The following is a 57,671-nucleotide window of genomic DNA, read 5'->3' as shown; positions in this document are numbered from 1 at the left end:
AACATCGGAGCACGATCACACCACGCGTTGTAGATCGCCATACTCGCATTCTGCAACCCGACCACATTGTGCAACATCGCCGCCATCGGCTTACCCGCAGCCTTCGAATACCCCTGCGCCATACTGACAGCCACCATCTCGTGCATACACAACGAAATCTCCGGCGCATTCGGAGTGTGCACCAACGAATCGTGAATCCCCCGGAAACTCGCCCCCGGATTGAACGCGACATGCTCGATACCCGACTCCATCAACAAGTCGACGATCAAATCCGACCCGTAACGCGTGTTCTCAGCTGATGCCACTATGACTCCATTCAAATGTCTACGTATACAAAGAGACCTCTACCGAATAGCGCTGTCGATTGAGCCCTTTGAGCTCCCTCGCCGACGCGCGGTCCTCATTCCATGAAGGACGGCGGAGGCAATGGGCCCCACGTGTTCAACGTCTTGGTCATACGGTCGCCCGGCTGCCATCCAATGGCTTCGCTCTCATCATCGAGAATGTGAACCATGTCCGAGAACAGTTCGATGCGCAGTCCCGAGCTCGGATCGCATACGTACACGAACAAGCTTCGACCGGGACGATGACGACCCGGACCGTACTCGATCTTGAATCCCGCGTTGTCGAGGTGGTCCAGGACCGGCTGGTAGGCGTGCCAGCCACCTACCTCCAGTCCGAGATGATGGACAGCTCGGATCCCTCCGGGACGAAGCGCGACATTGTGATGCTCACTACCAGTCCTGAGCCAGTACAAATCCTCCCCGATGTACTCCGAAAGGCGAAGGCCCAGTGTCTCTTCGAGAAAGTTGGCTGTGCGCGTAGGCGAAGGCGACTTCAGATTCACATGCCCCATCCGCCGCGGTCTCAGGACAGATTTCGGTGGCAGGTCCACATGAAGGTTCGACTCGAGTTCGAAGGACATCCGGATCTCGGTCGTCGGATCGACGACCGAGACCGACGTGTCGGAGGACCGGGTGGCCCCGAGCAGTCGCGAGAGCTCACCCAACTCGGCATCGGCAGGGAGTGCGAACACAAGGTCTCGCACCGACAACTCCACCCCCGATACCAATTCGATCGCACCCTGACCGCGTCCTGCGTGGTACTCGCCTTCGCAGACTGCCATGAGACGGTCGTCGACTTCGATGATCTCGAGGTCCAATCCGTCTGCGAAGAACGCTGCCGTTTCCTGAGGATCAGGTACCGTGACGACGATCCTCTCGAGGGTGCCGGCCGGCTTACGCCCCTCACGCATCGACGGCCACGTACTGCAGGTCGAGGTAGTCGTGAAGACCTTCTCGACCCCCCTCGCGTCCGAGACCGGACTGTTTGATACCGCCGAACGGCGCAGCCGCGTTGGACACGATGGGCCGGTTCAGAGCGACCATCCCGAAATCCAGACGTGCAGCGATGCGGAGTCCTTCTTCGGCACCCGAGGTGTACAGATACGCCACAAGCCCGTACTCGGTGGAGTTAGCGATGGAGATCGCGTCGTCGATGTCGCGGAAGCTCGTCACCGCGGCGATCGGTCCGAAGATTTCCTCTCGGAAGACGTTGGCATCGGGACTGACGTCGGTCAGCACGGTCGGCTCGAAGAATGTGCCCGGACCCGTCATCGCCTTACCGCCTGCAGTCAGACGGGCCCCCCGGTGGACTGCGTCGGACACGAACTCTGTCAGCTTCGCGCGTGCAGTCTCGTCGATGACCGGTCCTACCTGGGTCTGGGTATCCAACCCATGACCCACCACGAGGGCGCTCATCCGCTCGCTGAGCCGACGGCCGAATTCCTCGACCAGCGATTCGTGAACCAGGAAGCGGTTGGCGGCCGTGCACGCCTCGCCCATGTTGCGCATCTTGGCGATCATCGCTCCGTCGACCGCCTTGTCCAGATCGGCGTCGGCGGTCACGATGAACGGGGCGTTGCCACCGAGTTCCATCGACGGTCGGACGATGTTCTCGCCGCACTGCGCGACCAGAGCGCGCCCCACCAGGGTCGAGCCGGTGAACGAAACCTTGCGGATACGACCGTCGGACAGAAGTGCCGCGCATACCCCGCGTGCGTTGCGGGTCGTGACCACGTTCAGGACGCCGTCGGGAAGGCCGGCCGACACCAGAAGGTCGGCAAACTTCAGCGAGGTCAACGGCGTCTGCGCCGCCGGCTTCAACACAGAAGTACAACCGGCCGCAATGGCCGCGGCCACCTTCCGCGTGGCCATCGCCAGTGGGAAGTTCCAGGGTGTGATCAGCAGGCACGGGCCGATCGGACGCCGCGAGATGAGCATGCGGGAACCGCCGTCCGGCGAGGTCCGATAATCACCCTGGATGTGCGATACCTCCTCGGAGTACCACCGCAGGAACTCCGCACCGTAATCCACCTCGGCACGCGCTTCGGCGATGGGCTTGCCCATTTCCAGGGAAATAAGGCGCGCGAAGTCCTCGCGCTGCTCCGTCAGCAGATCGAACGCGCGCCTCAACAACTCCGCGCGTTCTCGAGTCGACGTCGCCGCCCACCGGGATGCAGCAGCCACGGCCGAATCCAGTGCGCCCATGGCCTGGTCGACAGACGAGTCGGCGACGGATGCAATGACATCTCCGGTGGCTGGATCGATCACATCGAAAGTGCTGTCGACGTCGACCCATGTGCCGCCGATCAACAACCCGCTCGGCATTCCTTCGGTCGCGAGGGGCGAATAGTCCTGTGTCGTCATGCCAGTTCCTTCTTTCTCACCGGGGCTCCGGTCTTCAACTCGCTCAAATTTCCGATGTCACGACCGAGGCCCGCCTCCGCGGCCTTCGCTATCAGGACAGCACTGAGTGCAAGATCCTGCACGGCGGTACCGACCGACTTGAAGACAGCGAGATCCCGCTCCGGGTCGGAGAGTCGTGGCCCTGCCCACTCGGGAAGGGACACCAGTGCCCCGTCCGAGAGCGCGCCGCACGCCAATGCTGCGGCAACGTCGCCGGATTCCGTCAGCACCTGCGCGACGTCGTCGACCAACACCGAATGGGCCCTGGCGAAGGTGTCGTCGTCCAACTCCCGTAGGTCCGGTCTGGTCGAGCCGATCGACAGCACCGTGGCACCGCGGGCGAACGACTTACCGTTCACCACCGGCTCACTCGCCTTGGTCGCCAGAACCGTGACGGCGTGAGCGGCGCACACTGCGTCCGCCGAATCCACGGCCACGATGTCGATACCGAGATCGGTACTCATCCGAGCAGCGAAGCTCTCTCGCTTGTCCTGCGAGCGGCTGTAGACGGACACGTGGCTCAAGGGCCACAGGCGCGCGAATGCACGCAGGTGACCCTCGGCCTCGAAGCCGGTACCGATCAGCCCGAGGGACGACACTCCATCCGGCACCAGCAGGTGCCCCGCCAATGCCGTCGTCGCCGCAGTGCGGTACTTGGTGATCTCAGCGGCGTCCAGCGTCGCGAGCAACTCGCCGCTGTCCTGCCGATAGACCAGGATCAGATAGCGATTGCCCACTCCCCTCGCCAGGGTCATGATCTTGGCTCCCATGAATTCACCGAGAGCGGCGGGCATGACCCGGAGGAACCCGGTGGCGACATCGACGTCGATCCGCGGGGGAAGTTGCTCCGCGCCGGCGCGCTGCGATTCCAACGCCATGACGGCGGCGTCGAACGCCACGGTTTCGTCGCAGAGACCGCCGATCACGCCGCTGTCGAGATGGATCGTCACCGAACCCTGCCGGCGTAGAAGTCAGCATCGTCGTCCGGGAACTCGAAGCCGGAGGCGACGAGGCCGCCGCGCAGTGACTTCATCTGTCCCGGCGCGATGCGCATCTGCGGCATACGCAGCAGTCCACCGTTGAAGCCGTGCAGCCACGACATGTACTTCCACCCGTTTCGATGGATCAGGTTGGCTCCCGCGAAGGTGCCGTGGAAGGCGCCCTTCGCCTCTCGGCCGGCGTTGTAGCTCCAGAAGATCTTCATCGCTTCGTCGAACCGTCCGGCGTTCAACTCGCTCATGACGCGCGGCACACGATCACCGTAGGAGTCGTATCCACTTGTCCCCCACCAGCGCACGCCGAACATCTTCGACAGCGCCGGAGCGTGCTGCTCCATCGGGTTCTGAACGATGACGTACGGACTGCACTTTTCGTGGACCTCGACGAACGACGTCATCAGCGCACTTCCGCCGCCTTCGTACTTGAGCGCGGCCGCGGTCTCGATCTTGCTCATCTCCACCATCGCCTCGACCGGGAAGCCGTTGGGGGCGAGGGGTTTGAATCCCCATGTCGACGCGCCGAAGAGGATCATCGCCAAATCGGTGCGGTCGGTGATGTAGCGCGTGTGCTCGACGATGTCGGCAGCGCTCTTGGGACGGAATGCAGGCGGGTAGGACAGCAGGCCCGCCTCGGCGCCGAGTGCGGTGGCAAGCTGCGCTACCTCGAGGGACTGCTCCACCGTGTCGAAGCTCAGGTGGGCCACGATCTTGAACCCCTCCGGAGCTGCTTCCATGGCGACTTCGAGGAAGCGCTTGTACTCCTCGAACGTCGTGCCGCTCTCGGAGGCGACCAGCGTTCCCCAGAATCCCAGTTCAGCGGCGCGAGCAATGTCGTGACGAATGCCGTTTTCGTTCAGACCGGAGAAGTCCTCCGAGAACGAAGGCAGGGTGACAGCGCAGCCACCCTCCCATTCGGTGAGTGCACGTTCCTTGATGTCGCTACGGCGGTACGCGAGTGCCATGTCTAATTGCCTTTCGAGGTGGAGTGAGAGATGGAGAAGGGTTCGTAGACCCATCTCCCGCTGGTGAACCACGGTTTCGCCGCCAGGGCGTCCCGTCGTGGGGTGTCTCGTGCTGCTGCCCGCTCCGGTGCGTCGAGCACAGCCGGGTTCGCGATCTCGTGCAGCGCCAGGTGCGTCCAGGGATGGCCGGCGAAGCCGGGCCGTACGAGGAAACGTCGGACGCGGAGCCAGCCGGGCACCTTCATGAGGAGTGGGACGTGCTCGTCTTCGTACCAGCCGTCGAACTCCGCACGGTCCTCGTCCGGCACGGAGAAGGCGACCACGTACAGCGTGTGATCTGTACCGGTGGCATCCGACGCGAGTTCGGGTGAGGTATCGGAGATCTGGTCGGTGATATAGCGCGTGAAGCCGTCGACACGTTCCAGAATGCGAGCGGTCCGCTCCGGAGGGTTCTTCTTCAGGTCGTCGTATTCCGGGGTATCGAGCGCCGCCATGTCGTCGAGGAAGTAGCACGCCAGGTGCCAAGGCTCGGCATCCTGGCGGTAACGCAAGGCATGACTGAATCCGGGGATGGCCATCCTCTGCGGGATGTGTTCGGAGTCGTACCAGTCGTCGAAATCCTCGCGTAGGTCGGCAGGAGGGGCCATCTGAGAGAACAGAAGTCCTTTGCTCATCGCAGTCCATCTCCCACGGCGTCGGCCTTGGTGAGCCCACCGATGCGGTGATGGAGTCGACCGCGGGTGGCCATAGCGGCGATGACAGCAATTTCGTCCGCGCGGGGCCCTGTCGGCAGTGACACCGTGATGGCGTCGTAGAACTCCCGGACGAACAATGCCTTCTTGTATGCCAACGGCACGTCGATCACCGTTCCGACGGTCCCCATCTTCGTGGCAGAGGTGACCCAGCCGGTACCTCCGATGCCGTCGCGCATCGCGTCGCCGAATGGGGTCGTGAGGCAGGCGACACCATGCTCCTGCTCGCCGGCGAGGCCGACGACGGCGCCCTTGCCGCAGCTCTCTGCCTCGGCACCGCCGAGCGCAGCCTTGCACCTACGCACCAGCTCGATCGCCAGATCACCGCTGGGTTCGAGCAGTTCCGACAAGTCGTCGCTGAACGGCCTGCCGGCGTAGGGATTCTTGATGACGGCCGTGACAGCCGCCTTGATCAGTGGGACATCGGCGCGGGGGCCGTTGTCGTGGTGCACTTCCTCGACCGAGGTGTACCAGGTGCGCACTTCGAGTTGGTTCATGTGGCTCCTTTCGTGATGGAGGGTCAGTGACCCGCGGATGAGGAGTCCGAGGCGTGGCCCCGGACTGTGATCGAGCGGCCGGCAGCGGGCGTGTTGCGACTCTTCGTGTATCGGACGACGCCGTCGGTGATGGCTGAGCACACACCGGGCACATCGCCGACCTCGAGCGCTTCGGCCCAGGTGGTACCGACCGACCCGAGCGGTGCGTCGAGAAGGAGTAGGTCAGCGGGGCGGCCGACCTCGAGACGGCCGGCCTGGAGCCCGAAGACATCGGCGACCCGTCCGGTCATGGAGGCGATAGCTTCCTCGACCGACAATCCACCCAGGGACACGAGTTCGGCACTGAGATGCCAGAGCGCCAGCGGGACCACTCCGGTACCTGTCGGCGTATCGCTGGCGATCAGGATTCGGTCGAGTTGACCGTGCTGAGTGGCCAGACGGCACAGGTCCAGCGACGATCGAAGGTTCCCGGCCATCACGAGTTGCAGCGCCATGGACCCCTCGACGACGAGCCGCTCGTTGTCCTCGGGCGTCATGGCCGTCGGTCCACCGTTCGAGTGAAACGACACGTCGGGTTTGATCTCGAGAAGCGCTGCCGCGTCCATTCGCTCCAACGTGCCGGGGATGCTCCCGCCACCTGTGTGGACCGTGACGACGATGCCGGCTTTACGTGCGTCCCGCACGATCGGCACGTAGTCGTAGGGCGACGAGAAGGCACCGAAGCCGCCCTTGGCCAGCCACACTCCCTGCTCACGCAGGTAGGCGAAGTCGTCGTAGGTGAGTCCGGGTTCGAGGATGACCGACCCGGCGTGCACTGTCATGCCTCCGGGACGGAAATTCTGAAACGAACGCTGCGCCGCGATCGCCAGTGCTTTGACACCCTCCGGGTCGGTGGGCCGCCCGGGGACGTGTACCTCGCTGGCACTGATGGCACGTGTGACTCCCCCGTGCACGTAGCTCTCGAGGAAGCCGACGGTCTGTTGTCTCGGAGTGAAGTCACCGAAGGTCGAGTGCACATGGGAGTCGATGAGTCCCGGTACGGCTCCGACGCCCCGAGCATCGATGAGAACTTCGTGGTCGTCGTGACCCACATCCGCACTGTCGCCGATCCACTCGATCAGACCCTCCCGGATGATCATCGCGTCGCCTGCGAGACCTGTACCTGAGGAATCGCCGATGTGGCTGAGGCCGATGTTGATGATGGCAAGACTCATGCTGCTCCTCCGAGGTCGTGTGAAAGCCATGTGTAAACTGTATACACTATTAGTGAGGCATGGGGAAACCCTCATCCCCTCGGATCACCCTTCGTCCACCGAAATAGCCATGACCGGGCACATCGGGATGGCCGCCAGGACGGCGGCCTGCTCCTCGGCTGTCTCGGCGACGATCTTGAGGAGGACAGCCTGTCCTCTATCGTCGATGTCGAAAAATTCGGGCGCTGCGGCCAGGCAGTTCGCGTATCCCTGGCAGACGGACAGATCGAGATTGACTTTCACAGGAAAACCCCCAAGTTTTTGGTGGACATGGATGCCTGGTCGAGAAGGATGCGGCGGTTCGAGATCAGCCATGCGTCCTCGTGTGGACGAAGAGTGTCCTGCCGCTGGCCGACGATCAGATCGTGAGCACCCAGATCGCCCCGGCTGCGGTAGAGCAGCATGTTGGTGCGTACAACGAGCGCTTCGCTGCCAACGGACACCACCCTCACGTTGGTGATGAGCCGGCGCGTCAACGAGGGAGGGTCCTCTGCCCACGCCACGTCTGTTCTCAGACGCTTGACCCGCAGGGTCAGCGAGCTCTTGGTGTCGTCGAAGTGTCCAAGCTCCTCGATGACATCGGATGCCGGACTCTTACGGTTCACCCGGATCGGGGCGAAGTATTCGACATCGTCGGCGAACAGCTCGAGCCACTCCTCGAAACGTCGCTCGTCGAGCAGATCGGCCTCGAGGATGTAGAAGTCCTCGAGCGCGATGCGCGTCGCGAGATCGACCAGGGGCCGGGTCATCGCGAACCTCCGTCCAACACCATGTTGCGCCACACTCCGTAATAGGAGCGTGCGGCCGACTCACTGAACTTGCCGTCGAAAACATCTCCGGGACCGGGAAACTCGTCCTTGCTCAACGGAGTCGCGTCGATGCCCATCGCGTAATGGAGCATGAACTCGTCGTCGCGGTACAGGGCGTTGTCGGACGATTTGGTCTGCATTTCCCAGTTCTCGGTGTCGTCCTGATCGAACATGCCCGAAGAGCTGAAGGTCTGCGTGTACATCCGGCGCCCGAGCTTCTTCCACCACTCAGGCGCGTTCTTCTCCACGAGGTGCCACGACCAGACCTGTGTGCGGCCGGGGCCGGCCGGCTGCCACACGCGCAGCATCGCGCCGGCAACACGCTTCCCCTCGACCTCGATGAAATTCGGAATCAGAAAGGTGAAGTTCGGGAAGATGTTGCCGTGCATGTTCTTCAGCCGCGACAGCGTCTCGAACTGGCCGGCGTCGAGGTTGTCGCGGTACTCGTCCTGCAATTCGGCTGGGAAGTACGACTTCTCGTCGAAGTGCACCCCGACCCCGAGCCCGTGACCGGCGCCGGGGTCGACGTGGTACCCGTCGCGCCCGAAGTCGACGCCCTTCACCAGACCGAGACGCGTCAAGAACGAATGAGCCGTAGCCGTGTGATAAGCGTCCGATGCGAAGTTGTCGGCGGGGAGACGCCAACTCGTAGGGACGACCCACCGCTCAGGAACACCGACGACTTCCATTTCGGCACGACCGACGATCAGGTCGAGATACCAAGCTGCGTTACCTAGATGGTCCTCGAGCGACAGCCCTTCCTTCGCCCACGTCGCAAAGATAAGACCCTTGTAAACCTCGGTACGGGCCTCGACGAGGTGAAAGGCCTTCCGGTCAAGGCCTTCCGGATATGCGACCTTCTCGAACGGCGCGCCCATCAAGGTGCCGATGAAGTCGCCTTTCGAACCGTACGTGAAGCCGTGATAAGGACAGCGCCAGTTGTTCACCTCGCCGAAGTCCTCACAGGCAAGCCTCATGCCCCGGTGACGACATGCGTTCAAGAACACGCGTACCACCGCATCATCGCCACGACCTACGATGACCGACTCCTCGCCCATTGTTCGAGTGACGAAGGAACCTGGATTCGGCACCTCGGAAACGTGACCGACGAACTGCCAGGCTTTGGGGAATACCCGCTCCAAGTCGAGCTCATAGACGTCCGGATCGGTGTAGACGAACAACGGAATCTCACCCAGCTCGGGACGCACCGTCGACCGGATCCTGTCTTCCAGTGCTCGCCGGCCTGCCACGTCGTATCGACTCATGTAGACAGAATACACTTCAAGCGCCTTCCCATGCACCCTTCTCTGACAAACGAGTTCGATTCATCGGATATTCGTAGGGAAGTCGACGACACCCTCGAGGACGTCTCGGGGTGCGCGCCCCCAAGACCGTAGTTTCGCGCGCGGTATCGACCGGACGAGAACGTTGTCGACTGGAGACAAGTCCCGAACGGCAGTGGAGTCGATGACGAATTCACACTTTCCACCATCACCATGGCCGCGCCATCGTGTCGAGCCATGACTCGAACGACGTCTGTGTCCTGATCGAGCCCACGTGCAATGCGCGGGTCGTGGTCGCCTACAAAACCGAACAACGACGTGTCCGGGCACTCGGAAACGATTGCCTGCGCGATCACCTCGCTGACACTCACCGGACGGATTCAGTGGGGGTCGGTCGCATTGCGACCCGAAGCCTGGTGGGCAGAATCCCGCCGTCCGCGCGGGCGGCGTAGAGGTACACAACCCCGAGGAACGCTACGAGAACTATCACCTCGCTGACACTCTGGCCCAGGTAGCGCGCCGAGTAACCCTGGATGGATGCGACAACCACCGCACCGACGACGGCCATGCCATCGCGACCGAGTCCGACGATGGACACCGCCATGAACGAGTAGATCGCAATGACGTCCCCGCCGTTGTAGGCGATCCCCTGGGTCGGGGCGATGAGAAAGCCCGCGAAACCAGCGAGGAGCCCGGAGAGCGTGAAAGCCAACGTGCGGAAGGATGCGACTCGCAATCCCAAAGCTCTGGCAGCCGACGGACTTACGGCTGCGGCCCTCATCGCGCGACCCATGTCCGTCCTCCGGAAGAACATGAAAAGCGCACCTGCGACTACCGCAGTCGCGAACCACATCAACAGCGACTGCTTGGCTATGAGCACCCCGCCGACGTCGATAGTTCCCGGCAGTAGTTCCTGCGGGCGCGTCACGGTGCTCGGACTCAGTTTGAATGAGACCTGAACCAGGATCAGACCGAGTCCGATCGTCAGAATCAGCGGGGCGAGTCCGCGCTCGTCGAGGCCCAGCGAGGCAAGAGGGCGAAGGACGAGCCGTTCGGCAACGAAAGCGATGACACCGGCGGAGATGACAGCCAACAGCCCTGCGAGCCAGGGCGAGTCGATCCCCCACGAACTTTGGAACCGAAAGCTGAGGATCGCACCGAGAATGTAGAACTGTCCGATGGCGAAGTTCAGGTATCCGCAGGTGTTGTAGACGACATTCCAGCCGAGTCCGATCAACAGGTAGGCGGCCGTCATCGTCAACACGAACTCGGTCGTTTGCAGGAAATCGATCATGATGTCGCTCCCGTGGCGAAGTAGTCACTGGTGAGGTCGCTGACGTCGGCGCCCTCGGCCGGCTCGTCTCGAGTGATCCGCCCTTGTTGAAGTACGACGCAGCGATCGGCGGCACCGACTGCCTCCATGACCCGCTGCTCGACCAGCACAACTGCGCGGCCATCATCGGCGAGAGCGCGACACGTGTCCAGAACTTGATGCCAGACGATCGGAGCGAGACCCATCGACGGCTCGTCGAGCAACAACACCTTCGGATCGGTGATGAGCGCGCGCCCGAAGGCCACCATTTGTTTCTCTCCGCCCGACAGTGTCGTGACATCCTGCCTCAGTCGTTCACCGACTTTCGGAAACACCTCTATTGCGCGGGCGATGCCCGCTTCTGCCTCAGCTCCGGTCAGGCGCGCTGCTTTGGCCGCGACTCTGAGGTTCTCCCACACGGTCAGACCCGGGAACAGACCGTGCCCCTCGGGCACCAGACCCACGCCGAGTCGAGTGCGCTCGTGCACCGGTTTTCCCGACAGTTCCGAACCGTCCACCGAGACGGTGCCTGATGTCGCGCGAAGCGTTCCGATGATGGTTGTCAACAGGGTGGTCTTGCCGGCGCCGTTCGGCCCGGCGAGCAGGACCAGCTCGCCGGGGCGCGCAACCAGGTCGATACCGTGCAGAACCGCGAGGTCACCATGCCCGGCGTGTAGACCCCGGATCTCGAGTCCCGTCGAGCTCATGACATCTCCTCCTCGATCTTCGTTCGCCCACGCGGACCTCGGCCCACGTACGACTCCTGGAATTCTGCGGAGGCGAAAACCTCCTCGGTCGGACCGTGCATGAGGAGCCGCCCTCGGTCGAGCGCGATGATGTCGTGTGCCAGAAGCCGAACGAAGGGCAAGTTGTGCTCCACGACGACCACGGTGCATCCGGTCGCGTGTAGCCCGCGGACAACCTCGGCGAATTCCCGAGCCTCCGAGTCGTTCAGACCTGATGACGGCTCGTCGAGCAGGACCAATCGGGGCCGACTTGCTATGGCGCGAGCCATCTCCACGAGCCGGCGTGTACCGAAGGTCAATTCGGCGACGTCGTCCTCGTGGCCCTCGGTCAGTCCGACGTCTGCCAGCGCGCGTTCGGCGCGGCGGCGGCGCTCCCCTTCCGACACGAAGGACTCTCCACGTGCGCCGTGATCGACACCCAACAGGACGTTGTCGATGATGCTGAGACTCGAGACCAGCCTCAGCCGCTGATAGGTCCTGGTGATGCCTGCGCGAGCGCGACCGCTTCGGGTGACGGTCGTGATGTCCGCGCCGTCGATGAGGATCGAGCCGGCGCTCGGTTGTTGCTCAGCCGCTACCAAGTCGAGAAGTGTCGTCTTTCCGGCACCGTTCGGGCCTATGAGGGCCGTCAAGGAACCGGCGGTCAACGTGATCGAGACGTCACCGACGGCCGTCAACTCCCCGTAGCGCTTCGTCAGGCCTCTGATCTCGAGTGCAAGGGGATCGACAGCGACCGGTGCGGCGTCGGTCTCCATCACGATCGGCTTTCGAGCATGTTTGCCACGCAACGGAACAAGTCCCGAGAAGTCTCCCCAGCTCGGCCACAGTCCGCGGGGAAAGAACAGAACGGTCAGCACCACAAGGACGCCGAGGAGCGCGAACCGGTAGTCGGAATAGTCGCCGAGGACCACGAAGCTGCCTTGGTAGATGAAAGCTCCGAAGAGCGCGCCGATCAGTCTGCCGTTGCCTCCGATGATCACCGCTAGGGCCAAGGCGAAAGACTCGAAGAGACCGAACCCGTTCGAGGAGACGAATCCGTAGGCTGCCGCGTAGACACCCCCGGCAAGACCGCCGAGTAGTCCTCCCACCACGAAGACTTCACGCTTGAGCATCCAGGGGTTACCTCCGAACCCGGCCAAGACACTCTCGTCCTGGTGCAGTGCGTGGATTGCGCGGCGGGAATGACTTCTGCCGTACCGCAGATGCAGCCCGATGATGATCAAGGCAAGCAGAACGAGCGACAGGATCAGGTACGACTCCGCACTCTTGAAAGAGATGCCGAAAAGTTCGAGGTACGGAACGCCGGAGATACCGCTGTTACCGCCCGGGATCCAGTCCCCCGTGCTGATCGCGCGATCGACCAGGAGGGCCACCGTGATGGTCGCCAGTGCAAGATAGTCGCCTCGTGCTCGCAACACGGGAGAGACCACGAGTGCCAGGACGCCGCCACCTCCGATCGCGCAGAGGAGTCCGACCCACGGCGGTAGACCACCGTCGACAGTAATTCCTGCGTAGAAGTAGGCACCGGCCAGGACGAACGACGCTTGGCACAGGGAGATCTGTCCGGCACTTCCCAGCACCAGTCCGAGCCCCACGGTGGCGATGCCCCAGATCGCGGTGAGGGACAGCATGAGTACGACACTCTGCGCCTGAACAAGCACCGCGACGACATACACAATGACGATCGCCGTCCGAATCAGCGCTCCCGCCTTGATCTTTCGCGCAGTCACCGCTATATCGTCCGAAACCGTCAGTGCGGACGTCATTTCGGCTGCCACGTGCCGTCGGAGCCGACCACGACTGGGACATGCATGCCGACGCCGTCATTACCTCGATGATCGTCTTCGGTCCAAACACCGCGTTGCCACACGCCCTCGAAGGTGAAATTGTTCTGCAGGGCGGCCTGCAGGTTGTCACCTCCGGTGCCATCGGCGGCTTCGTAGGCCTGCTTTGCGATCCAGACGGAGTCCCATCCGGCAGCGAGCACGGCGTCCCTCGTCCCGACAACCTTCAAGTACTCGTCGACTGCAGCGCGCTGCTGCGGATTGGCCGACGACTTCGGATCGAACAACGAGGGCAGTAGATTGACGATTTGCCCGCCGGGCTTCGCCGCGTCGTTCACCAGTCCCGCCGCGATGTCGTCCGACGACAGGCAGTTCATCAACATGATGTTCCCGGTGAACCCGAGCGCCTTCGCGTCGGCGACGCCGGCGAGCACCGTCGGCGTGCACTGTGTGAACCACAGGGCATCGACGCCTTGGGCAATGACCCGCTGAATGCTGGCTTTGTAACTCGTCGCTTCTGGATCGGTTCGCTCGATGACCGCATCGACCCCCTTCTCCGCGAAGGCAGGGGGAACGAGACGGTCGATGTCGTCCCCGCTCTGCGCCTTCTCCGCAAAAACTCCGATCCGGTTGCCGTACTTCGACAGCTCTTCCGAATACGCCTGAACCGTGACGTCGTACGGTGATCCGACACCGAACATCCTCGACGTCTCATCCGGTAACGGGTCGGTGCTGAGGCACAGAGCTACCAGGTCGAGCCGTTCGGCGGCTGGACCTTCTGCAGCGCAGGAGGCACCGAAGGCGCCTCCGAGCACCATGCTGATTCCGCTCTCGTCGAATGCGCGAAGGATGCCCACAGCCTTGGCCGGATCACCCGCGCTGTCGCGCACGTCGAGCTGGACCTGACGTCCGTTGATGCCCCCGTTCTTGTTCACGTCGTCGACGGCGGCCTCCATTCCGTTGACGACGAGCCCGAGAACCGGGACCGGACCGGTCTGTTCCGCGATCACACCGAGGACGAGTGGTCCGTCCTCGGCAGCGTCGGTCGACCCGCCGCACGCGGTCGCCATGAGCGAGAGGGCGAGGGCCGCTGCCCCCGTGGCCAGAGTTCGAGATGTGCGCATTGTTTCGTCCTTCCGCCGGCTCGAGGCCGACCCGTTTTCGGTGGACTGCGTTGGGAAGATTGTGACTACTGTATTCATTCTGTCGGCCCGCGCATCGGATTTGGACTTTCCGGACCGCGTCACCTACGCATGAGTGAACCCGTTGAACTAGGGTTCAATGCAATACATGTCACACAACGTTGACAGAAACGACACACTTCTCGCACGACGGTTCGGTGTCCAGCGCCCTGCCGGGAGTAGGAAGCGGAGCGGTCATGCCTCAGGCGTGGACACCGGCGTCTGCCTGCATCAGCCGCCCTGCGGCCAGGACCGCATCACACGTGTGCATGACGTGCTGAACGGAGGCCTCCCGCGCGCCGGCCGCGTCGCCTGCCTCGATCAAGTCGAGGATGTGGTCGTGCTCATCGCAGGTTTCTGCAGGCCGATGCACACCATTACCTTTCGACCACAGGCGGCTGTAACGCTGCGACCGCATCTGCAGCGGCTGCAACACGCCCATACCCTCCTCGGACTTCGCCGCCGCGAAGAGCAGGGAGTGGAACTCGCGGTTGAGCTCGAGCCAGGACGGATGGTGCGCCTCGTTGCGAAGCAGCTCGTTGATTTCTCGGGCTCGCAGAATCACACTCGGGTCGATCGACGGTATTGCGCGCTCGATCAACCATCCTTCTATCAACCCGCGCAGCATGAACACATCAGCCAGGCGGTGAGGATCCGTCCCTCGGACGTAGGACAGCTTGTGAGCGTGGGACTGGATGAGCCCCTCCGCCTGAAGTTGACGAAGCGCTTCTCGTACCGGGACACGCGAAACCCCGAAGTGGGAGGCCAGATCGACCTGGTTCAGCTGGGTTCCGTCTGCCAGGACGCCGTCGTTGATGGCTCGGCGCAGTGACTCGACGATGTGGTCGGCGGTGATCCGTCGTCCGGACAGACTCGACCCGACCTCGATCATCGAGAAGTTCGATGGCGCGTTCATGTACACAGAATACATGTCATGTCCACATTTTTCGGATACCGATCGATGCGCAGTGTCGACAGAAACCTCGAGTCACGGCCGTTCTGCCGGCTCGGATCAGCGCTAGGACGGGGTGACGGATGAGTAGCGCCCCCCGATGACCCATTCTGCGACCACCAGCCTGTCGTGAGCGTCGACGGCCACGGCGTGGGGAGAATTGAATCGGCCGGCAACGAGCTCGGTCGGTCGTTGGGCGACGCGGCCTTCGCCCAACGCGTTGGGCCACCCGGGACGCCCTTTGGCGTCAGGATTGTCACCGACGTGCCCGACGAGTCGATCGTCCTCGCCCAAGAGCGTCAACCGACCGTTGAGCTCGACCACGGCAAGGGCTCCGGCCCACATCGCAATGCCGCTCGGGGAATCCAGGAACTCCTCACCGACAAGCCGTGAGAACCGCCCCTCGAGGTCGTAGACCGCGATGCGCGCGTTACCGCGATCCGTGACGTACAACTCGGGGGACTTGCCCGGACGCCGGTCCACGAAAACCGAGTGCGGGCAGTCGAAACGTCCGGCCCCTTCGGAGCCGGTGAGGGTCGCGATGTGCTGACCTGCGCTGTCGAACCGGTGGACCACGTTGCTCCCGTACCCGTCTGCGACCCAGATGTCGCCCCTACCACCGAACCTCGTCTCGTCGACGGCGACGGCAGTGGGCGCATACGGCGCATACGGACCGGGAGCGTCGTCGGTCACGGCTACCGGGGTGGGCAGCGAGCGAACGATCTCTCCCGCGATCGTCATCTGCACGACCCTGCCGGGCGTTCTCGTCACATCGAGACCCGCTCCGAAGAATGGTGGGAGCTTCGGGCTGCCCGCGCCGTGTCCGCACGCGATCGCGAACCCGGGATCGGCGATCCACACGAGATCGCGGTCGCCCTCGCGCACGACGGTCACGCCGTGCCCCTCCGTCAATTCCGTCTCGGCGATGCTGACCACGGACCCGCCACTGTCGATCACGACGAGCTGGCCCGCATGAAACCCGACCAGTTCACCCGTCGCTGTGAAAGCGATGCCGTGATGGGCAAACGCCTTGTCTGCTCCGGGAACAGCGGACAGGTCGGCCCAATCGGAATCGACCTCGGACGACGACAACTTGGCGCTGATACTCACAGTGCTCCTCGATGATGGTGACTCGCGTGAACGCGATGGAATGATGCCCCGAATTCGATGCCGGAAGTCCCGGTTCGACGTGTGGGCTCGAAGCTCGACGGCGACGGGTCCGACCTTCCCCACGTTCGGGGCTACGATCATCGCCCACTGAGCAGGACGATGCCACTACCCGATGTGATGGATCCGACCACACGTATGGGTGGCTCGGGCCGCGTCGTCGAAGAACGCCGGCCACGATCCCGCCGGGGACCGGTCCGAATTGTTCGGAGCCGTGATCATAAGCGCGGCACGATGTCTCGGCACGACGACGCAAAAGCCTGTGCCCGCCGACTGAGCTGAACAGCCGCCGAGTGGGCCAACACCAGCTCGTTGGTGAGGGGATCGTCGTGTATCGGCACTTGAACCAGACCTCGGCCGCCGTGCGAGTAGTCGACCGACGGCCAGCCGAGCATCGTTGCGTAGCCGAGACCACGGCTGACGAGTGCGTGGGCCATGTCGAAGGTCGAGACGTAGTGCCGGACGCTCGGTTGGAAACCCGCTGCAGCGAACAGCGCTCGGTGGTACTCCCGGCTCGGCGCGTTGTCGAGCATGATCAACGGATGGGGTGCGAGTTCGTCCAACCCGACAGATCCCCGTCCCGCGAGCGGGTGATCGGGATCGAACACGGCGTACGGACGTCCGGTCCGCAACGGTTCGACCACGATGTCGTGCACCCGGTTCTGATCGTAGAGAAGGGCGATCTCACATCGGCCCGACGCGAGGGACTCGGCAAGCTTGTCCGAGGGGGCCTCGATGAAGTCGACGACGATCTCCGGCTGGCGTTCGGCGAAGACCTTCAACAACTCCGGTAGAACGAATGGTGCCGCCAGACTCGTGCAGCCGACGACCAGCGACCCGCGGAGCACATCCGCCTCGTCCTTGACGAACGACCGGACCTGTTCGGCGTGCGCCAGCAGGGCGCGCGCCCTGGGGAGCACCCGACGTCCCGCTTCCGTCAACTGGAGTGGTTGCCCCTTCGCCCGGACCAGCAATTGAGTGTCGATGCTCGACTCCAACTGCGCGATCGACAGAGATATCGCGGACTGCGACACGTACAGACGTCGAGACGCCTCCGTCATGGTTCCCGCGTCGACCGCAGCAACGAAGTATTCGAGCTGTCTGAGGTTCATCACGTCATGAGTATTGCTCATACTCACCGTGAGCAGAATCTATTTTCCAAATAGTGGGTTACCTGGCCATCATTGATCCATGACCACTGCAGCTCACACCTCGAACTCGGAACGACACACTGATGTCGATCCCTACAGTGATCGGTACTTTGCGGACCCCTACCCCGATCAGGAGCGGGTACGCGAGCTGGGTCCCGCCGTGTGGCTCGACCGGTACAACTGCTGGGGCCTCGCACGGGCTGAGCACGTCGAGATGGCGCTTCGCGATCACGAGACGTTCTGCTCCAGCCGCGGGGTGGGCCATCTGGATCTGTCGAAGGGCGAACTGTTTCGCACGCAGAGCCTGGTGATCGAGGCGGATCCTCCTGATCATACCCGGGCACGTCGAGTGCTGTCGCGGGTGCTCGGCCCCAAAACTGTGAAAGCGTTGAAGGAAAGCTTTCGGTCGGAGGCCGAGGCCATTATCGATCCTCTTGTCGAACGGGGACGATTCGACGGTTTCGCCGACATCGCAGAAGCTTTTCCGTTGAAGGTATTCCCTGATCAACTCGGCCTCCCTCCAGGAGACGAGCGCAAAAAACTTCCCCTGATCGGGGCGCTGGCATTCAACGCCTTCGGTCCGATGAACTCGCTCATGGAGCGCTCGCTGGAGAACGCCGACGAACTGATGAAGTACGTCGCACTGAATTGTCGACGCGAGAATCTCCGCGCCGGCAGTCTCGGAGCCATGGTGCACGAATATGCCGCCGAAGAAGGGTACTCGGACGACGACGGTGGCATGCTCGTTCGAAACTTCCTGATCGCCGGCGTCGACACCACCATGAACGGCATCGGCAATGCGCTGTTCTGTCTCGCTACTCATCCCGACCAGTTCGCGGCATTGCGCGCCGACCGTACACTGGTCAGGTCCGCCTTCGAGGAGAGCATCAGGTTCGAATCTCCTGTTCAGGCCTTCTATCGCACACTCACCCGTGATGTTCGAGTCGAGGACGTCACCCTCCGCAAGGACGACAAGGTGTTGCTGTTCCTCGCGGCCGCCAACCGCGATCCACGGCGATGGGACCGGCCGGACGAATACGACATCCAGCGCGGACCGAACGGACATGTCGGATTCGGTGCAGGGATTCACGCGTGCGTCGGTCAGATGTTGGCCCGCTTGGAAGGAGAAAGTGTGCTCGGTGTGCTGGCAGACAAGGTGAAGGCATTGACCCTCGACGGCGAACCGGTCCGAAAGTTCAACAACACCTTGCGAGGCTTCGCCAGTCTCCCGTTGCGGATAGAGGCAGCCTGATGCCGAGAATCACATTCGTACCGGCCGAGGGCCATTCGCGGACCGTCGAGACGGCGTCCGGAACCACCCTCAAGGACGCGGCAGTCGATAACGGCATCAACGGAATCATTGCCGAGTGCGGCGGAAATGCTATGTGCGCAACCTGTCACGTGTATGTCGGCCAGGAATGGCTGGACCGAATTCCCGGACCGGATGAGGTGGAAGACGAACTGCTCGGCGACACTGCGTCCCCGCGAGAAAGCAACAGTCGCCTGAGCTGTCAGATCTCGGTGATCGATGATCTCGATGGAATGACCGTCCATGTTCCTCGGGACCAGGAATGAGCGACTCGACGGTCGTGATCGTCGGTGCGGGACACGCGGGTGTTCAGGTTGCCGCGTCGCTCCGTCAACACGACTCGGAGCTGCCGATCGTTCTGATCGGAGACGAGGACGGCATGCCTTACCAGCGGCCTCCTCTGTCGAAGGACTTCCTGAACAGTGGTGGCCTTCGACAGCTCGATCTCCTGCGACCGGCCGAGTTCTTCCAGGACAACGACATTGCCCTGCGACAGGGACACCACGCGGTGGCTCTGCACCGAGAAGCACGAGAGGTGGAACTGAGCTCCGGCGAACGTATCGGCTACGCGAACGTGGTGCTGGCAACCGGTGCACGCCCCCGCCCACTCGCCGTCGACGGTAACGCACTACCCGGAGTGCACTATCTGGCTACCGCGCAGGATGCACGGGACATGGCGCCGCGATTGACGCCCCATGCTCGGGTCGTTGTCGTGGGTGCCGGTTTCATCGGGTTGGAAGTGGCCGCTGCTGCTCGAAAGCTCGGGAGCACCGTGACCGTGCTGGAGGCCGCTCGACGATCCATGTCTCGTGCCCTGTCACCGGAGTCCGCCGACTTCTTGGTCTCCGAGCACCGCCGCGCGGGAGTCGATGTGCTCACCGGGACCGTTGTCGACACGATTCTCGGCGACCAGCGCGACGGCGTGACAGGTGTGCGCTGCACGAACGGGGTGACGATCGCAGCTGACCTCGTAGTGATCGGTATAGGCGTGGTGGCTGCAGACGGTCTTGCCCGGCAAGCACATCTACCCACCGACAATGGAATAATTGTGGACGAGATGCTTCGCACCGAGGATCCGGCCATATGGGCTGTGGGCGATTGCTGCCGCTTTCCCACGTCCGAATCGCGGTCGATCCGCCTCGAATCTGTTCAGAACGCCAGCGACCAGGCCAAAGCGGTCGCGCAGTCCATCGTTGGGACCCCGACTCCGTTTGCGGCAGTTCCCTGGTTCTGGACCACTCAGTTCGGTCACAAGGTCCAGATCGCGGGTCTGCTGGACGGCTACGATAGCCACGTTCTTCGTCGAGAATCGGCGAGCAGCTTCTCGGTACTGCTGTATCGCGGGTCGCAACTCGTCGCGGTCGAGTCGATCAACCGTCCGCTCGATCACCTTGCTGCTCGCAAGCTGTTGGCGGCCGGCATCTCGCCGTCGTCGAGTGACGCAGCTGATCTGTCCGTCGACCTGCGGGTGCTGGCCCGGCAGGTTGCATAGGCCCATCCCAGTGACGTCGACCCTCACCGGAGACGTAGGGCCTTCCCATCTTTCCAGGCCGTCGTATGGCCGCCGCGAAGGAAAACACGTAGTGTATTCACTATACAGTTGGAGGTGATTCCATGACACAGGATGCCGTTGCTCTCGTCCGCGCTCATCTGGAGGCGGAGGACCGACAGGACCTCGACGCCACAATGGCGACTTTCAGTCAAGAATGCTGGTACTCGATTCCCACTCAGGGATATCTTCTGCGGGGCCAGGAAGCGGTCCGCGCTCACTACGCATCGCTCTTCGGGTCGTTTCCCGACCTCGTCAACGAGGAGGTCACCTTGCACGACGCCGGTGACCGTGTCTTTGCGACGATTGTCGTCCGACGCCATCATCGCGGAGCGTGGGGTCCTTTCCCCGCTACCGGTCGCGAGGTGGTCACCCACGCCCTGGCGGAATTTCCGGTCGGCACAGACGGGCTGCTCGAGGCCGAGATAGTGCACATCAACCCGCTCGAAGCACTTCATCAGATCGGGGTGGTCCCGACGCAGAGTGTCATGGAGTTAGCGCACCTTTATCACCAAACCACCTCATGACCATGGCGCTACTCGAGGGACAGATCGCCATTGTCACGGGCGCGTCTCGCGGCATCGGCGGCGGGGCGGCGCTCGCGCTGGCCCGAGCAGGAGCCGGCGTCGGCTTGATCGCTCGAAATGCCACTGCTCTGAGTGAACTCGAAGCCACTATCCGGGGGCAGGGCGTGGGCAAAGTCTCGCTCCGCGTCGCCGACGTCGCCGACCCCGTGAAACTGCGACATGCTGTCGAGAGCCTCTCCGAGGAGCTCGGCCCGCCGTCGATCCTGGTCAACAACGCCGGCGCCATCGATCGCACTGCCACGGAGGAGATGACGGAGGAGTCGTGGCGACGCGTGTTCGATACCAATGTGGGCGGTGCCGTGACGGCGGCCCGCGCGGTCCTGCCCTCGATGAAGGAACTCGGCGGCGGTTCGATCATCAACGTCGCGTCGCTGAGCGCACATTTCGGCGTCCGGCGCGCCTCGTCGTACGGAGCGAGCAAGTCCGCGCTCCTAGGGCTGACCCGGGCGCTCGCCTTGGAATGGGCCCCTCATCACATTCGCGTGAATGCCATCACGCCCGGGTACATAGCCACGGATTTCACGGCGAAGCTCACTCAGAACAGCGAGCGGACGGCGAGCATCTTGGCTCGCATCCCGCTCGGGCGTTGGGGCTCACCCCAGGACATCGCGGGCACCGTCGTCTATCTCGGATCATCTCTTTCCGACTATGTCACCGGACAGGTCGTCGTCGTCGACGGCGGCTACAGCATCGACGGCTGATCCCAAGCACAGCAACAGAACAGGAATGAACATGACACGACAGACCGACGCTCCCCGCTGGTGGACGACTATGGTCACCGACGCAGACCCGGACGCCTACAGCAAGGGAATCTGGTCCGTTAAGAACACACTGGGAACGCGACCGGCTCTTCTGGTCATCGACGTCGTACGCGCCTTCACCGGTGAGGAAGGACAGTCGATGGAGGAGGCGACAGCCGACTTCCCTACTTCCTGCGGACCGAACGCATGGGAGTCGATGGATCCCCTGAAGAGGGTGATCGACCTGGCCGAAGGTCAAGGGTGGCCCATCGTTTACACCACTGCTCTCACCGGCATGGCCTCGATCTACGGCGGGACTGTGAAGGGCGATGGTTCCTCGGGCGCATCGGCCATGGACAAACCGGAATCTCAAGACATCCCGGACGCCATCACGCCGCCCGAGTCCGCGGTCGTGTTCGCAAAACCGAAGGCAAGCGCATTCTTCGACACCGCCTTGATGTCCTACCTCGTACGACAAGGCGTCGACTCGGTGATCGTGACCGGCGGGACAACCTCTGGCTGCGTCCGCGCGACCGTCATCGACTCCCACTCACACGGATATCCGACCTTCGTCATCGAGGATGCGGTGTTCGACCGCTCGCGATTGAGTCACGGGGTGAACCTCTTCGAGATGAATGCGAAGTACGCCGACGCCATTACGGCCGACCAACTCGCCGACATCGCGCTGCAACGCTGACCGATGCCATTCGATCGAAGGTGAGTGCTTCATGTCCGAACATCAGGGCGTCCCTCTGATTCAGCTGGGAAGCAACGTCACGATCCCCCAGCTCGGATTCGGCGTCTTCCAGGTTCCGCCCGATGCCACAGCCGACGTGGCAACGGACGCCCTGAACATCGGGTACCGGCATATCGACACCGCCGCAGGATATCGGAACGAGCCCGGCGTCGGCGAAGCACTCCGCCGCGTCGGGCTCGACCGTGAGGACGTGTTCATAACGACCAAGTGCTTCAACGATTCTCATGGCTACGAGCCGGCCAAGCGGGCGTTGGACGTCAGCTTGTCCCAGCTGGGGGTCGATTACGTCGACCTGTACTTGATTCACTGGCCCGTTCCGTCGCGTGATCTCTACGTCGACACCTGGCGAGCTTTGATCGACATGCAGCGCTCCGGACTGACCCGAGCAATCGGTGTTGCAAACTTTCAGCCCCGACACCTCGACCGCCTGCTATTCGAAACCGGCGTCACGCCGGCCATCAACCAAGTCGAACTGCACCCGCTCTTCACCCAGACCGGACTTCGAGAGAAGCACCGCGACCTGGGGGTCGTGACGGAAGCGTGGAGCCCCCTGGCTCGTGGCCAGGTCTTGAACCATCCGACGCTGCGTGAAATCGCCGAGTCGTACGGGCGTACCCCGAGTCAGATAGTCATCAGGTGGCATCTTCAGCTGGGCAACGTCGTCATTCCGAAGTCCGACAAGACTGCTCGCTTGCGGGAGAACTTCGACGTGTTCGACTTCGAGCTCGTTTCCGATGACATCCGCCGTATCAGCAGCCTCGATACCGGCTTGCGCATCGGCCCCGATCCCGACACACTGGTCGACCCGCGGAAGCCGCGCTGAGACCGAAGACTTCTCCGGTCTGCCGAACAGTGTGTCGGAAACGGGTGGTTCAGACGCAGCTCGCGGCAAACGCCAGGCGGTCCTGGTTCAATTGTCGACCCCCGAGATGATGGTCGGTGTTGTGTCCGCAATTCGGGTAGATCCCCGCATCGACGCGTGGGGACGCTGTGAAGAGCGCCGAGAACACGGCCAGCGATTCTGCATCCACAGGCTGCATGGAATCGTGTTCGCTGAGGCGGATCTGGACCGGGACGGTAACGCCGGCCGCCACCTTCTCCACCTCGAGCGGCCATTGCGACACCCACTCACGGATCTCGATCGCGGGTGCCGGTGCGATGCACGACGCGGCAGCGGCGAATACGCTTTCGTCGTACGATCCCTCGGGGCCGTAGAACATACTTCTGATGGCCTCGGGACCGAGTGCCAACGGAAGGTGGATCGGCATATCGACCAACGATCCGGCGAGGTCGGTCATGCTGGGAACGATCAGTCCTGACGTACCGTCGATACTCACCCCGAGCAATGGCCAGCGTCGATCCATCCCCGCAATACGAAGGGCGATGGTTGCGCCGAAGGAATGCCCTACAAGGATGATTCCAGGCCGACCGTCGCCGTGTTTCTGCCAGGCATCGTCGATAGCCTGTTCGATGATCCGTGACTGAGTGGGGTACCAGTCCGTCTCCACGGTAAGTGGCCCGCTCTCACCGTATGCGGGTCGATCGATGGCGAGCGCCGCATGTCCCCGTTCGTAAGCGCTCGCCATGAAACACGAATCCCCTACCTCGAAATAGCCTCCTGTGTAACCGCCGCCGGGAATGCAGACGATCAAGGCCGTTTCTCGGTCACCGCCGTCTGTCCGGCTGGCAGCAATGGGGTGGCCGGCTCCGTCGAGAATCTCGCGTACCGAAAGATGTTGCGACATAGTGATGTGACTTTCCGCTCGAGTGACCAGATTGACGGGGACCGCGATGGCCGAGATACCCAACAGGCCAGTCGAACCCTTATGTACACTGTATTCATTTACGCCTGGTGCAACAATGTCGAGATTTCCGAGCGCCCTACCCGTTTTCGCGGATTTGCTGGCCGCCGCGATCGGCCCACCCGTACTGCGGGACCCACCCCAGGACGGTCCTGGCGGCACTCGCATCTATCAGCGATTCGCGTGAGGCCGGAGACGGTTCCCCACGCGTCCACGGAACCTCGGGCACATGTTCCGCCACGAGTTCGACCGTCGGGCGATCCGCCCCGATCTCTCCGGAGCTGAGCAGGAGCCTGACATGGCCCGGATCAGGACACTCGAGCGCGGCGGCGAATGCCGTCGCGACGTCACGGACGTCCACGAACGTGGCCAGGTGCCATGCACGGCCCGGCGCCGGGGGCAACTCGGTGGCCTGCACCAGCGACGCCCATGCACCGGCGTCGGCGACGAAGACCGGACGCAGACAGATGGTTGAGATGCCACTCTCCCGAGTGAAGGCTTCGCACATCTCCTCGGCCAGCCACTTCGACAATGCGTAGGGCTTGGACGGCAGCCCCCTGTGCGCATCATCGACCGGGAGGTAGTCGGGATCGCGTTCCAGCAAGCCCAGCGCCTTGCCCGACGAGCAGTACACCACGCGTTCGACGCCGGCCGACTCTGCAGCGAGAAGGACGTTCCAGGTACCGACGAGATTGATGCTCATCACCTGGTCGGGATCGTCCCGATCACCTGGAAGTCCCGCCAAGTGCACGATGGCGTCGTGGCCGGATGCGGCGGCCCTCACAGCCGCCGCATCGCGGATGTCATCACCCGAGGCAATGTCGTATCCGGTGACCTGATGCCCTCGGAGTTCCAACTCGGTTCTCACGACCGTACCCAGGATCCCCCGGTCACCGGTCAACAGGACTCGCATCGGCTTCAATCCTGTGCGCCGAAGAAGCGTTCGTGCAGGTCGTCGCCGCCGCGGACGCGCCGAAGGCCTCGGATACCGAGACCACCGTCGCTTTGTACGACGGTGCCGGTCATGGCCTTGTTCTCGGCGCGGGCAGCAACCAGGACGAACGCACCGGCGTGGTCCGAAGGATCCGCGTGGAGATTCATCGGCGTTGCGCGCTCCACCTCGGCGTCCGCATTCGACGGGTGGGTATGCGCGCGAATCGGCTTTCCGTTCTCGTCGGTCCCGAACGCTTCCGGGATCCGGATATTGGTCTTGGTGCCACCCGGGGCCACGGCGTTGACCCGCACTGCCGGTGCCCATTCGTGGGCCAGCTGACGGATGATGCCGAGCGCCGCGTGCTTGCTCGAGATGTACATGACACCGCCGCCGTCGGGGTAGAACGACGAATTGGACAGCGTGATGAGGAATGTCCCGTTGGTGCGCACCAATTCCTTCATCGCCGCCTTCGCGCCGAGGATGGGCCCCAGGACGTTCACGTCGAACACTTGCCTGTAGGCGTCGGTCAGCCGGTCCTCCGGAATGTCGATCAACTCGATGAACCTGTCACCCATGCCGGCGTTGGCAAGGAAGATATCCAGCTTTCCGAAAGTGTCCACTGCATGCGCAACCAACCGCTGGTTGTCCCCCATCGAGCAGGCGTCGGCGACCATCGTGCTCACGGCATCACCGTGGTCCGCCTTGACCGCCTGAAGAACAGCGTCGTCGATGTCCGACACCACAACTTTCGCACCTTCGGCGACGTAGCGATCGACCACTGCACGACCGATACCCGAACCACCACCGGTGACGATCGCAACCTCACCGTTGAGCCATCCTGCCATTGTTTCCTCCTGCTTGTGTAGAACGTTCGAATGAATCAAGTGAGCAGCACGCGATGCTCACCAGTCGAGAAGGACTTCGAGCGAACCGTCGACTACCCGGGACTCCAATGTCCACAGCGGCTCCTTGGCGGGACCCTTTATCACCTCGCCGCCGGCGTCGGCCTTGAATCGCGCGCCGTGCATCTGGCACTCGATTTCACAGCCGCGGCGTAGCCGCGCAGCGCTGAACTGGAAGTCGGCGTGGGGGCACGTCGCGTCGTACACGTGGAGCCCCTCTGCCGTGGTCGCGACGATCAACGGGCGCCCCTCGACGACATGTGTTGTGAGGAAACCCTCTCGGAGCTCCGCAACCGACACGACTGGAACGAACGTTTCAGATTCCACGGCGATGACCTATCAGAAGAAGATGCTGAGGTTGGTACCGGTGATCACCGTCTGGTCGACCAAGATGGTCCGTCGCTTGATCTTGAACGAATCGCCCTCTCGGACGAGCCGGTCGTGACGCGATCCGGTGAACATCTGGTAATCCCGATCCTGGCGGGTGCGGGTGATGAAGAAGTTCGATCGAGCCGCCACTTCGCCGTTCTCGGGATCCGAACCCAGGCGAAGGTTGCTCACGAAGTGACGCGTCCTCGACGGCGGGGTTTCGGCCCAGGCGAACTCGGTCTCCAGTCGCCTGGCACGGGTGTACAAGGTCTGCCAGTCGTCGGTGAAGAAGTCGAAGTCGTGGAAACCGTCACCGTCTGTCAGAAACTGCGTGGTGCGCACCGGCATTCTGTACTCGGTGTCCTTGGTGAAGAGCTCGACCCAGGTCATGTAGCCGTACTGGTCGAGCAGCTCCGCCTCGTTGTGGTAGAACTCCAGAAGTTCGCCGTAAAGTTCGGTATTCGGCAACACAGCGGGGAGCTCTGCATCCCTGGTCAAGATGTCCTTCAAGCTCATTTTCCCTCCCCCAGCTTCTTGCGGCCGGCCCATCCCTGGGTCATGAAGGTCAGCCACGCGGCGTACCAGCTCCGCTGGGTGTACTCGCCGTAGGCCACGTCGTAGGCCTCGCCGGGACCCTTCCAACTTTCGTCGACGGGCCGATTGATTCCCATCCTGTGATGCATCGTGTGCTGCCTCGCTGCAGGACCAAGCGACATTTTTGTGCAGTCCTCCCAGTTCTCCATGTCGTCTTGGTCGTAGATGCCCGCAGGGCCGAAGGTGCGCACGTACGTCTCGTACGAATCCTTCGCGTCCGCCGGGTCGGCATCGTTGTCGATCAGGAACCACGAGAACATCCGTGACCGGGTAGGGCTGATGGGGACCTCCATTCGGAGGTTGAGGAAAGGAAATTCCTTCTGGCCCATCGTCCCGCTGCTCATGAGCTGGAGCCAGTGGAAGTTCGGGAAGACGGTGCCCGCGCTGTACGCGAGGTCCTTGCTCATCTCGACCTGCTCGGGCGTCAGGTTGTCGGCGAACTTGTCCCGCAAGTGCTGCGGCAGTCCCATGTACTTGTAATCGTCGGTCGGCGCACCTCCCGTGATGTGCAGGATGTGACCTTCCTCGGCCACGATCATCTCACCGTGGCCTCCGAAGTTCGGGTCGTTGGGCAACATGCCGAGGTCCACCAGGCTGTGGTGTGCGTAGTAGACGTGAAAGTTGTCGGTGAAGTTGTCGGCGGAGAACTTCCAGCCTGTCTCGGCCTCCCAGATCTGTGGCGTACCAACGACCTTCACGCCGCCCGTGCGATTGATGATGATGTCCAGGTAGTACTTCATATCCCCGAGAAATTCATCCAGGGGCGGTGCTTCTGCGTCCCACGTGGCGAAGATCAGCCCGTGGTAGCTGCCGAGCTGGGCCACCGGAATCAGGCCGTACTTGTCCTTCTGAAGCTCACCCTCCCCGTAGTACTCCTCACCCTGGGCCGACAGGAGGTCGCCGTTGTTCTTGTACGCCCAACCGTGGTACGAGCAACGGAGAAACGACGTGTTCTCTCGGTCCGTCCGACACACCCTCATGCCGCGATGACGGCACGAGTTCAGGAAGACTCGAATCTCACCCTCGTCGTCCCGCAAGAAAAGTGCGGGATCCATACCCACCAGCCGAGTGATGACATCGCCCGGCTCGGGAATTTCCGACTCGTGTCCGACGAAGAACCAAGCCTTGCCGAAAATCTTTTCCTTTTCCATCTCGAAAATTTCGGCGTCGGTATAGATCCGCCGCGAGATCAAGCCCGCGTGGGGGTCGACGATGTCCTCGAGCGCTTCGCCGTTGGACAGCAGCGTGCGAGTGGTGCTGCGGGGTTGCTCTGAAACTGTGGTCATTGCTCAGCTCCTACAAGATGCGGCGGGTGATGCTCTACCTGACGGAGTGATTTCCGCCCGGGACCTCGGGATGGCGGCACAGGGTTATCGGTGTGATGCGAACCACAAGGCGAGTTCGAGTCTGCTACTTGAACCAAGGTTCAACGCAAGTGGTGTATACAGTATTAATATGGGTGTCACACCCGAAAACTTCTCTTAACAGGAGCGACATGCCCGAGGTGATTTCGTCACGAGCTACCAGCACCGAGCTTGTACCGATCGATGAGGTGGTACGTCGCTTCGGACTGAAATCGTCCGCGCTGCGCTACTACGAGCGCCGCGGGTTGATTTCGCCGGCCGACATGCACGCCGGCAAGCGGTGGTACGGCCCGCGCGAGATACGACGGATCGCGATCATCATGTTCTGGCAGCGCTCGGGACTGATGTCGCTCGAGGTGATCGGAGAACTCCTGGACGGTTCTCCTCGGGGCGAATCCTGGCAGGAGACCGTCGCACACCACGTAGAAGATCTCAGACGCAGAATCGAGCAGATGCAGCAGGTCGAGGCCCACTTCCGTCAAGCACTGGCGTGCACCCACGACTCCCTCGACAGCTGTCCCGAGTACGAGCAGCTCATCTCCCATGCTTCGGAGATACCGCCGGTGGCGGCCGAACAGATCTTGGTTCGGGCGTCACACCACTGATCGCGACATCGCGCTGGTGATCGGACCGCACACGCGCTGTGCATCAGCGTGTTTCGGTAGATTCTGACGGGTCCCCCAGCGGGACGTTCCACGCGTCGTATCCGTAGACCCAGTCCACGAGGTCCCTGCCCGTTCGCGCGAAGGTGTTGCCCGCAGACACCACTTGCATCTGCGAAGTACGGTGCTTCCGCGTCGCTTCGAAGAGCCTGAAGGCGGGAGACCAATCGCCGGGCGCAACGGTGTCGATGCACCGAGCGAGGACCGCGGCGTCCTCGATCGCCATCGCGGCACCCTGACCCATGTGCGGCATCATCGGGTGCGCTGCATCTCCCATCAACACCACATTGCCCTCGCTCCATCGCACGAGCGGGTCACGATCGGCCAGTGCCCACTTGTGAACCTCCGGCAAGCCGTCGATGACCCGCTGAACCACGGGATGAAACCCCTCGAATGCAGTTCTCAGTGTTCCGAGATCACCTTTGGCAGACCAGGACTCGACATCGAAGTCCGGTTCTGGAACGACGCCCATGGCGTACACCTCATCACGCGCAGCGTTGAGGTGATAGACGATCATGTGGCGATCGGCTGACCACCACTTGACGTTGTCCTCCACATCGTGTCCCCCGAGCGCAGAGGCCGAGAACGTCGCCCGGTACCCGACTCGCCCGGAGAAGCGCAACGCCTGTGGCCCCAAGAGAACATGGCGGACGACCGAGTTGATGCCGTCTGCGCCGACCACCGCGCCGACGAACTCGCTGCGCCCGTCCGCGAAGCGCAACTCGACCCGGTCTCCCCGCTCGACACAATCGACCAGCTTGCTGCCCCAATGCACGGTGTCAGGTGGGACAGTGGATAGCAAAGCGTTGTAGAGCGCGGCACGATGGAGCAGGAGATAGGGCGCGCCGTACGCTGCCTCGGCGGTTGCGCCCAGCGGAATCCTGTTCGTGATCTCGCCTGTGTCGAAGGTCCGGTGAACGAACTCGGCCGGCGCGAAGGCCGCACTGGCAAGGCGAGGCCCCACACCGAGCTCGCTGAGCACCTTGATGGCGTTGGGGCTCTGCTGGATTCCGGCACCGACACGAGCGAGTCGATCCGCCTGTTCGTACACCTTGACCGGCCTCCCGCGAGCGGTCAACGCCCCGGCCAGGGTCAGCCCTGCGATACCGCTACCGATGATCGCCAGAGGAAGCACTTCCGTCACCGAACCTCTCCTCCCAGTTCACCCATCTGCCACACTCTCCCGCGGAAGAACCCGATCAGCCCAGCAGACGATCGAGCGAGGTCTTGGCCTCACCCAAGCGAGTGTGGACAACCTTCTGTTCCAGGTAGGTCAGAAGTTCGTCCTTGGATTCCTCGCGGCCGAGAGCGCTGTTCTTGGTACCGCCGAAGGGTGTCCCGAAGTAGTGGCGGGTCGAGTCGTTGATCCACACGTACCCGGCGTCGAGTGCATCGGCAGTCTTGTGGGCGATCGACAGGTCGTTGGTCCACACACTGGCCGTCAATCCGAGGTCGAGTCCGTTGGCCTCGCTCATCATCGTGTCGTAGTCGCTCCACTTGAAGACCGACACGACCGGGCCGAAGATCTCCTCCCGACCGATTCGCATGGCGGGGGTCACGTCCGCGAACAGCGCGGGATTGATGAAGTTGCCGCCCGAAGGCACTCCATCCGGTCGATCTCCACCGCGGACGAGAGTCGCACCCTCCGCGACGCCGGACTCGACGTAACCGTTGACCCGGTTCCAGTGAGCCTGGCTCACCACCGGACCCACGTCGGTGTTCTCGTCGTACGCGATACCGACCCGGTACTGGGCAAGGCGGGCGGCCATACGGTGGACGAACTCATCGTGAATCTTCGCGTGCACGAGAATGCGCGAGTTCGATCCGCACGACTGACCCTGGCACACATCGAGATTCATGCCGTAGATAGCCCCCTCGACCGCGAGGTCCAGATCGACATCCGGGAACACGATCATCGCGTTCTTGCCGCCGAGCTCGAGCGAGAGATGCTTGACATTGCCGGACTCGGCTGCGCGACGCTGAATCAGAAGACCCGTGCCGACGGAACCTGTGAACGCCAGTCGCTTGATGTCCGGATGAGTCACGATCGCGTCGCCTGTCGCCGCATCGCCCGTGACGATATTGACCACACCGGGTGGGAATGCCTCGTTGAACAGCTCGGCCAGCGCAAGCGTCGACAGAGAGGTCTCGTCGGAGGGCTTCATCACCAGGGTGTTGCCCGTGATCAACGAGGGCAGCGGACGGGTGATGGCGAACATGACCGGGTGGTTGAACGCCGTGATGCGGCCGACGACGCCGAATGGACGGTGGGCCGTGTAGTGCAGATTTCCCGGACTCGCAGGATAGACATCACCGGTGAGCGACTTCGCGAGAGCCGGCCACCCGTCCAGGTACGCGCTGCAGAGATCGATATCGGTGCGCATCGCTGTGACTGGGTTGCCACAATCGATGGCGTCCAGCATGGCCAGCCGCTCGCGATTACGGCTGATCAGATCGGCGAACGTGGCGAAACAACGGGCGCGGCCCGCCACCCCGAGATCCGCCCATGCCGGCTGCGCTTTCTGCGCGGCGCGAGTAGCTGCCTCCACATCCGCCGTTGTCCCGCGCGGGATATCTGTCAGCTTGTCGCCGGTGGACGGATCGAGCACCTGCTGGGTGGCACCACTCTCACTGTCGACGAGCTGTCCCCCGATCAGCATCTTGAAGTCCTGCGATGTGACGAAGGTGGAGATCGGATCGGCAACCTGGGTGTCAGTCATGCTGGGGAGTTGTCCTCTCGGCTTTGAACGATTGGGAATGTTGCACATCAGAAGGGCGGCCGCAGGCCGACGTCGCCATCGGCACCACATTCTCGGTACTGATCACGTCCGCGTCACTCGAAGTCTCGGCGGTCGCGAGGTGGCGCTCCGATCGCTGGAGTCGTGGCCATCACCGCAATGTGTATTCAGTAGACACCACCGCCACCAGTACGTCAACGTTTAACTCGGATCGACCGGGCTGTCAACCCATGAACATGCCGCCGTTGACCTGGAGTACCTGACCGGTGATGTACCGCGATTCGGCCCCGAGGAGAAACATGATCGGGTCGACCACCTCGCCGACATCCCCGAGGCGACCCATGGGAATAGCGGAAATCGCCGATCGTTCGTCGAAATTCACGTTCGCGTCCGTCATTGCCGTACGAATCGGACCCGGGGCCACGGCATTGCACCGGATTCCGTTCGCGGCGTGCTCGAGGGCCACCGACCTGGCCAAGGCCTCGATCGCCGACTTCGCCGCCGCATAATGTGCGCCGAAGGAATAGCCTTTTCGCGCCAAACCGCTCGACAACATGACGATTGCTCCGTCGCCCCGGCTCCGCATCCCGGGCAGTAACGCACGCGTGGCCAGAAAGGCGCTCGTCAGAGATACATCCATGACTGAGCTCCACTCTGCCAGGCTCATGTCGACGACCGAGCTCCGTCTGACCAGACCCGCGCTGCACACCAACCGAGTCGGCTCGCCGAGCTCATCCTGGATGCGGGAGACTGCAGCGGTCACTGCAGCTTCGTCGGTCACGTCACACGGGAGCGACACGGTTGCCCGCGCGTTGATTTCCAGGTCGAGAACCGCGACCTTGGATCCCTGTTTCACCAGCGCGTCGACGACCCCCCGGCCGATGTCTCCCGCGCCACCGGTAACTACCGCAATCGTGGTCATCGGATCCGACCCCGCTCGGTGATGCACCGTGACCTGCGAAGAGTACGGCGACCGTCGTTCGCTCCGGCTCGGTCCCCCACCCGAGGTTTACCGTCAGCTGCCGCGTGGGACATTGAGCTCTTCATGGTGTACACAGTATCCACTTCCAATCCTTGCGTCAGGGCGGGCATGAAACATCAGCTCGACCTCGCATCAAGGCAGCAAGCTCGGAGCGAGAATGAATTCCCATTTTTCGATAAATTCTGGAGAGGTGAAACTTGACGGTGTTCTCACTGATTCCCAGCTCCGCGGCAACGGACCTACTCCGTCCACCTGCGACGATCCGGTCGAGCACCTCGCGTTCTCGGTCACTGAGACCGGCGACGTCTCCGATGTGGTCGTCGACCCCGGGGGGATCCAGCGGCAACACGACCGAGATGGTGGACCCCCACCCACTGACCGCGGACACGTCGAGTTGCCCGCGCATCGCCGCGACCCTCAGTTGTAGGGAGCGAAGTTCGACGCTGCCGGACGACAGGTCCCCGTTGCCATCGTCCCTGATGTCTATCAGCAGATTACGTCCGTCACAGTCCCACTGCACTCTTACTTTGCGAACAGCGGATCGATCGACCAGCACGGTGAGCGCGCACCTCACCACAGCCCTCGCACCGTGGGCTATCTCGCTCGGAAGTGCGCGACCGTCGAGTGGGGGAACAACGAATTGAACGTCGACGTCATGCTGATCGAGCACGGGGTGGAGGTCTGTTCTCAGACGCTCGAACGCCGTTGCCACCGGTTCTTCCGCAGACGTGAGGATTCGCTCGGATACCGTCCGCACCTGACTCGCCGCCTCGGTCGCGAGAGCGATCGCAGCCCGACGGGCGGCACGATCACTGGTATCGACCGACCGCAGAACACCCAACAGCGACTGCAACGTGGTCATGTACTGATCGGCCAGCTCGCACACTGCTGTGGCACGCATGCCGGCAGCAGACCGAGACCGCCGGAGGAAATCCGGCGAAGCTTCCTCAGCGTGCCGGATCACTCGCTGGACCACCACATGCCACAACCGTGGGAGGACCGCCTCCAACTCGTCACTTCCCGGATCGGTCATGATCAGCAGTGCTCCACCTTCGTCCGCCACCACCAGTACGGGCTGAGGCGCACCCCCCACCGACGCCGTGAACCGCACGCTTCCGCCCGCGGTCGCCCTCTCCCGTATCGACGTCGACTCGGTAAGAGTGAGCCGACGCCGATACGCATAGGCAGGGGGTGGTTCGGGCGCCGGCTCGTGACCGTCGAAACCGACCACGAACAATGCCGAATGCGGGACGATCGATCCGAGACTCGTCGAGAGTGTGGGCACGAGCGCATCCGCGGGCGTCTCACACACACCCAGGATTGCGTCGACGACGTCCAGGTCGAGTCGAACGGCGTCGGACGTCTCGCCCACACTCATGCGTCGATGCCCCGGAAGCACTCGATCACAGCGAACCGGCCGACCCGGTCCGAACTTCTTCTCCTCATCCAGGCACCACGACATCCGTCCGAGAATTGTCGGAAGCGGGAACAACCTGTCGATCACGACCGGCTCCGGCTCCGAAGACCGCCTGCAAGACTGCCAACACTGTCATCACGATGAGGGGCGTGTGCCACGACCCGGTGGCGTCTCGCAACGCACCCAGCGCGACGGGACCGCAGGCGGCAAGGAGGTACCCCACAGTTTGGGCCATACCTGCCAAAGACGCTGCCGAATCCGAGTCGGGTGCGCGCAGGCCCTGGAAGGACAGAGCCAGGACCAGGCATGATCCACCGCCCAGTCCGATCAAGACCACGCTCAACCACGACATCGATGGGAAGATGACCATCACCGCCAAGCCTGCGGCGCACACCAGTGAGGACACCGTTGCGACAGCCGACAGATCGAGCCTCCCGCGAGTGAGCAGCGGTACGGCCGTGCTGGTGACAAGCCCCGTCACCTGAAACACCGTCAGTTGCCATCCAGCACTCTGCGACGACACGCCGACCTCGGCGACGATGCTCGGTAGCCACTGAATCAATGCATAGAAAGCCACCGACTGCAGTCCCATGAAAATGCTGACCTGCCACGCCAACTTCGACGACCACACGGACACCCGCCCCACCGACGGTGTGTCGATCTTTCCTACAGACTCCGCTCCGAAGCGCGTGAACATCACGTAGACCAGGGCGATGACGCCGAGGACACACCACACGCTCAGCGACGACCGCCAGCCGCCGGGCAACAGGTTGCTGAACGGCACTGCAATACCCGACGCCAGGGCTGCGACGATGCCCATCACGGTGACGTAGAAGCCGGTCACTCGGCCGATTCGATCAGCCGGTACCGATCGCCGTATCACGGCGGGCAACAGGACGTTGCCGATCGCGATTCCGATGGCCAGCACGACAGTTCCGGCGAACAGCCATGCAACGCCCGGCAGCGAACGCAGGACGATTCCGACAGACAATGCCATCAACGCCCCGACGAGCAAGCGGTAGGACCCGACCTTGCGTGATGCACCGCGTACGAGCGGAGACGTAGCAGCGAAAGCCAGCAGAGGAAGCGTGCCCAGTATCCCTGCCGCCGTAGTGCTCAGACCCGTGTCGGCCTGAATGAACGGCAGCACCGAGCCCACGCCCGTCAGCGACGCTCGAAGATTTGCGGCGACGAGTGCGGCACCGATCAGAAATACAAGGGGCACCACAGTCGAGTTCGCGAGGGGTTTCCTCGTCTCGGTCTGCCCACTCGATACACGGGTCATCAGTGTTCCTCCTTGCTGGTGTGGTTCTTGTGCAGGCGACGTGTCAGCGCCACCAGGAGAGACGAGGCGTGTCTCGCCTGCACCTCGTCCCGCGCCGCGATCGCCCCGACCAATTCTCGGTGGAGGCGCTCGTGTTCGGCGTCCGACGACTCGATGATCATCAAAGGTGTCACCACGTCCATGAGAGCGGCCTCGAGGTGGTCGTAGATCTCCACCAACAACGAGTTGCGACCGAGGGCGATCACTTCTCGGTGAAATTCGAGGTCTCGTTCCGCATACTCCTCGACAGATATCGCCCGTGATCGCGACACGGCGTCGAGCAGCTCCTCCAACCTCCGCACGTCCTCGGGCATCGCGTATCGAGCCGCCTCGCCGGCCGCGTACTCCTCCAACAAGAACCTCAATGCCAGGACGTCTTCCGCAGGCGATGTTGCCGAACGCCTCATCAGCGCACCCCGGAGCTCACTGGACGACATGACATACGTGCCGTCGCCGACTCGCGCCTCCAGCAGTCCGGTGTGCACCAGCGCGCGGACCGCCTCTCGCACGGTATTTCTGCTTACGTCGAAGTGATCGACCAATTCGTGCTCCGACGGGATCCGGCCACCCACGGGCCACTGACCCGATGCAATGAGAGCGCGCATCCGATCGGCTGCTCGCTCGGACAGCGTTGATCGACGTTCCAACGGACTCAACTCAGACATCCCTATACCTCCAAATGTAGGACATCTGGACTATAGCACTTCGTCCTTGGGTACGAGCAACCCAGCGTGACGACGGACTCCGACACTCCCGCAACGTTGACTGTCAGTTACTACAGCGCTGTAGTTTTTTCCTTCACCGGTGTTTCTTTCTTGCCGACCCTGAGGCCGGCGATTCAGGAAGCCCGCTCGCGCGGGCACCCATTCGAGCGCTCGAGGGAAAGACACCATGCAATTGGGCATCATGATCAACTTCGGTACCGACGTACGCGATCGTGTGGACGAAGTCGTGGCGATGGAAGGGGTCGGGCTCGACATCGTTCATCTGGCAGAGGGCTACAGTTACGACGCGGTCAGCGCGCTCGGATTCCTGGCAGCTCGGACTTCGACTCTCAGGTTGGCCACGGGAATACTCCAGATCTACACTCGAACACCAACTTTGACAGCCATGACGGCGGCCGGTCTGGACAATCTGTCTCGCGGCAGATTCGTTCTCGGGGTGGGTGCCTCGGGCCCTCAGGTCATCGAGGGCTTCCACGGCGTCCCCTTCGATGCACCAGTGGCACGAACCCGCGAACTCATCGACATCTGCCGGAAAGTGTGGCGGCGGGAGCGACTCGTCCACGACGGTCGGCATTACCACATTCCGCTGTCGGCGGAGCAAGGCACCGGTGTCGGCAAGGCCTTGAAATTGGTCCACACACCGGACCGAGCCTCGATCCCCGTCGTGGTCGCCGCGTTGGGGCGTCGCAACGTCGAGATGACAGCGGAAGTCGCCGACGGGTGGATGCCGACGATGTTCGATCCGTCCCGTTACCAAACGGTCTGGGGCAAATCTCTGGCGGCAGGGTCAGCGAAACGCGATGCGTCCCTGTGGGATCTGAAGATCACGGTCTCCCCGCCCCTGGCCATCGGTCCGGATGCGGACGCGTACCTACCTCAGGTCAAGGCCCACCTCGCCTTCTACATCGGCGGTATGGGTTCCCGGAAGCAAAATTTCTACCACGACGTGGCGACGGCTTACGGGTACGGCGACGACGCGGAGCGGATCCAGGAACTCTTTCTCAGCGGTCGACAGGAGCAGGCGATCGCCGCAGTACCCGACGAATTCGCGTATTCGACGTCGTGGATCGGTGACGCGGGCACCGTGGCGAGACGAGTGGAGGCGTTCGCTGCGGCCGGCGACAAGAGCATCCGGACAGCGCTCTCGCTCGACGACACCCACAGGTCTGCCAGAACCGGGAGCTTGCGGTCGGCGTCCGCGGTATTCCGCGCGTGCAGCGTCGGCCGCAGGAGCTTGGTGCACCGCTCGATTGCCACCTGACGGCCTCGGCCGAACATGGCCGCAACCGCCGGATTCGGATGCGCGTCGAACTCCAGCCGCCACGAATCCGGCCGTGCCAACACGATCGCGAGAAGTCGACGAAAGCCGTCGACGAACACCGCGCGGTCAGGCCGAATCGAGCGCTCGGGCAGCGCGTCGATCACTCCCCCGATGATGTACGCCTCCTCTCGATGCACGAGAGCCTCGATCGACGCCACCCTGTCAGGAAATCACGAATAAGTCACCGGCCTGGTGACGCATGCTCGTGCCGCCACGGCAACCATCGTCACCGCTCCCACGCCGCGTTCCACGGCTATGGCGAGCGCAGAGTCGAGAACCGCAGGACGACGGCGTTCCGGCCCCAGGTGTTCGGCACGGACACGGGTGGCGTTTCGGGTGTCCACAGTCGGCCGTCCCTGCGATGTCGATGGAGTTCACCGAACCTACAGCGCTGTCCGATCTGCGTTCGCGTCAGTCTCCCGCGTCGATCCGCTCGATACGAACCGGCACATTCTTGTGCCATGGATTGCCGAAGAACTTGTCGCGGCGGGTGACCGACGTCAGCGTGTTGAGGGGCACGCCGACCACAGTGTCGACCCCATCGTTCGTGGGGTAGGAGACTCCCATCCCGTTCGGCAGGGAGACGTGACCTGGCTGCATCACATCTGTCACCTCCACCACCGTTGATGCGCTACCCGTCTCTGTGACCAGGCGCACGGTATCGCCCGTGGTCACGTTCAACGACGTTGCGTCCGAGGGACACATACGCAGCGAACCCTGTTTGTCGCGTCGTCGCCACCCGGGATCGCGAATGATGACGTTGGCGGTGAAGGCCCGCCGTTCGCCGGCGGACAGGATGAAGGGGTAGTCAGCGCTGGTATAGCAGGGATCTTCTGAGTCGAGCAGCCTGATCTCGTCGAGCAGCTCGGGAATCGACGCGTGGATCTTGCCGTCTGCATGACGGATATAGCGCCACGCATCCTCGTATCGGTCGTCGGTGAACGTCACACCCTGGGGATTGGCAATGATGGCGTCGAAGAGTTGATCTCCCTGAGCGGCTCCGCTCCGTGTGAACCCCGCTCGCCGTGCGGCATCAGGATTGGCAATGCACGCGAGGTGCGCCAGACCCCAGATCAGCGCAGTGGACTCCTTGCCCTCCCCGAGTGTGGGGCCGAGGGTTCGGTAGAGGATGTACGGCAGAAGTCCTGCCAGCTGCGGCTTCTGTTCCAGTGTCGCGAACAGCGTGAGGGTGAACGCCGACCGACCCACGTCCGCTGCGGCGCGCAAGGCCACCAGGACATCGTCGTCCACACTTCCGAGCCGGTCGATGAGTTCGGCATAGATGTCCGGCTCGGATCGAGTTCCCGGCATCGGCGGCATCAGTGGATTTCGTAACTGAAAGGTGTTGTGCGGAAAGTGCAGGGTGAACAGTGAGGCTTCGTACTTCTCGAACTGACTGGACGCAGGGAGAACATAGTCGGCCTCCCTCGCGGTCTCGGTGAGCGCGACATCCACCACGACACTGAGCTCCAGACTGCGTATCGCGCGCCGGAAGCGAGCACTGTCGGCGAGTGAGTGCAGCGGGTTCGACGAGTCGATCCAGATGGCGCGCAAACGATCCGGATGATCGTTCAGTATCTCGTCCGCTATCGAGTTCGCGGGAATCAACCCAGAGATGATGCGGGCACCCGTGACGGGTGTGAAGCCCGTCTGCGCGGGGTTGCCGAGTGTATCGGCGAGGGGTGTCGCGACGGCCACCGATGAGGAAGCGAAGAAGTACGACAAAGACAGCAGCGCCACATGCTCGAACACAACGCCGGGAACACGACGACCGACCACCCGACTCGAGACCCACCGCATCATGCCGGCTCCGCGGCGCATCGCCTGCCGACCGACTGTGCGTCGTGCCGCGTCCAGTGCCGGCTTCTTCTCACGGGGAACGGGAAACCAGATACCCGCGATCGGGAATACCCATGAGTGCATGTTCATTCCGCCGGGTTTGGCGAAACTGCCGGTGAGCACCCACATCAACTTCTGCAAGTAGGCGCAGACGGTGGCATTGGGTGACTGCTGGATCCCGAGGTCTTCGTAGGTCGCGACGCTCTTTGCCCGCCCGATGCGCCGAGCCGCGGCACGGATGCTCGCCTCGGGCACACCACATCGCCGTGAGTAGTCCGTGATGTCGACACCGCGCAGCAGTGCCAGGACGTCCTCCACCCCCACGGTGTGCTCGGAGAGCCATTCGTGGGCTATCAGATCTTCCTGCACCAGCGTCGCATCGAGTGCGGCGAGGCACCAGGCGTCCGTTCCCGGCTTCACCTGAAGATGGTGATCTGCCAGGTCCGCGGTCTCGCTTCTGCGTGGGTCGATGACGATGATCGACCGATCCGGGTCGCGAGCGAGTTCCTTGAGCGTGGGACGTGCCCGGGCCAGGCCGTGCGACTGCCACGGATTCTTGCCGACGAACACCGCTACCTCGGCATTGTCGAAGTCACCCGAGGTGTGACTGCCGTAGAGCTCGCCGTCGACGAAGCCTTCGCTGGTCTTCTCCTGCGCCAGCGCATTCGAGGTGTACTTGGCGCCGACAGCGTGGAACAGGGAGCGGCCGTACGCGCCGCCGAGGTGGTTCCCCTGGCCGCCGCCGCCGTAGAAGAAGATGCGCTCGCCTCCGTGAGTTGCGCGAACTGCACGCAATCGCTCGGCGATCTCGTCGAGCGCGGTGGTCCAGTCGATCTCCTCGTAGGTCCCGTCCGGACGCCGGCGAAGCGGGGTGTCGATGCGGTGAGGGCCGTTCTGGTAGTGATCCAGTCTCAGCGGCTTCTCGCAGCTGTAACCCTGCGAACCTGGATGCTCCTTGTCGCCCCTGATCTTGACGAGTTGCCGATCCTGAACCTTCACCTCGATACCGCAGTTGCACTCGCAGAGAATGCAAGCCGTCTTCTGCCACGTGTCGGTGTTGTTGCTCTCGGTCACAGGGGTCTCTTCTCGCTCGTCGTCGTGCATCGATCGAAGTGATGGTGTCGTTCAGAGCGTGGACACCACGGCCGAGGGCCGCGCGAGATCACGCCCCGGTCGCGTCAGGCGTCGGTGGCACGACCGGCGACCACGGATCCGCGGTAGTCGGCCTTGACTCCGTCCAACCCACGCTCGAGGGAGTACTTCAGCATCCGGTGCCCGCCGCGCTCGGCGAGCCGCCGCACGGGTCTGACCCGCATTGCCAGACCCGCCCCACGCAGGACACTTGCTCCGAGTCGTACAGCCGTTTCCGCGACCGGCCGGGGTTCGAGACCCAACGTGTCACGGGGATCATTGCCCCCGGCCGTCGCCACCATCGACGGCGAGAGAAGTTGGCGTGCGACAGCGTGATTGAGCCGCTTCGACCGTCCGAACACCGCCATTGTCGCTGTGCCGTTCACCAACTCCTGCATGAGAGGTTTTGTCTTGGCATTCGTTCCGGCCAGCGCTTCGTGAATGCGCAATTGGATGGCGAACTCTTCCTCGTGGTCACGTCCGAGCAATTGGTTGTTCGCACCTTCTATGCGGGACACCCACCGCCACATCAGAGCGAATCCATCACGTTCCTCACGGGAAACTTTGCCGCCGAAGTACTCCATGATATTCACCCGGTACTGACCGAAGATGTACGTGGCTCCTGCAGTCGCGAGTTGGCTGATCGGTACCCCGGTCTCGTACCGCGGCCATTGCCCGCCACGTTCGATTCCCATCCGAATCATGGTGTGCATGAAGCGAATTCGAACCCATAGGATCCAGCTCTCGCCGCCCGGCAACATGCCGTCGACATCGAGCGCACCGATGAAGCCTGTCGCGGTCTCCCAGAACCGCCGTCGAAAATCGCCGCCGCCGGCCAGTCGACCGGTCGATCCCATCACCTCCGAGGTCGACGGATCCAGGTACGTCATGGGAAGAGCTCCGTGCACTCCGAACAGCATTCCCATGGGATTGCGGCGACCGATCCCTGCACCCACCCGCAGTGCGTCCACGTCGAGCCAGCTCGGGACGGCCTCCGCATCGGCGAAGAAGTTCACGGCTTCCGACAAGCCCTGCCGCTCGAGTGCGCGCGCGTTTGCGTAGATGTCCCCGCCCATCAGTTTGCGAGCCCGCATCGTCCCGATCAGGGCCTCACACAAGGGGTCACCGATCCTGTTCCAGGACTCGACATCGATGTCCTCCACAGGAAGGTACGACTCGGCTCCCGGAGTGCAGGCGAGCTCCACCAGAGCTTTCACGCGATCGGTTTCGACGGGCTGCTTCAGCGATGGAACGGTCATACTCACGCCTCACGGTCGATGGCAATTTACACCGATCGGTGTAACAGTGCCGACGGTAGTACACCACTTGGTATAGTGGCAAGAGGTGAGAAGGGAGCACGATGACCGCGCGCGACAGATTGGTCCACAGCACAATCGACCTGATGCGTCGGCACGGAGTGGCCGGTACCGGGGTTGCCGAGATCCTCGACCACGGGCGAGTGTCGCGACGCTCGATCTACCTCAACTTCCCCGACGGCAAGGCGGGTCTCGTCGACGAGGCCACCCGCGTGGCCGGCGCCTACATCGACAACCGGATCGCTCTCTGCAGCGACGCGCCCACACCGGTTGGTGCGCTCGAAGCCTTCATCGGTGACTGGAAAGCTGTGGTCTCGGGCAGCGGTTTCACGGCAGGGTGCCCGGTGACAGCGGCAGCGATGTCCCGGTCGAACATCCCGTCCGCATCCGATCTGGCCGGCGATGCATTCAGGCAATGGACAGTCACGATCAGCGCGTCACTACGCGGTCACGGCATCGCGGACCCCGCCGCAACCGCGCTCGCGAACACCGTTGTCGCGGCAGTCTCGGGCGCCATCGTGATAAGCGTCGCGCAGAGGTCGCTCGACGCCCTGAACGACGTCGAGACACAGATGTCGATGCTGATCGACCATCAGATCGCGCTGGGCTCACTCCCCCGCACCGACAATGCCGAACAGGAAGGGCGAACGGTCTCACCGCAGACCGGGGAGTGACGGTGTACTCCCCAGATCCTGAGTGCCGAGCACCGATACCAGCTCGAGCTTCTCGGCGGCCTGGCTGCCTGGCTCGGCCGAGTAGACGACAACGTACAGGTCGCTGTGCTCCAGCCGGAGCAGGTCGCAGTCCAACGTCAACAAGCCCACCTGCGGAACCTCGATCGTCTTGTGCCAGGCCTCGAACCGTCCCACGGCACCCGCGTCCCACAGCTCAGCGAACCGCCCACTGTGGGTCCGCATGTCAGCGATCAGGCGCCGCAGTCGTTGATCCGCCGGATAGCGGGCCGCGGTCCTGCGCAGCTGCGAGACCATGCCGCTCTCGCAGGCGCTGCGTTCCTCCCGGGTGTGCCGCACCCGGGTCGGTGCACCCATGAAGAAGCGCCATGCGTCGTTCCGCTCGATCCCGCGCAAGCCGGACGGGTCGCCCATCAGCGCCGCATACATCGGGTTGGCCAACAGCAATGTCATAGCTGCGTCATGGACCGCGACGGGCGCGTCGACGAGTCGATCCAGCAACCGCTGGACGCTGGGCGTGATGAACCCGGGTACTACCTGCGGACCCGGCGGCACCAGCTCCGCAAGACCGTACAGGTATGCACGCTCGTCCCCGGACAGCCGCAGCGCCCTGGTCAGTGCCTCGACCACCTGCCCCGAGGGATTGGCTGCCCGTCCCTGTTCGAGGCGCGTGAGGTAATCGGCCGAAATTCCGGCCAGCATGGCCAGCTCCTCGCGCCGCAGACCGGCCGCCCGCCGGCGACCACCGGCGGGCAGTCCCGCCGCCTCCGGTGTGACACAGTCGCGCCAGCGCCGCAGCGTCTGTCCGAATTCCGTCGCCGTCATGCCCCCCAGTGAACACCGCTCGGCCGTGCTTGTGCCTGGCCCCCACAATCCTAGGAAGAAGGTCCTCCTGGCTGATCGTGCCGCCGCCCCGAAGACTGGGCACATGACGACAACACTGATCACCGGAGCAAACAAAGGCCTCGGTCACGAGACCGCCCGCCAGCTCATCGCCGCGGGCCACACCGTCTACGTGAGTGCCCGCGACGCCGAACGCGGGCGTCGGACCGCCGAGGAGCTGGGCGCACGGTTCGTACTCATCGACGTCACCGACGACGCCACGGTCGAGGCGGCAGCCAAGACCATCACCGCCGACGGCGGGCTCGATGTCCTGATCAACAACGCCGGCATCGCGAGCAGGGCCGACGCCCAGAGCGAGTCCAGCGCCGCGTCGGTGACCGCCGACTCGATGCGAGACACCTTCGAGACGAATGCCTTCGGCGTCGTCCGCGTCACCCACGCCTTCCTACCCTTGCTGCAACGCTCAGCCGCACCGGTGGTGGTCAACGTCGTCGGCGGCCTCGCCTCGCTGACCAACCTCTCCGACCCCACGTCCCCCACGCACTTCTACCCGGGCTTCGTCTACCCGGCGTCCAAGATCGTGGTCAACATGCTCACCGTGCAATACGCCAAGGCGTTCCCGGACATACGGATCAACTCCGTCGAGCCCGGCTTCATCAAAACGGACCTCAACGACAACACCGGCATGCAGTCTGTCGAGGAGGGCGCACAGCTGATCGTCCGCATGGCACAGATCGGCACCGACGGCCCAACAGGGTGCTACCTCGACGCCAACGGCCCGCTGCCCTGGTGAGCCCACTCACTCGAGCAGCAGCACGAAGTCACAGAGCGACTATCCGAAGAACCCCGAACCGGCTGCCACCGGTACGGATTCGCGCACTCTGAAACGGAGCCCCATGACAAAGCTTTCGGCCCTCGAGGACCCGACAAATGCACCCGATCTGCTTCTCGTGCACGGTGCATGGCACGGCCCGTGGGCCTGGGACCTCCTGATCCCGCACCTCCCCGGCGTCGTTCGCACGGTCGCACTTCCGTCCAGCGGGGCCGAACCCAGTGCGCTGGGCGGCCATGCCGAGGACGTCGACGCGATCAGAACCGCATTGGCAGAAAACTCTGACAGGCCCACTGTCGTCGTAGCCCACTCGGGCAGTGGCCTCTCGACGACCCGGGCTGTCTGCGGGCAGCAGCACGTCGTCGGCGTCGTGTACGTGGCCGCGCTCGTGGCCGACGTCGGCCAGCGCGTGGCCGACCTGTTCGAGGGCCCGCCGCCGACCTGGTGGGACCTGCATCCAGAGGAGGGATACGTCGACGCGCGCACCCCACTGCCCACCTTCTACAACGACGTGCCCACGGACATCGCGGAGTCCTGCGCCGCCCGGCTCACACACCAATCACTCGCCGGAGATGAGGTGGAGCTGACCGACGCCGCATGGCGTCACATGCCGACCGCCTACGTGATCTGCGATCACGACCGTGCCATCGCACCGTCCGTCCAGGAGCAGATGGCGAAACATTCCGTCCGGGTTCACCACCTACCGAGCGGGCACTCACCGTTCCTGTCGATGCCCGACGCACTCGCCACGGTGATCCGCAGCGAGAGTGAGGAGTTCATGCGCGTCAGCACTGATCAGGATGAGGAGCCTCGATGATTCGGGGTAGGCGGATCAAGGGCGACATTCGTGTCTGCACCTCCATGGAGTACTGACCTGGTTCACGACGAAGACCCTGCCTCGACAGAGACAGGGTCTTCGTCACACCGCCGGTGTCGCCGAACCTGTACGGCGCACGTCGTTCATCGGTGAATCGCGTGGAAAGCTCGCTCGAGCGCAACTCCACGTCTTCGCCGCCAGACGTTCTTCATACGTCCGACGGCCAACTCGCACCCATGTCGGAATCGAGAACGTGGCTTCTCGGCCAGTGGCTCAGCAACTCGCCGACGGTCAGCGGTGTGAGACTGACTCCGACCGGACGAAGCAACTCGTCCGACTGAAACACCGTGGCGGGCCACTCGAATCTCTGCGAGGTCCCGTCCAACACCATGACCAGAACGCGTCGGTAGCCCGGATCGACGTACCACAACTCAGGGATTCCCATGCGTCCATACGCGAGTCGCTTCGGCCCCAGGATGTATCGACTGGTCGATTCTGTGCGAAATTCGACGACGAGGTTCGGCTTCGCACTGATCGAATCCTCGACCACCAGAGTTGGTCTGAGTTCGGTGTTCTTTCCCAGGGTGCACAACGGCCGATCGACCACACGCACACCCTTGTCAACCAGCGCGGCACCCAGCACACCGATCGCGCCGTCGATGCAGTCCGCGAGTAACGCGGTGGGTTGTACAACGGCGAATTCTTCGCCGAAGACCAACTCACGCATCGACGGAGCCCGGCTGCACATCGCTGAGCGAATTGAATTTCGTTCCCATCAACAGACGCCACTGGCTCCAGAATTGCCGAAGACGATTGTCGTCGCCGCGCTCGCCCTCGCTGGCGTCCTGACCACGCGCGATGACACTGTAGGGGAGCTTGCGCGAGGTCAAGCCTTCTTGCTGGGCCAGGAAGATCGGGTAATCCTCGATCTCCAGTGGATTCTGGAACCACGTCTTCTGAGCGAGCTTGCGATTCTCCATGACCTCGTCGTCGTCACCGACAAGTCCGAGGGTGAGGTTGTGCAGAACCACCTTGTCAGGTGACAAGACGTGCTGAGTATCGATCGACACCACATTGGATCTCAGTGTCACAGTCGAATCGGGAAACAGGTTCACGATGTAGCCGTCCCCGACTTCTACACCCGGCAACGGGTTCTTGCGAAGTTGCTCCCATAGTTCCGGTTCCATACCTTCTGGATCCATCCCCAACTGCTGAACAGCGTGTCCGTTGTCGTGCAAACTGTAACGCCCCGCCGGGCTCGCCGCACGGAAGAACGGGTGCACGAATGGTACGTGGTACCCATCACGAACGTTCTCGGCAAACACCTTCCAGTTCACCGGCATCTCCATACTCCAACGGCTGATGACGGTGAACTCGGCGTTGGCCAGAGGGGTTGCCATAGTTGAGTGCACCGTCGGTCCGAGCCATTCGACCACTGAGGTCGGGGCCTTGCCGAAATGTACGAACACCAATCCCAACGTCGATTCGCAGGTGAATTCGATCAGGTTGTGGTCCGATTTTTCGAAGCCGGTGCCCTCGTACGACTTTGCTCCGCTGAGGCCGACCAGCTCACCTTCGAGCGAGTAGACCCAGAAGTGGTACGGGCATCTGAACGCCGAAGCGTGGCCGGCGTCTTCGGAAACCACCTTGCACGCGCGATGCCGGCATACGTTGAGGTACGCGCGGAGGTCACGGTTCTTGTCGCGCGCGATGATCACCGGCGCACCTGCCAACGTCGTCGTGACGAAATCGCCCGGCTCGGTCAGCTCGCTTTCGTGACACGCGAGCAACCAGCTCTGCCCGAAGATATCCGAGACTTCTTTCTCGTACGTAGCGGCGTCGTAATAGACGCTGCTGTCCACGACGCGATCGAACGGTAGCGACGAACTGGCGTTGACTGTTTCAGGCATGAGCGCCTTCCTTTCGAGGAGGGAATTGCGCCGGCCGACGACCGGGGCATACATGAGGGAGAATCATCCACAATTCGCCCGAGGTTCGAGGTGGTCCACGTCGCGGGATGCATCCGGAAAATCGGATGAAACAATCACCCGATTCCGGGTGACTCGACTAGACGTGGTGTCGTTGTGCTCGGGATCGTGTCCGAATGTCAGGTCGTTTTGTGGTTTCGACCTCGCATTGCGGTCGACCCAGCTCAGGTGGTTTCTTTCGAGTACCAGGTTGCAATCTCATCTGCCGTCGCGAACCACACATCGTCGAACGAACTCATGTGCTCGAGAGCTTCGGCAAAGTATCGGGTTCGGTTCGGCTGGCCCGACAGGAACGGATGTAGTCCGAGTCCGAATACGCGGGGCCACTCGTCACCCTCGCTGCGCATCTGGTCGAACTGATCGATCACGGTCTGTTTGAACTCAGGACCCGTATGACCGTGCAAGACATAGGAGGGTATGTCATTGACCTCAGTGCTGTACGGGACTGACAGTAAACGCTGTCCAGCGACGTCGAGGTCGAAAGGCTGGTCGTCGATTCCCCAGTCGAGGTTGTAGGTGTAGCCCAGTTCGGCCAACAGTTGGTTGGTATTCGGGGAGGCCGTGAGCGAGGGGCCCAGCCAACCCTTGGGCCTCGAGCCGGTGGCTCGTTCCAGTTCATCCGAGACCTCGGTGATGTACTGACGCTCCTCGTCCAACGACATGCCTGCCTGCCATGTCGAGTTCGTCTTACCGTGAGCAACCCACGTCCATCCTCGCTCGACGCCGGCAGCCACTATGGCCGGGTAGTGCTCCGCGACTTCACTGTTCACAATCGGGGTCGGTCGGATCTTCAACCTGTCGAACACCTCCAACATGCGCCAGAAGCCGACCCGCGGACCGTAGTCTCGCCAACCGGCGTTCGTTGGATCCGGGGTCAGGCCCGCCGTGAACGGAGCCAAGCTCAACGCCGGCTTACCGTATTCGTAATGCTCGATATTCAGACCGAACCACACTGCAATGCGTTTACCGTCGGGCAGGCGCATCTTCGGCCGGTCCACTATTGCCGAATACGTGTAGATTGGATTGTTCATCTCGTGCTCCTGAGTTCGGTGGTCATGAACCGAGCGATCGGTTCCACGATGGTCGGTTTCGTGATGCCGGTGGTTCGGCTTTCCGCGGGTTGCCGATGGTACGGACGTCAGACCGCGGATTCCGCGAGGACCTTGGCGGCTTTGACCAGCTTGATGCGGAACATCGCCACCGCTCTGGGTATCCCGTACGCGACGCCACCGACGAACGTGTCGCCGGCATACGCCGCAGCGGCGAACCGGCCGGACTCCACATCACCCTGTGTCAGCTCGAACCTGGTAGCGAGAGCCAGCGCGCCGATGCCCTGCAGACGAACGCCGAAGTGATCCGACCAGAAGCTCGGCATACCCGCGAATGGCTCGGCGCTCTCCCCCCGAACCGCGGCACGTGCTACTGCCTGCCCCTGCTCGACGGCATTGCTCCAATGTTCGACACGCAAGGAAGCCCCGAATGCCGGGTGCGGCCAGCGCGCGATGTCCCCGGCGGCGAATACGTCAGGGAACCCGACCACGCGCAGGTCGGCGCCGCACACGACACCGTTGTCCAGCGGGAGTCCGGAGGTCTCGAGCCACTCCACGTTGGGCATGGATCCGCATGCGACCACGACCTGATCGGCGTCGACAACGGTGCCGTCGGACAACGTGACGCGATGGGCGCCGCTCTCGGTGATCTCGGCTGTCGAGACACCGAATCCGGTGTGCAGCACCACGCCGTTGGTCTGGAGCAATGCTGTACACGCTTGCGTCGCGAGCGGCCCGGCCGGGGCCAGCGGGGCGTCCAGGCCGACCATTGTCACGTCGGCACCCAGCGTGCGAGCGGACGAGGCGACCTCGACGCCGATGAAACCGCAACCGATGACCAGCAGTCGCGTGCCCTCTCCGAGTACAGCTCTGAGCCGCAACGCGTCATCGACCGTGCGGACCGTATGGACCGTCTCGCTGTGGCCGAAGGTCGGAAGGGTGCGCGCTCGGCTGCCCGTGGCGAGTACGACCTGGTCGTAGCCGACCTCTTTCCCGCCCTCTATCTCGACCACACGACGCTGAGTGTTCAACCCGATCGCGGGTCGGCCCAGCTCCCACGTCACGTCCAACTCGGGGTCGCGCATCAAGAGGACATCGTCCGCGGTCATCACCCCGGTGAGCACCTCTTTGGACAGCGGGGGTCGGTCGTACGGGTCGGCGGCCTCGTCGCCGATGACGACGACTTCGCCTGTGTAGCCTTCGGCTCGCAGTCCCTCGGCAGCGCGGAGACCTGCCAGCGAGGCGCCCACGACAACGATGCGGCCGCCCGGCGGGACGGCGCTTACAGCGGAGTTCGGCTGGACGGTGGAGTTCGGAGGTGTTTCGGAATCGTGGCTCATGACGGCAGCTTCTTCGTAAGTCGTTGGGTCGGATCAGGTCTGCGGTGCGGTCGATCCGCATCTTGCACCTAGTGTATTCATTCTACACTGTACGTAAAGAGGGTGCGACGGATCACTTTTGCGTCACATCTACCTCAATCGAATAATCGGGACCCGAGATCATCACCACCCCGGACCCGCCGAAGACCCCGCACGCCGAGGCCACCGTCGGTCTCGATCACCGATCCGGTCATTGCCGACGATTGAACTCGCGAACCGGCCAGCACATACGCTCCGGTGTGATCCGACGGCTGCGCGAACATGTCGAGGGGAGTTGTGGCACGTACTGCCGCGGCGCGATCATTCGGGTCCACGCCCGGTGGGTTCCGCGGACCCTTTCCTGCGGCCCCGATTCCACTCGGGCTGGTGAAACCGGTCTCGGTGGCACCGGGAGACACCCCGTTGACCCGAACCGTGGGCGCGAGCTCGTGCGCCAATTGGCGAACCACTCCCAGTGCCGCGTGCTTGCTGGCCACGTAGATCACTCCACCACCGTCGGGGTAGAACGACGAATTCGACAATGTCACGACCACGGATCCGTGCGTCCTCACGAGCTGTGCCAGTGCCGCCTTCACACTGACGATGACGCCCTTGACGTTGATGTCGAACACTTGCCGGAAGGCAGTGTCGATCGCGGAGGGTTCGAGGTCGACGAGTTCGGCGAAACGGTCGCCGAGTCCCGCGTTGGCCACCAGCACATCCAGCTTCCCGAAACGGTCGACAGCGAGGTCGACCGCGGCGACGCAGTCGTCGTAGGAACGGACGTCAGCGACGATCGTCGCCACTGTGTCGCCGTGGATGTCACGGACCTCGTCAAGCCGCTCGGAATCGATGTCGGTGACCACCACACGAGCGCCTTCTGCGACATACCGGTCGACGACCGCCCGTCCGATTCCCGATCCCCCACCTGTCACCAGTGCGACTTCGCCGCCCAGCCATGTCACAGTAGGTCGACCGAACTGATGCTCGCAGGCCGACACCGGGTCGCCCCGCCCACGACAGACGCAATCGCGCGGTCGGGCCTGTCATTCGTCGTCACGACGGATCCGTTCGCATGTGTCTAGAGGCCGGGTGTGAGGACGTCGAGGAGGGCAGGACGACCGGACCGCACCACGGCGACAGCCTCGGAGAGTTGCTCGGCCAACACGTCGGGGTCCGAGATGGGCCCCGACCCCCAGATACCGAACGACCGCGCCATCCCCGCCAGATCGACCGGCGGATCCGACAAACCCGCACCGACATACCGGCGATCCTCACGATGCCCGCGCGCACGCCCGATCTCGATGGAATGCCCCACAGTGTTCCCGTACTGACGGTTGTTGTTCACCACGATCAACACCGGAAGAGACTTGTGCGCAGCAGTCCACAACGCCGACGGCAGAAACAACAGGTCACCGTCATTCTGAACATCGACCGTGATGGTCCCCGGCTGCTGAGCCAACGCCACCCCCAGCGCACCGCTGACGCCATAACCCAAACCGCCACCGGCACCCCACCCCGCGTACTGCCTCGGCCGATCCAACGCCAGATACCGATGCTCGAGGTGACTGTTCGTCCCGCCCCCCAACACATAATCCGTACCGTCCAACGCCCGCGCCAACTCCACCTGCAACCGCTCCAACGGAACCGACCCGTCCGCCGTCGCCTGCGCACCCGACGCCCACCACCGCGCACGCGCCGCACGAACACGCTCACCGATCTCCGACGTGCGACGGGCAACGAGGTCCACATCGAGCGGCTCCGCCCGCAGACGCGACAGAATCGCCGACACCGCCGCTGACGAGGACGCCGTCACGTGACGATCCCCGGGCACCATCTCCTGGTAGTCGTGCGCCCACGACCGCAACTTCAGACTCGACAAGGACACATTCAACAGCGTCAAACCACGATCACCGCGCCGCTCACGCAACGGAGTGTGAATGTCCTCGACATCGAGCGCCAGAACAACATCCGCCTCGCCGAGAAGACCCTCGACGTGCATGCCGGCGAGCGGGTGCGTCGTGGGAAAGGCGTGGCGCACACCGGTATCGATGACGGGAGCGCCCAGGGCTTCCGCCAACGCGACCAGGTCACCGAATGCTTCAGGCGTCTCGCCGGCGTACCCCGCCAACACGACAGGGCGCACCGCGCGGCGCAGCACATCGACGAGCCACGCGGTATCGGCAACACTTGGCGCCGGATCACTCGGCACCGGGAATCGGCCGATCCCACCCGCGACGAAATCAGCCGGCAACGGATCTTCCTGAAGATCGAAGTCATAGCACAGATAGACAGGCCCCCCGGGGGCACTGGTCGCCGCCGACCGAGCACGCGCCATCGACTCCTCGATGCTGTACACATCGTGCGGCTCGTCGTCCCACACCAGAAAGTCACGCACGATGTTCGCCTGCACCGACGCCGTATGAATCCAATCGATCCACGGCCGACGCCGAGCCTTCGACTTCGGCCCCGTCCCACCGATCAACAACATCGGAGCACGATCACACCACGCGTTGTAGATCGCCATACTCGCATTCTGCAACCCGACCACATTGTGCAACATCGCCGCCATCGGCTTACCCGCAGCCTTCGAATACCCCTGCGCCATACTGACAGCCACCATCTCGTGCATACACAACGAAATCTCCGGCGCATTCGGAGTGTGCACCAACGAATCGTGAATCCCCCGGAAACTCGCCCCCGGATTGAACGCGACATGCTCGATACCCGACTCCATCAACAAGTCGACGATCAAATCCGACCCGTAACGCGTGTTCTCAGCTGATGCCACTATGACTCCATTCAAATGTCTACAGTATACAGAAGTACCTTACAGAACACTCCGGGAAATGGCGCCGCTTCCGCCGCGTTCCGTGCGTCGCATACCGCGGTCTTCAGTGAGACCCTAGGTCCGAATACATGATCGTTCCGCCGTCCGAGTGGCGTCGCCATCCGCACCCGGGAGGATCGGCGGCCACTGTGTCGACGCGAGCCGATAGGCGGGACGCCACCGGCACTCACATCTGTGTCCGGCCGATCCCGTAGACCGACGCGATCGGAAGGTAGTCGTTCCCGCTGACACTGCCTGCTCCCGGAGGTGTTGCAGCTTCAGCGGGATCAGGGAACACCCGCGGATCCAAGAATCGCGAGCCCGCACGGAGCGGAGCGCATGGTGATCGTCGCCTACCGAGCGTGCCGTACAACGGAGCGATCAGGCCGACGACGGCTTCGTGCACAGTCGTGTTGCCGTCGGTGAGCTCGACTATCGAGCGGTTCAGAGCAGGTTCGGCCAGTACTCCAGCGATGAAGCGGCGACGTTGTCGCTTCGAACATCCCCGTGCTCGATCGCCGGCCCGGCGGTGACCAGACCGTCCCCCGGTTCATCGGTCAGGATGCCGGGCGGACGACGACCCAGTCCAGATCGGTGCGCGCGAGATGGACATCGGCGGTCTTCTTGCGCCGATGACGAAGGTGTTCATGGTGGTCCTCTTCCTGGAGTGCGTAGGCGTACTGCTCGATGAAACGCGGGCCTGCGCCCAGTTCTGCGGCCACGTTGTTCGCCCAGGACGAGTCTCGGAGCATGGCCCGACCGATGAACACGGCGTCGGCGGAGGCGATCGAGCCGGGTTCGGTGACATCGAAGGTCGACGCGACCGCACGTCCGCCGGCCGACTCGATGTCGGACACCAGCTCGTCGAGGCCATCTTGATCACGGTCGCCGGCGACGATGCATGCGACCAGCTCTGCCAATGCGCGTGCAGTCGCACCGCCGATCCCGGACGAGGTGCCGTGATGACGACAACTCTGCCTTCGAGGTGGTTCATGTTCTCTCCCGATCCGGGATGGTGGGCGTCGTCAGCGTGCGTACTGGTGGTAAACCTTCGCGATGATCTGCCACCGTCCGTCCTGCTCGAGGAGGGTGTGGAAATCGATGTAGTCGGCGCCGATGGCGTCGTTCTCCATATCGACCTTGACCACAGCCGTCGTGGGAGTGAGACCGAGAACATCGATGCGGGTCGGGCTGTCCGGTGCGGTGCCGTTCTCGCGGACGAAGTATCGATGCCCACATCGCATTCTTCGGGGAACTGACCTGGTTCAGGCAGGTCTGGTTATCGCCCGAGTTCTCCGGTCGCATGATTCAGGCGAACCGAATCCACGACAACGAACTGGCCTACTATCTGGCGTCGACGATCATCGAACTCCGACCCGATGCGCCGGACGTATCCCTCGACGTGATGGCCACGTTCTTCATCGGGATGCTCGACAAGGGCGTCGATCTCGCGTACCGACAAAACCATCGTGACGGAAACGACGCAATCCTCGCGGAGACGAATCGATCGAGCATCGCCTCGGTCGCAACGTTTCTCCCTGATCGGAGTTCCTGACGCGACCCCGGCGTTCCAGCAGGTCGTTGAACACGACAATGCGTCTTCGCGTCAGTGAACGGCGACTGTCAGTCCAGGAAGACGACTGCACTGCGTCAGAAGTCGAGTAAAACAGCGCCGTGCTTCGCAGCAGTGGCATCGCGTTCGGAGCGAGTCGTCATCGGCGGAACGCGGGCCGGCAGTCGCACCCGCAACTGTGATACCCGCTGCGACCGCAAAGTCGGTTTGCGCTGCGCTATCCATGATCCATCCCTACACTGTGTACTGTCTACACTTTTTCGCGTTGGCCCGACAATCAACACGTCGAGCCGGGCCTCACCGTCGAGGTCGAAGGTCGAGGCTTCATCCTCGAACGCCCGCTGGCCGGGCGCACAACAACCATTCGGACGATCGTCGCCGACCGACCCCAAGGACGCCATCTTGAGCGAGCCGACCTACACACGCACCACCGCGTCGGAGATCACCCTGATCAATTGGCCCTACCTCGTTCTGGTTTTCGCTGCCGTCGTGCTCGACGGCTACGACACCATCGCGCTCGGGCTCTCGGTGCCCGCCCTCTCCAGAGACTGGGGCGAGGCACCGTCGCATTTCACCCCCGCGCTGGCGTTGACCAGCGTCGGTGCGGCGATCGGCTACATCGCCGTCGGGCGCCTCACCGCCCGCTACGGCTGTCGCAACGTCATCCTGGTCGCGGTAGCCGTATTCACGATCGGTTCACTGCTCACCGCATGGGCGGGGTCGATCGTCGAGCTCACCGCGTTGCGGTTCATCACTGGCCTCGGCCTCGGTGCCGTAGTGCCCGCGGCGGTGGCCCAGGCGGCAGCCCTCAACCCGGCCCGGCTACGCCAGTCCATCGCTGTCTTCGTCAGCATGGGGATCTCGCTCGGGTCTCTCATCGCCGGTATCGCCGGTAGTCAGTTGGTGTCGAACTTCGGGTGGCCGTCAGTTTTCATCGCGGGTGCAGTCGCTTCCGCAGTGCTACTGCCGTTCCTCTGGTTCGCATTGCCCGACGAGCGAGCGGTGATCGGACACGTTGCAGCCGCAGAGGCCAAGCACAGCGCCTCGGTTGCTCGGCTGTTCGACCCCGCCGTGCGCTCTCGCACATTGCTTCTGTGGGGCTTCGCGTTCCTCGTCTTCTCGGTGTTCTTCATTTTCTCCTCGTGGCTCCCGACGCTCCTCACCAGCTACGGGTTCAGCACAGGACTGGCGCCGCTCGGCTCGGCAGCACTCGGCGTGGGCAGCATCATCGGCGCCGGAATCCTCATCGTCGGAGTTCTGAAGTACAGATTGACCACGGTGATTGCGTGCACCACGGTCGCCGCCATCGTGTTTCTGATGATCTCTGCGTTCCTCGGACCAGACAAAGCGCTGCTTCTCATCGTCTTCGGCGGCGTCGGCCTCGGACTGCAAGCCGGAATGATCGGACAAGCCGCGGTGGCGCTGTCCATCTACCCCCAACGTACCGCTGTGACCGGGCTCGGTTGGTCGACGTCGATGGGTCGCCTCGGATCGGTCGTCGGACCGATTCTGGGCGGAGCGCTCATCGGACTCGGAACTGGAACCAGCACAATTGTGTTGCTTGCGTGCATCCCGGTGTTTGCGGGCCTGCTGATGATGCTCGCGCTCGGCCGGATGCGTGTGAAAATCCACACTCCCGACACTGCCACCATGCCATCCTTGTAGACGGTGGCATGTGAGATTCTCCGACCGAAAATGCACCCGAGATGTTGCGGGTCATGAGGTCGTAGTCACTCGTTAGCTGTCCCCGAAGTGGGACACCGGCGGTGCCTCAAGAATGACGACAATCACGCCGAGGAAAGCGACTTCGCCTTGCGACTCGACCCCAATCATGCTCTCGCTCAACCCCGTCCCGAAGACGGGAGGGGAAGGCTGATCTTCGAATGCATCGGCGGAAGCCGTGATTACGCAGTCGCCTACTCGTCAATGACAATCCTCGCTTATCTCCGACCGCCGCGGTGCCTTCGGACAACGCCGGTAAACGGCACGATCGGCGACGCCAGATCCCACGGTGTCCTGTGAACCCGCAACTCAGCTATAAGACATGGCGGGAGTGGCCGCAGGAAGCATTCTGGTTCTTGGCGGAAGGTCTCGCAGCCACGGTCGCCTCGGAGATACCGCACGACCCCGCCTACTGGGCGGAGAAACGAGTACAACGTAGAACCGACCGCTCATTCAAGAGGATTGTCGGAATCTGAGCGACATCGGACAGTTGAGTGCGTGCCTTTCGCCAACCGCCCCGATGAGGTGACCAATCTGTTCGGTTTCGCGACGGCTCAGCCCTTCGATACTGGTCGCCGAACGACTATTGCTCGAAGCGATTCCCGGCGGCATCGAACCCGCATTCGCCGACACAATCTTCTGATTGAGCGCGCAGAACGTCGACCAGCATCGTTCCCGAGGCTGCCATTTCGCGTCAAGCGAACGACGCACTGCAGTTCTGCGCGCTGCGTTTTTCGCTACCTCCTGCTCGGCCAAACCTAGGCTCTGTCGGTGCGAAACATGTTCGGTACAGACGATTCACCTTCGATGTCGGACAAACTGCGCTGCCGCTAACCCTGTGCCAACCAGTCTCAATCACGACAAGTCGACGTTTGCTGCGCGTCGTCAGGAGGCGGGGCACAGTTCTGGATCTCCCCGGTCTCGAGATATGCGCGGGAACTTTCCTCCGTCTTGACGTCCGGGCAGTGCGCGTGATGGTCGAATCCAGTCGCTCACACAGACTCTAGTTCGATCATGCCCACCACGAGCGGACCCGAAGCTGCAACTGGCCGGCTGTCGAGCATCGCCGTGACCACATCGACGATGTAGTCGGCGCTACGCCCTGTATCGATAGTCACCATCGTCATCGGCGGCAGCACGACAAGCAAGCGGGCCGGCCAGCCGAGAATACCCATACGCGACTCGTTAGCTGCAAAAGAAGAGAGCATCCTTTCGAAGCCAGAGAAGGCCATAAACGCGAATAAAGGGATTAACGCGACCCTCCACAGCATTTCCGTCCTCATCTGCCCCCTCTGGCTAAGACGATCCACGACGATGGAAAATCCGATGTTGTCGCGCTCTGCGTCGAGCCAGATCAGGCCGGTGGCAGTAATTAGCAGCATTACCATCTCGGTGAAGTCGTAGGATGATGGCAACGCTTGCCCAACTATATTGCGGGCGGCAATGTCCAGGAGCAAAGGGATCGTGACAGCGACGGTAACGCCAACGTTGACAAAGACGTGCGCCCATGTCATTGCCCTGAGGGCTTTTCTTATTGAAGCCACAACATCCTCCTAGCTGGCTGCGTCTGGCAGCCAGGTCACAAGCACTGGAACGAAGAAAAGCACCACGACGACAAAGAGGTCAACGAAGTAGTAGGGCCATACGCCGCGGATGAACGTGTTGTTGGAGGCGTCTAGGCACACTCAAAGGAAGAAGCCTTGATGGAAGCCGCAAGCAGCTTCGAGTAGCGCCGTCTCTTCTGTCCTGCGGATTTCTCCATCAGCAATGTTCTACGCTCGCTCGGACAACCCCCAGTGGGCGGTTGGTCCGGGCAAGTCCACGTGGATTCGTTGGCGTGTTCGAGCGCCGATCCAGAGCAGTTAATTTGAGTTGTGACGTTCTGCGACACCGAAGTGCGTGTTCGAACCAGGACCGAAGCGCTGTGAACACGGGAGATATGGTGCCCCCAGTCGGACTCGAACCGACACTGTGCGGATTTTAAGTCCGCTGCCTCTGCCAATTGGGCTAT

The 57,671-nt window shown here is 62.8% G+C and carries 57 protein-coding genes and 1 tRNA gene (1 of these 58 running past the window's edge); 14 read left to right on the top strand and 44 right to left on the bottom strand.

Going from position 1 to position 57,671, the window contains the following annotated elements:
* The 18 genes from QM797_RS22130 to QM797_RS22045 all read right to left on the bottom strand — a co-directional run.
* Positions 1–305, bottom strand: partial view of a thiamine pyrophosphate-binding protein gene (locus QM797_RS22130; protein WP_283277763.1) — the 5' portion only. It extends 1,405 nt beyond the left edge of the window; 305 of the gene's 1,710 nt are visible here — the first part of the coding sequence; it begins with the start codon at positions 303–305; the stop codon falls past the left edge of the window.
* Between the two features lie 95 nt (positions 306–400).
* Positions 401–1,255, bottom strand: coding sequence for a VOC family protein (locus QM797_RS22125; RefSeq protein ID WP_283277813.1), 855 nt, complete (start codon positions 1,253–1,255; stop codon positions 401–403).
* A complete protein-coding gene (locus QM797_RS22120) occupies positions 1,248–2,708 on the bottom strand; it encodes an NAD-dependent succinate-semialdehyde dehydrogenase (RefSeq protein ID WP_283277812.1) in 1,461 nt (486 codons plus the stop codon). Before QM797_RS22120 ends, QM797_RS22125 begins: the two co-directional genes overlap by 8 nt.
* Positions 2,705–3,697, bottom strand: a complete 993-nt coding sequence (locus QM797_RS22115) for an ornithine cyclodeaminase family protein (RefSeq protein WP_283277811.1) — start codon at positions 3,695–3,697, stop codon at positions 2,705–2,707. Before QM797_RS22115 ends, QM797_RS22120 begins: the two co-directional genes overlap by 4 nt.
* Complete coding sequence (locus tag QM797_RS22110; RefSeq protein WP_283277810.1) at positions 3,694–4,707, bottom strand: dihydrodipicolinate synthase family protein; 1,014 nt, start codon at positions 4,705–4,707, stop codon at positions 3,694–3,696. Before QM797_RS22110 ends, QM797_RS22115 begins: the two co-directional genes overlap by 4 nt.
* A 2-nt stretch (positions 4,708–4,709) precedes the next feature.
* Complete coding sequence (locus QM797_RS22105) at positions 4,710–5,381, bottom strand: EthD domain-containing protein (protein WP_283277809.1); 672 nt, start codon at positions 5,379–5,381, stop codon at positions 4,710–4,712.
* The gene (locus tag QM797_RS22100; RefSeq protein WP_283277808.1) at positions 5,378–5,956 is read right to left on the bottom strand and encodes an amino acid synthesis family protein; all 579 of its coding nucleotides are present in this window, start codon (positions 5,954–5,956) and stop codon (positions 5,378–5,380) included. Before QM797_RS22100 ends, QM797_RS22105 begins: the two co-directional genes overlap by 4 nt.
* Positions 5,957–5,979: 23 nt before the next feature.
* Positions 5,980–7,170, bottom strand: coding sequence for an amidohydrolase family protein (locus tag QM797_RS22095; protein ID WP_283277807.1), 1,191 nt, complete (start codon positions 7,168–7,170; stop codon positions 5,980–5,982).
* A gap of 84 nt (positions 7,171–7,254) precedes the next feature.
* Positions 7,255–7,452, bottom strand: coding sequence for a ferredoxin (locus tag QM797_RS22090; RefSeq protein ID WP_283277806.1), 198 nt, complete (start codon positions 7,450–7,452; stop codon positions 7,255–7,257).
* Positions 7,449–7,958 (bottom strand): aromatic-ring-hydroxylating dioxygenase subunit beta, encoded by a 510-nt coding sequence (locus QM797_RS22085; RefSeq protein WP_283277805.1) that lies wholly within the window; start codon positions 7,956–7,958, stop codon positions 7,449–7,451. The genes QM797_RS22090 and QM797_RS22085 overlap by 4 nt, the downstream gene beginning before the upstream one ends.
* Complete coding sequence (locus tag QM797_RS22080) at positions 7,955–9,283, bottom strand: aromatic ring-hydroxylating oxygenase subunit alpha (RefSeq protein WP_283277804.1); 1,329 nt, start codon at positions 9,281–9,283, stop codon at positions 7,955–7,957. The genes QM797_RS22085 and QM797_RS22080 overlap by 4 nt, the downstream gene beginning before the upstream one ends.
* A gap of 385 nt (positions 9,284–9,668) precedes the next feature.
* On the bottom strand, positions 9,669–10,595 hold the full coding sequence (locus QM797_RS22075; RefSeq protein WP_283277803.1) for a branched-chain amino acid ABC transporter permease: 927 nt from the start codon (positions 10,593–10,595) through the stop codon (positions 9,669–9,671).
* A complete protein-coding gene (locus tag QM797_RS22070) occupies positions 10,592–11,320 on the bottom strand; it encodes a branched-chain amino acid ABC transporter ATP-binding protein (RefSeq protein ID WP_283277802.1) in 729 nt (242 codons plus the stop codon). Before QM797_RS22070 ends, QM797_RS22075 begins: the two co-directional genes overlap by 4 nt.
* Entirely contained in the window at positions 11,317–13,089 is a 1,773-nt protein-coding gene (locus tag QM797_RS22065) for a branched-chain amino acid ABC transporter ATP-binding protein/permease (RefSeq protein ID WP_283277801.1), read from the bottom strand. Before QM797_RS22065 ends, QM797_RS22070 begins: the two co-directional genes overlap by 4 nt.
* 32 nt (positions 13,090–13,121) lie before the next feature.
* Positions 13,122–14,267 (bottom strand): ABC transporter substrate-binding protein, encoded by a 1,146-nt coding sequence (locus QM797_RS22060; protein WP_283277800.1) that lies wholly within the window; start codon positions 14,265–14,267, stop codon positions 13,122–13,124.
* Positions 14,268–14,526: 259 nt separating this feature from the next.
* Entirely contained in the window at positions 14,527–15,240 is a 714-nt protein-coding gene (locus tag QM797_RS22055) for a GntR family transcriptional regulator (protein WP_283277799.1), read from the bottom strand.
* 102 nt (positions 15,241–15,342) lie between these two features.
* Complete coding sequence (locus tag QM797_RS22050; protein ID WP_283277798.1) at positions 15,343–16,386, bottom strand: NHL repeat-containing protein; 1,044 nt, start codon at positions 16,384–16,386, stop codon at positions 15,343–15,345.
* Positions 16,387–16,661: 275 nt separating this feature from the next.
* The gene (locus QM797_RS22045; protein ID WP_283277797.1) at positions 16,662–17,555 is read right to left on the bottom strand and encodes a LysR family transcriptional regulator; all 894 of its coding nucleotides are present in this window, start codon (positions 17,553–17,555) and stop codon (positions 16,662–16,664) included.
* 79 nt (positions 17,556–17,634) lie between these two features.
* Between QM797_RS22045 and QM797_RS22040 the strand changes: the two genes are divergently transcribed.
* The 7 genes from QM797_RS22040 to QM797_RS22010 all read left to right on the top strand — a co-directional run bounded on the left by QM797_RS22040 (position 17,635) and on the right by QM797_RS22010 (position 23,359).
* Positions 17,635–18,846 carry a cytochrome P450 gene (locus QM797_RS22040; protein WP_283277796.1) on the top strand — a complete coding sequence of 404 codons (1,212 nt, stop codon included), beginning with the start codon at positions 17,635–17,637 and terminating at the stop codon, positions 18,844–18,846.
* The gene (locus QM797_RS22035; RefSeq protein WP_283277795.1) at positions 18,846–19,169 is read left to right on the top strand and encodes a 2Fe-2S iron-sulfur cluster-binding protein; all 324 of its coding nucleotides are present in this window, start codon (positions 18,846–18,848) and stop codon (positions 19,167–19,169) included. Before QM797_RS22040 ends, QM797_RS22035 begins: the two co-directional genes overlap by 1 nt.
* Positions 19,166–20,395 carry an NAD(P)/FAD-dependent oxidoreductase gene (locus QM797_RS22030; RefSeq protein ID WP_283277794.1) on the top strand — a complete coding sequence of 410 codons (1,230 nt, stop codon included), beginning with the start codon at positions 19,166–19,168 and terminating at the stop codon, positions 20,393–20,395. Before QM797_RS22035 ends, QM797_RS22030 begins: the two co-directional genes overlap by 4 nt.
* A gap of 122 nt (positions 20,396–20,517) precedes the next feature.
* Positions 20,518–20,979, top strand: a complete 462-nt coding sequence (locus tag QM797_RS22025) for a nuclear transport factor 2 family protein (protein ID WP_283277793.1) — start codon at positions 20,518–20,520, stop codon at positions 20,977–20,979.
* Positions 20,976–21,740 carry an SDR family NAD(P)-dependent oxidoreductase gene (locus tag QM797_RS22020; protein WP_283277792.1) on the top strand — a complete coding sequence of 255 codons (765 nt, stop codon included), beginning with the start codon at positions 20,976–20,978 and terminating at the stop codon, positions 21,738–21,740. Before QM797_RS22025 ends, QM797_RS22020 begins: the two co-directional genes overlap by 4 nt.
* 31 nt (positions 21,741–21,771) lie before the next feature.
* Positions 21,772–22,476, top strand: a complete 705-nt coding sequence (locus tag QM797_RS22015) for a cysteine hydrolase family protein (protein WP_283277791.1) — start codon at positions 21,772–21,774, stop codon at positions 22,474–22,476.
* A gap of 31 nt (positions 22,477–22,507) precedes the next feature.
* The gene (locus QM797_RS22010; protein WP_283277790.1) at positions 22,508–23,359 is read left to right on the top strand and encodes an aldo/keto reductase; all 852 of its coding nucleotides are present in this window, start codon (positions 22,508–22,510) and stop codon (positions 23,357–23,359) included.
* Positions 23,360–23,408: 49 nt separating this feature from the next.
* Here the strand turns inward: QM797_RS22010 and QM797_RS22005 are convergent, their stop codons facing one another.
* The 6 genes from QM797_RS22005 to QM797_RS21980 all read right to left on the bottom strand — a co-directional run bounded on the left by QM797_RS22005 (position 23,409) and on the right by QM797_RS21980 (position 28,423).
* Positions 23,409–24,281 (bottom strand): alpha/beta hydrolase, encoded by an 873-nt coding sequence (locus QM797_RS22005; protein WP_283277789.1) that lies wholly within the window; start codon positions 24,279–24,281, stop codon positions 23,409–23,411.
* Between the two features lie 136 nt (positions 24,282–24,417).
* Positions 24,418–25,251, bottom strand: coding sequence for an NAD-dependent epimerase/dehydratase family protein (locus QM797_RS22000; protein WP_283277788.1), 834 nt, complete (start codon positions 25,249–25,251; stop codon positions 24,418–24,420).
* Positions 25,252–25,256: 5 nt separating this feature from the next.
* Positions 25,257–26,117 carry an SDR family NAD(P)-dependent oxidoreductase gene (locus QM797_RS21995; protein WP_283277787.1) on the bottom strand — a complete coding sequence of 287 codons (861 nt, stop codon included), beginning with the start codon at positions 26,115–26,117 and terminating at the stop codon, positions 25,257–25,259.
* Positions 26,118–26,174: 57 nt separating this feature from the next.
* Positions 26,175–26,501 carry a Rieske (2Fe-2S) protein gene (locus tag QM797_RS21990; RefSeq protein ID WP_283277786.1) on the bottom strand — a complete coding sequence of 109 codons (327 nt, stop codon included), beginning with the start codon at positions 26,499–26,501 and terminating at the stop codon, positions 26,175–26,177.
* Between the two features lie 12 nt (positions 26,502–26,513).
* Entirely contained in the window at positions 26,514–27,059 is a 546-nt protein-coding gene (locus QM797_RS21985) for an aromatic-ring-hydroxylating dioxygenase subunit beta (protein WP_283277785.1), read from the bottom strand.
* On the bottom strand, positions 27,056–28,423 hold the full coding sequence (locus QM797_RS21980) for an aromatic ring-hydroxylating oxygenase subunit alpha (RefSeq protein WP_283277784.1): 1,368 nt from the start codon (positions 28,421–28,423) through the stop codon (positions 27,056–27,058). The genes QM797_RS21985 and QM797_RS21980 overlap by 4 nt, the downstream gene beginning before the upstream one ends.
* 209 nt (positions 28,424–28,632) lie before the next feature.
* On the opposite strand from QM797_RS21980, the gene QM797_RS21975 reads away from it, so the two are divergent.
* Positions 28,633–29,106, top strand: coding sequence for a MerR family transcriptional regulator (locus QM797_RS21975; protein ID WP_283277783.1), 474 nt, complete (start codon positions 28,633–28,635; stop codon positions 29,104–29,106).
* Positions 29,107–29,149: 43 nt separating this feature from the next.
* Here the strand turns inward: QM797_RS21975 and QM797_RS21970 are convergent, their stop codons facing one another.
* The 6 genes from QM797_RS21970 to QM797_RS21945 all read right to left on the bottom strand — a co-directional run bounded on the left by QM797_RS21970 (position 29,150) and on the right by QM797_RS21945 (position 36,289).
* Entirely contained in the window at positions 29,150–30,307 is a 1,158-nt protein-coding gene (locus QM797_RS21970) for an FAD-dependent monooxygenase (RefSeq protein ID WP_283277782.1), read from the bottom strand.
* Between the two features lie 55 nt (positions 30,308–30,362).
* Positions 30,363–31,883: an aldehyde dehydrogenase family protein gene (locus QM797_RS21965; protein ID WP_283277781.1), complete on the bottom strand. Its 1,521-nt coding sequence runs from the start codon at positions 31,881–31,883 to the stop codon at positions 30,363–30,365.
* Between the two features lie 241 nt (positions 31,884–32,124).
* Positions 32,125–32,823 carry an SDR family NAD(P)-dependent oxidoreductase gene (locus QM797_RS21960; protein WP_283277780.1) on the bottom strand — a complete coding sequence of 233 codons (699 nt, stop codon included), beginning with the start codon at positions 32,821–32,823 and terminating at the stop codon, positions 32,125–32,127.
* 157 nt (positions 32,824–32,980) lie between these two features.
* Positions 32,981–34,387: a helix-turn-helix transcriptional regulator gene (locus QM797_RS21955; RefSeq protein ID WP_283277779.1), complete on the bottom strand. Its 1,407-nt coding sequence runs from the start codon at positions 34,385–34,387 to the stop codon at positions 32,981–32,983.
* Entirely contained in the window at positions 34,326–35,585 is a 1,260-nt protein-coding gene (locus tag QM797_RS21950; protein WP_283277778.1) for a CynX/NimT family MFS transporter, read from the bottom strand. The genes QM797_RS21955 and QM797_RS21950 overlap by 62 nt, the downstream gene beginning before the upstream one ends.
* Positions 35,585–36,289 carry a FadR/GntR family transcriptional regulator gene (locus QM797_RS21945; RefSeq protein WP_283277777.1) on the bottom strand — a complete coding sequence of 235 codons (705 nt, stop codon included), beginning with the start codon at positions 36,287–36,289 and terminating at the stop codon, positions 35,585–35,587. The genes QM797_RS21950 and QM797_RS21945 overlap by 1 nt, the downstream gene beginning before the upstream one ends.
* 226 nt (positions 36,290–36,515) lie before the next feature.
* Here QM797_RS21945 and QM797_RS21940 point away from each other — a divergent pair, with 226 nt between their 5' ends.
* Positions 36,516–37,610, top strand: coding sequence for an LLM class F420-dependent oxidoreductase (locus QM797_RS21940; RefSeq protein ID WP_283277776.1), 1,095 nt, complete (start codon positions 36,516–36,518; stop codon positions 37,608–37,610).
* Between the two features lie 230 nt (positions 37,611–37,840).
* Here the strand turns inward: QM797_RS21940 and QM797_RS21935 are convergent, their stop codons facing one another.
* From QM797_RS21935 to QM797_RS21925, 3 genes are all read right to left on the bottom strand, one after another.
* Positions 37,841–38,014, bottom strand: a complete 174-nt coding sequence (locus QM797_RS21935) for a hypothetical protein (RefSeq protein WP_283277775.1) — start codon at positions 38,012–38,014, stop codon at positions 37,841–37,843.
* A gap of 67 nt (positions 38,015–38,081) precedes the next feature.
* Positions 38,082–40,613 carry a molybdopterin-dependent oxidoreductase gene (locus QM797_RS21930; protein ID WP_502942377.1) on the bottom strand — a complete coding sequence of 844 codons (2,532 nt, stop codon included), beginning with the start codon at positions 40,611–40,613 and terminating at the stop codon, positions 38,082–38,084.
* A gap of 74 nt (positions 40,614–40,687) precedes the next feature.
* Positions 40,688–41,899, bottom strand: a complete 1,212-nt coding sequence (locus QM797_RS21925) for an oxygenase MpaB family protein (RefSeq protein ID WP_283277773.1) — start codon at positions 41,897–41,899, stop codon at positions 40,688–40,690.
* Positions 41,900–42,000: 101 nt separating this feature from the next.
* Between QM797_RS21925 and QM797_RS21920 the strand changes: the two genes are divergently transcribed.
* Positions 42,001–42,630, top strand: a complete 630-nt coding sequence (locus tag QM797_RS21920; RefSeq protein WP_283277772.1) for a TetR/AcrR family transcriptional regulator — start codon at positions 42,001–42,003, stop codon at positions 42,628–42,630.
* Here the strand turns inward: QM797_RS21920 and QM797_RS21915 are convergent.
* Positions 42,610–43,473, bottom strand: a complete 864-nt coding sequence (locus tag QM797_RS21915; RefSeq protein ID WP_283277771.1) for a helix-turn-helix transcriptional regulator — start codon at positions 43,471–43,473, stop codon at positions 42,610–42,612. The genes QM797_RS21920 and QM797_RS21915 overlap by 21 nt on opposite strands.
* A gap of 103 nt (positions 43,474–43,576) precedes the next feature.
* Here QM797_RS21915 and QM797_RS21910 point away from each other — a divergent pair, with 103 nt between their 5' ends.
* The gene (locus QM797_RS21910) at positions 43,577–44,284 is read left to right on the top strand and encodes an SDR family NAD(P)-dependent oxidoreductase (RefSeq protein ID WP_283277770.1); all 708 of its coding nucleotides are present in this window, start codon (positions 43,577–43,579) and stop codon (positions 44,282–44,284) included.
* 103 nt (positions 44,285–44,387) lie between these two features.
* Positions 44,388–45,140, top strand: a complete 753-nt coding sequence (locus tag QM797_RS21905) for an alpha/beta fold hydrolase (protein ID WP_283277769.1) — start codon at positions 44,388–44,390, stop codon at positions 45,138–45,140.
* Between the two features lie 208 nt (positions 45,141–45,348).
* Here QM797_RS21905 and QM797_RS21900 read toward each other — a convergent pair whose 3' ends face one another.
* From QM797_RS21900 to QM797_RS21865, 8 genes are all read right to left on the bottom strand, one after another.
* A complete protein-coding gene (locus QM797_RS21900; protein WP_283277768.1) occupies positions 45,349–45,867 on the bottom strand; it encodes a Uma2 family endonuclease in 519 nt (172 codons plus the stop codon).
* A complete protein-coding gene (locus QM797_RS21895; RefSeq protein WP_283277767.1) occupies positions 45,860–47,050 on the bottom strand; it encodes an aromatic ring-hydroxylating oxygenase subunit alpha in 1,191 nt (396 codons plus the stop codon). The genes QM797_RS21900 and QM797_RS21895 overlap by 8 nt, the downstream gene beginning before the upstream one ends.
* Before the next feature lie 242 nt (positions 47,051–47,292).
* Positions 47,293–48,159, bottom strand: a complete 867-nt coding sequence (locus QM797_RS21890; RefSeq protein WP_283277766.1) for a polysaccharide deacetylase family protein — start codon at positions 48,157–48,159, stop codon at positions 47,293–47,295.
* A 107-nt stretch (positions 48,160–48,266) separates the two neighbouring features.
* Entirely contained in the window at positions 48,267–49,517 is a 1,251-nt protein-coding gene (locus QM797_RS21885) for an NAD(P)/FAD-dependent oxidoreductase (protein WP_283277765.1), read from the bottom strand.
* Positions 49,518–49,651: 134 nt separating this feature from the next.
* Positions 49,652–50,500, bottom strand: coding sequence for an SDR family NAD(P)-dependent oxidoreductase (locus tag QM797_RS21880; protein WP_283277764.1), 849 nt, complete (start codon positions 50,498–50,500; stop codon positions 49,652–49,654).
* 116 nt (positions 50,501–50,616) lie between these two features.
* Positions 50,617–52,326: a thiamine pyrophosphate-binding protein gene (locus QM797_RS21875; protein WP_283277763.1), complete on the bottom strand. Its 1,710-nt coding sequence runs from the start codon at positions 52,324–52,326 to the stop codon at positions 50,617–50,619.
* A 596-nt stretch (positions 52,327–52,922) separates the two neighbouring features.
* Positions 52,923–53,372: an SDR family NAD(P)-dependent oxidoreductase gene (locus tag QM797_RS21870; protein WP_283277851.1), complete on the bottom strand. Its 450-nt coding sequence runs from the start codon at positions 53,370–53,372 to the stop codon at positions 52,923–52,925.
* An 18-nt stretch (positions 53,373–53,390) separates the two neighbouring features.
* Positions 53,391–53,609 carry a nuclear transport factor 2 family protein gene (locus QM797_RS21865; RefSeq protein WP_283277762.1) on the bottom strand — a complete coding sequence of 73 codons (219 nt, stop codon included), beginning with the start codon at positions 53,607–53,609 and terminating at the stop codon, positions 53,391–53,393.
* Between QM797_RS21865 and QM797_RS21860 the strand changes: the two genes are divergently transcribed.
* Positions 53,564–53,920, top strand: coding sequence for a hypothetical protein (locus QM797_RS21860; protein ID WP_283277761.1), 357 nt, complete (start codon positions 53,564–53,566; stop codon positions 53,918–53,920). The genes QM797_RS21865 and QM797_RS21860 overlap by 46 nt on opposite strands.
* A 420-nt stretch (positions 53,921–54,340) precedes the next feature.
* Complete coding sequence (locus QM797_RS21855) at positions 54,341–55,603, top strand: MFS transporter (RefSeq protein ID WP_502942376.1); 1,263 nt, start codon at positions 54,341–54,343, stop codon at positions 55,601–55,603.
* A gap of 1,049 nt (positions 55,604–56,652) precedes the next feature.
* Here the strand turns inward: QM797_RS21855 and QM797_RS21850 are convergent.
* Complete coding sequence (locus QM797_RS21850) at positions 56,653–57,204, bottom strand: TRAP transporter small permease (protein ID WP_283277760.1); 552 nt, start codon at positions 57,202–57,204, stop codon at positions 56,653–56,655.
* Between the two features lie 396 nt (positions 57,205–57,600).
* A tRNA-Leu gene (locus QM797_RS21845) sits at positions 57,601–57,671 on the bottom strand.

The sequence above is a fragment of the Rhodococcus sp. IEGM 1381 genome (genome assembly GCF_030056795.1).
In the GTDB taxonomy this organism is placed as follows: domain Bacteria; phylum Actinomycetota; class Actinomycetes; order Mycobacteriales; family Mycobacteriaceae; genus Rhodococcoides.
Note: the sequence above shows the minus strand (reverse complement) of the source record. Positions and strands in the feature narration are given on the sequence as shown.

Coding starts and splice junctions, on each gene's coding strand:
- QM797_RS21910 (WP_283277770.1), top strand. CDS start 43,577: ATGACGACAACACTGATCACCGGAGCAAACAAAGGCCTCGGTCACGAG.
- QM797_RS22025 (WP_283277793.1), top strand. CDS start 20,518: ATGACACAGGATGCCGTTGCTCTCGTCCGCGCTCATCTGGAGGCGGAG.
- QM797_RS22035 (WP_283277795.1), top strand. CDS start 18,846: ATGCCGAGAATCACATTCGTACCGGCCGAGGGCCATTCGCGGACCGTC.
- QM797_RS22075 (WP_283277803.1), bottom strand. CDS start 10,595: ATGATCGATTTCCTGCAAACGACCGAGTTCGTGTTGACGATGACGGCC.
- QM797_RS22120 (WP_283277812.1), bottom strand. CDS start 2,708: ATGACGACACAGGACTATTCGCCCCTCGCGACCGAAGGAATGCCGAGC.
- QM797_RS21895 (WP_283277767.1), bottom strand. CDS start 47,050: ATGCCTGAAACAGTCAACGCCAGTTCGTCGCTACCGTTCGATCGCGTC.
- QM797_RS21915 (WP_283277771.1), bottom strand. CDS start 43,473: ATGACGGCGACGGAATTCGGACAGACGCTGCGGCGCTGGCGCGACTGT.
- QM797_RS21985 (WP_283277785.1), bottom strand. CDS start 27,059: ATGAGCTTGAAGGACATCTTGACCAGGGATGCAGAGCTCCCCGCTGTG.
- QM797_RS21885 (WP_283277765.1), bottom strand. CDS start 49,517: ATGAGCCACGATTCCGAAACACCTCCGAACTCCACCGTCCAGCCGAAC.
- QM797_RS22005 (WP_283277789.1), bottom strand. CDS start 24,281: ATGTCGCAACATCTTTCGGTACGCGAGATTCTCGACGGAGCCGGCCAC.
- QM797_RS22015 (WP_283277791.1), top strand. CDS start 21,772: ATGACACGACAGACCGACGCTCCCCGCTGGTGGACGACTATGGTCACC.
- QM797_RS22030 (WP_283277794.1), top strand. CDS start 19,166: ATGAGCGACTCGACGGTCGTGATCGTCGGTGCGGGACACGCGGGTGTT.
- QM797_RS21980 (WP_283277784.1), bottom strand. CDS start 28,423: ATGACCACAGTTTCAGAGCAACCCCGCAGCACCACTCGCACGCTGCTG.
- QM797_RS22040 (WP_283277796.1), top strand. CDS start 17,635: ATGACCACTGCAGCTCACACCTCGAACTCGGAACGACACACTGATGTC.
- QM797_RS22000 (WP_283277788.1), bottom strand. CDS start 25,251: ATGCGAGTCCTGTTGACCGGTGACCGGGGGATCCTGGGTACGGTCGTG.
- QM797_RS21865 (WP_283277762.1), bottom strand. CDS start 53,609: ATGCGATGTGGGCATCGATACTTCGTCCGCGAGAACGGCACCGCACCG.
- QM797_RS22055 (WP_283277799.1), bottom strand. CDS start 15,240: ATGAACGCGCCATCGAACTTCTCGATGATCGAGGTCGGGTCGAGTCTG.
- QM797_RS21950 (WP_283277778.1), bottom strand. CDS start 35,585: ATGACCCGTGTATCGAGTGGGCAGACCGAGACGAGGAAACCCCTCGCG.
- QM797_RS22110 (WP_283277810.1), bottom strand. CDS start 4,707: ATGGCACTCGCGTACCGCCGTAGCGACATCAAGGAACGTGCACTCACC.
- QM797_RS21925 (WP_283277773.1), bottom strand. CDS start 41,899: ATGACCGTTCCATCGCTGAAGCAGCCCGTCGAAACCGATCGCGTGAAA.
- QM797_RS22020 (WP_283277792.1), top strand. CDS start 20,976: ATGACCATGGCGCTACTCGAGGGACAGATCGCCATTGTCACGGGCGCG.
- QM797_RS22080 (WP_283277804.1), bottom strand. CDS start 9,283: ATGAGTCGATACGACGTGGCAGGCCGGCGAGCACTGGAAGACAGGATC.
- QM797_RS22100 (WP_283277808.1), bottom strand. CDS start 5,956: ATGAACCAACTCGAAGTGCGCACCTGGTACACCTCGGTCGAGGAAGTG.
- QM797_RS22060 (WP_283277800.1), bottom strand. CDS start 14,267: ATGCGCACATCTCGAACTCTGGCCACGGGGGCAGCGGCCCTCGCCCTC.
- QM797_RS21905 (WP_283277769.1), top strand. CDS start 44,388: ATGACAAAGCTTTCGGCCCTCGAGGACCCGACAAATGCACCCGATCTG.
- QM797_RS22105 (WP_283277809.1), bottom strand. CDS start 5,381: ATGAGCAAAGGACTTCTGTTCTCTCAGATGGCCCCTCCTGCCGACCTA.
- QM797_RS22045 (WP_283277797.1), bottom strand. CDS start 17,555: ATGAACCTCAGACAGCTCGAATACTTCGTTGCTGCGGTCGACGCGGGA.
- QM797_RS22010 (WP_283277790.1), top strand. CDS start 22,508: ATGTCCGAACATCAGGGCGTCCCTCTGATTCAGCTGGGAAGCAACGTC.
- QM797_RS21945 (WP_283277777.1), bottom strand. CDS start 36,289: ATGTCTGAGTTGAGTCCGTTGGAACGTCGATCAACGCTGTCCGAGCGA.
- QM797_RS21920 (WP_283277772.1), top strand. CDS start 42,001: ATGACCGCGCGCGACAGATTGGTCCACAGCACAATCGACCTGATGCGT.
- QM797_RS22070 (WP_283277802.1), bottom strand. CDS start 11,320: ATGAGCTCGACGGGACTCGAGATCCGGGGTCTACACGCCGGGCATGGT.
- QM797_RS22085 (WP_283277805.1), bottom strand. CDS start 7,958: ATGACCCGGCCCCTGGTCGATCTCGCGACGCGCATCGCGCTCGAGGAC.
- QM797_RS22095 (WP_283277807.1), bottom strand. CDS start 7,170: ATGAGTCTTGCCATCATCAACATCGGCCTCAGCCACATCGGCGATTCC.
- QM797_RS22125 (WP_283277813.1), bottom strand. CDS start 1,255: ATGCGTGAGGGGCGTAAGCCGGCCGGCACCCTCGAGAGGATCGTCGTC.
- QM797_RS21930 (WP_502942377.1), bottom strand. CDS start 40,613: ATGCACGACGACGAGCGAGAAGAGACCCCTGTGACCGAGAGCAACAAC.
- QM797_RS21940 (WP_283277776.1), top strand. CDS start 36,516: ATGCAATTGGGCATCATGATCAACTTCGGTACCGACGTACGCGATCGT.
- QM797_RS21975 (WP_283277783.1), top strand. CDS start 28,633: ATGCCCGAGGTGATTTCGTCACGAGCTACCAGCACCGAGCTTGTACCG.
- QM797_RS21995 (WP_283277787.1), bottom strand. CDS start 26,117: ATGGCAGGATGGCTCAACGGTGAGGTTGCGATCGTCACCGGTGGTGGT.
- QM797_RS21965 (WP_283277781.1), bottom strand. CDS start 31,883: ATGACTGACACCCAGGTTGCCGATCCGATCTCCACCTTCGTCACATCG.
- QM797_RS21890 (WP_283277766.1), bottom strand. CDS start 48,159: ATGAACAATCCAATCTACACGTATTCGGCAATAGTGGACCGGCCGAAG.
- QM797_RS21900 (WP_283277768.1), bottom strand. CDS start 45,867: ATGCGTGAGTTGGTCTTCGGCGAAGAATTCGCCGTTGTACAACCCACC.
- QM797_RS21960 (WP_283277780.1), bottom strand. CDS start 32,823: ATGACCACGATTGCGGTAGTTACCGGTGGCGCGGGAGACATCGGCCGG.